We start from the raw sequence: 57,671 nt of genomic DNA on the forward strand, positions 1-57,671 counted from the left end.
TGAATAGCGCTTCTTCTTCATCGCGAACTTCCTCCTTCAGGAAATCCGCCGGAAAACTAACATCAAATCCGGACCAATTTCTCCAGATCACGTCAGTGCCAAATTCCGGGCCCGACGTCCAGAATGAGATGGACAGGATTGCTCAGCTTGCGACGCTGTGTTCCGGAGCCCAGCTTCCAGAAATGGCTCGTAGAAAGGACGGTAGGATGTGCCGGATTCGGCGTGACCTCTTCGGTTACGGCCTTGACCGGGAACGCTATGGGAAGGGCGCAACGCTGGGCCAGGTTCAGAAGCTCATGATGGGGATCGCGCTCTGAGGAGCCGGTTAAATGGCTGCTTGGCGCCCCGTACCCGCAGGCTTACAAACTGCCGATGCCCTCGTCCTGTTCGCCTGATAGTGCAGTGGCAAGTCAGCCTCAATGACCTTCTCTCTTTATGAGAGTGTTGGGGTTTTTTATTCAGTATACTGTTGAAATTATCTAGAACTACTCTTTTGCAAGAGGCAGTTTCTTGAGGTGAGCATCAATCGCCTCAGTGACAGCTTTGGGCTGGGGCAGATTGTTCTTCTCGGCGGCCCAGCTTTGCTGAAACCGCTCAACCGTTTCCTTGGCCACTTCGAGGACCGCCTTCTCAGGAAGCCTGGCCTTGGCCGCAAGATGAGACAGTTCATCGAGGGTAAACTCGTCAAACCGTTTCGTGCGGCTGAATTTCAGCGCCGCATAGTCATCCAGTATGTAGGGGACTGTCGAAACAAAATCATAAGCAGGCGCAAGCCGTGCGCTACGCTGATCCGGGTAAATCAACGACCAGTTCTTCAGATGCATGTCGGCATTGCCGATCAGCGTGTTGAAGGTCAGCCGCCGGATAAATTCGGCGATATCTGCTTCGCCGGTTTCTGCCGCCAGAACCTCTGCAATGTTCCGGTGGCTGGCTTTCTTGTATTTACTGTGTGGATAGACGCCAAAGACCTGAGCAAAGTCTTCAATATGGATCGGCGCACCCGGCGCTCTGTCAAAGCGCTCAATGACGAACGCTTTGCCGCCGATTTTCCCGATACCTTCGGGGACGTTGCCTATCGCGTCTACGTCAATGAGCTGGATTTGCGGAACGTCGATGCCGACACGCCGCGCCAGATCCATCATGGCGAATTCGTTCTCAGGTACACCTTCAAATTCGCGGGAAGGGAGCTTCACAATCCATGAGCCCCCCACTCCCGTTGCCGGGATCGTCAGGCCGCCGCGCGTCTCATTGATCGCGGAAAACTTGAGCTGGACGCCCGCAAGCGAGAACCGCAGCGCATTCGTCCTTGCGGCCTTCCTTGCCTCATCGCTGTTTCGCTCAGATGCTTCATCGGGCCAGGCATCATCTTCTGCGGGCTCGATAGTGATGGCGCCGGGCAAATCCCGCCCGAGCACCCACAGAAGGAAGAACTCGCGTTCCTCATTTACGTTTGCGCGTTCCGCTAGATAGCGGCGCATATGCCCTTCGGGCAGCAAGTTGGAAAAGAATGGCGGTGCCTTGGTCTGAGTCGGTCGCAGGGAGGTGATGAGATCGCCCTGGCTGTCTTTGAAGCTCAGGCTCAGCGTTGGCCGTTTCGGATTGTCTATGTATTCCTTGTTGAAGGCGAAGATTATGCGATCCCCAGACAGCAGGGTCAGCGTGCCGATAGGTTTGCCGTAGAGCAGAACGTTGAGAACGGTGACGTTACTCATCTTCGCCCTCCTCGTCGTCATCAAGGCTGTAGGCAGGGCGAACATTGATCTTCACGCTGCCACTCCGATCCGCGAACGACTCCACATCGCGCACCAGCGCCTCAACCGCTGGAAGCGCTTTGCGGGGGATCAGCTCCAATTCAAGATCAAGCGCGCGGGAAAGCGCGATCAGGCTGGAGAGCCGGAGGTCGCTTGCGCCATTCTCGATTTTGGAAATCTGCGCCTGTAACAAGCCCGTCTTCGCGGCCAGCGCGCGCTGGCTCAGGCCCTTGCGCGTGCGCGCAGCCTTGAGTTTGTTGCCGATGTCTTCCAGTTGGTAGGGCATGATATCTTTTTCTATATCAAAGTCATTAATTTATATATTTTAGAATATCATTCATGATCTTAAAAAGCAAGCGGTGATATAAAATTTTATATCGATCCGAGTCATTGATATATTTTAACACATCAAATTATGATCTACAGATAATAAATAGAGAATATGTTCCATGGCTCATAAAACGACCCTTTGGGATGTTTGAGTGGTGAAGATGAGGGCCGGTTTGGCCGGATACGTGGCCGGCTCACTGCACCTCCAAGCGCCTTAAAGATAAGGTCATTGCTGCCTGTCGCAGTAGATATCTGGCCGGAAGTTTGACGATCACATTGAGGGGCCAGCCGGGATGCGGCGTGATCGAGGGGGGCACCGAGGCTGCGGCAGACGGACCTGCATCCCAACAGCTAGAGCGAGCTGGTGAGCCCGCGTTCCCCCAACGAAATACCGGAAGGTCAAGAATGTCCCATGCCAGGCTTTAATGGGGGATGCGGCTCACGACGATTTCCTGTCGGCTGCGCTCCAGCGTGTAGATCACCCAGGGCTCTTCGGGATCCCGGGCGAAGCCCTGGCCTTCTGCAGGAATGGCAATAGTTTCTTCCCAGACCAGTTCCGAGCCCGCCACCGGCAGGCTCAGCGCATAGAGGCGAGGCTCATCATGGCCGGTGACATACAGTCGGCCATCCGGCCCCCAGGCACCGCCAGAGGCGCTGTAACCACGGAAAGCCTCGATAAGTGCTGGCGGAAATGCGAAACTTTCGAGTGTGCGGAATTCGTCATCGGCTTTGACGAGCTGTGACCATTCCGGCCCGCGATCAGGCGGCGAACCGCGGCCCGCATAATGCACGAAGCCCAGCCACCAATAGCCGTCATGCCGGTCTGCCCAGACGAATGAGCCGACTGACTGGCCGAAGCTGACCGATCCCAGATGTCCCAGCGTTTCCGGATCGAACCATTCCAGCGAGTGCTCTGAGACCCAAGTCTGGACCATTCCGGGCTGGAGTTTTCCGGGCTTTCTCACACTGGCGGACTGGTGACGCCGGCATGATTGATCCGCGTGTTGAAGGTCACAGTCCTTAGCTTGCCGCCAGCGAGAGTAGCGTGGCGCGCAGCGCTTATGCGCGATATGCCCCTATATGCTCGGGCTTCTCCCGATCACGCGGCGCGATCGGGTAAGTGAAGCACTTTATTTGACAAGACCGGCGGCAGAGCGCCTGAGATGAGAGGTCCTCGTTGTGCCTGAAAGGTGATTGGGAGAAGATGAACGTGTTTGGGGTCCGCAGCCCGTTAGCGGGGCGCCTGCGCCTGGGGCACGGGCGGCAGGTGTCCGGCCTCGTATGCCTTATTGGATGTCTGTTTGCGACCGGATGCATCCAGCTTCCCGAAGCAACGCGCCGTCAGCCCTCCGTCCTGATCGCGAATGTCCGGATCATCGATGGTACGGGCGAGGCGGGATTTTCGGGTGACGTGCGAATAAGCGCCGGCCGGATCGAAGCTGTCGGTCAGCTTGCTCCACGCGAGGGTGATCAAGTGGTAGAGGGAAACGGCCTTAGTTTGGCGCCGGGTTTCATAGACACTCATAGCCACCTGGATCGGGGATTTGCTCAGGACAGAAACATGCTGCCCGCGACAAGTCAGGGCGTTACCACAATTTTTGTTGGTCAGGACGGTTTCTCACTGCAGACGGCAAGCAGCCTTCGCGCCAGCCTTGAAGATGCTCCGGTGGCTGTCAATGTGGCGACCTTTTCCGGACACAATACGATTCGGAGAAGGGTTATGGGGCTGGAGCGCCGCGCGCCCAGTCAGGAAGAATTAAGCGAGATGGCCGCGGCCGTGGAGGCGGACATGTGGGCGGGCGCTTTCGGCCTGTCCACAGGTCTGATCTACGAGCCCGGGACGTTTTCAGAAACAGACGAAATTATCGCTTTGGCAAAGGTGTCAGCCAGCTTGGGCGGACGTTACGCCTCACACGTTCGCAATGAAGGCGCAGATATCATGTCTGCGATGAGCGAAGCGCTTCTTATCGGCCATGAAACCGGCCAGCCCGTCCATATCTCCCATCTTAAAATTGCGGTTTTTCCGCTGTGGGGGAAGGCCAACCAGATCACCGCGCTTTTTGACGAGGCCCGCGCCGGAGGGGCCATCGTGACCGCCGACATATACCCTTACACCTATTGGGCAAGCCGGCTGGAGGCGCTCTTCGAGGACAAACAATACCAGAGCGCTGAAAGCCTCGCCCGGACCCTCGAAACTTCCGTCCCGCCTGAAAGTCTGGTGATCGCGCAGTTCGACCCGGAGCCCGGCCTGGAAGGGATGACGCTCCAGGAGATTGCCGAGCAATGGAGCCTAGGGCCGGTCCAGGCGGGGCTTCGGATGATGCAGGCTCTGTTGGACTATAAGGCGGCCCGACCCGATACGGACAAAGCGTCAACGGTCATCGGCACGAGCATGTCGGTTCAGGACATTCGCACCTTTGCCCTTTGGCCATATACAAATGTGGGCTCCGACGGCGCAGCGGGCGGCCACCCGCGCGGTCATGGCACCTTTCCGCGTTACATCGATTTCGTCGTGCATCAAACGAACCTGTTGACGCTTGAGCAAGCGGTCCACCGTATGTCGGGACTCTCCGCAGAAAACATGGGCCTGATTGATCGTGGCCTGATCAGGGAAGGCTATGCGGCTGATCTGGTGTTGTTCGATCCCGATCGGATCCGGGACCGGGCGACAATCGACGCTCCCACCCGCCTGTCGGAGGGAATTGCACGCGTATGGGTCAATGGTGAAGTCGTGTTCGAAGCCGGTGAACCAGTCGACGCCTTTCCGGGCGTGTTTATTGCCCGGCCGGGCTGCGAATGTTGAACCACGCTGAGAAAGGATTCCGGCCGATGCGCCGCTTAAGACGATCCCTCACCCTGGCGTCCACCTCATTGTGTCTGGTGCTCAGCATTACGGCATGCGCAACGCATCAGCCGGTCACTCACGCTTCCGTCGCCAGCGGCGAGGCGCCAGCGGCCCAAGACCGGTTCGTGGATGCCTTGGGTGTTCGGATGCGATTCCAGGTGATTGACGGCAGTCCGATCGTGGTGCTCCTCGAAGCTGGTTCGGGGCTCGATTCAGAGACGTGGAACGAAACGGCGCGGATGATCGCCGACGAAACGGGGGCGACCGTGATAAGCTATGATCGTGCGGGCATGGGGCAAAGCACGATGCCGTCAGGTTCCTACGATATCTATGAGGAAGCGGTTCGTTTGCGTCGCGGACTGCTGGCACTTGGTCAGGCCGACAATCTCGTAATGGTCGGGCATTCCTATGGCGGCTTTCTGATCCATCTCTATGCCAATCTGTATCCGGAATCGATTTCAGGCATGGTGTATGTCGATGCAAACACCCCCCCCGGTATCGATGGGATCGGCGGGCCGGACGCTGTGACAGCGCCGTCTATCCGCCGCAATGACGTCGAGCATCCAACGCGCAAGCAGCGTACAGGACTGCGCCTGTCCCGGGGGTTCGCTCAAAGCATGGAGACCGTGCGCCGCTATCCGCCGCTTTGCGACGTGCCGACGGTGATCATCAGTGCAGGCCGGTATCCAGACTCTACGCCGCGTTCCAATGTTGAAGGTTGGCAGGCCGGCCACCGAGAGCTCGCGCAACGCAGCGGCGGCATGCATGTGATCGCCCAGGAAGCGGGCCACATGGTTCACCTGGATGACCCCGACATTATCGTCGAAGCAGTTCAGTATATCGTTGAGAAATGGGCCGGACAGACCCGTCCAACACTCGCTGTGACATGCCCTGTCAGTGGTTAGAGCGTCGCGATCTGCACATTCATGACTGCAAAGTGACAAGCGTGTGTTCCGGCGGCCGCTAGCGTCCAATTGAAGGGCGCGCGCTGGAACATGATTGGGCAGGCTCGGCCATAACGCGGAGGTAAGTTTAACATGCTTAAGAGACAGAAATTTCTAGCGACGGCGGGGGCGCTGTCACTTGCTGTCGCGGCCGGCGCCGGCCACGCCTGGGCGCAGGACAGCAGCTTGTCCAAAGCGCCTGAGGGGGAAAGTCGTCAGGACACGATCTATGTGACCGCCAGCAAGCGCGAAACCGCATTGCAGGATACGCCCATGGCCGTTTCGGCGCTCGCAGGCGAGGGGCTGGAAAGTCAAAATGCGATCAGCCTCGAAGACATCTTCCGGCAGGTTCCCGGCCTGATGGTTCAGGAAGGGGAAACGGGCGCGGGCAGGGGACGTGTATCAATCCGCGGCGTACGTTCCCAGGGCGAGGGGACGGTGTCGCTCTATTACGATGAAACGCCGATTATCGGCTCTCAGGGAACAGGGTCCGACCCGGGTGGACGAACCGGCGATCTTGCGCTCTACGATCTGGAGCGTGTTGAAGTTCTGAGGGGGCCGCAGGGTACGCTTTATGGGGCAAGCTCCATGGGCGGAGCCATCCGTATGATCTTCAATGATCCAGATTCCGATAAATTCTCCGGGCGCGCTAAGGGTCTTCTCTCAATGACCGAAGAGGGGGGCACGAATTATGGCGCGGCCGGCGTCGTGAATCTGCCTATTACTGAAACATTCGCGATCAGAACGGTCGGCACCTACAGCTTCGATGAGGGGTATATCGACCAGGTATCGCTTGGCATAAACGATCAGTATGCGAAGAATACCAACGACAGCGAGTCATATAGCCTGCGCACCAAGGTCAAATATGATGTGACCAGCAAGCTATCCCTGTCACTGTTGGGGCTTTTCCAGGATTCTCAGGTGTCCGACGCCGCCTTCTACAAAACCAACCTGGAAAGGTTCGAGAACGATGCGGCGACTCAATACAGCTATGATGAACAAGTCGTCCTGCTGAGTGGGACCGTGGATTGGGATCTTGATTTTGCGACCCTCGTTTCCGCGACGTCCTGGAGCAAGTCCCAGACCGAACGCACGATTGACGCGACAGCGACGATCGACACGTCCATCGCGTTTCCCACGACGCCTTGCAGAATCTATTATGGATTGACCGCGCCGGCGGCGTGCACCCCGGAGCAGACAAGCGCCTATATCGCCTATGCGCAATCGCGGGCGCCGGGCCTGTTTTACGCCGACATGGAAAATACAGTCTGGACGCAGGAAATCCGCCTGACGTCGAACCAAGAGGGGCGCCTCAACTGGACGGTCGGCGGTTATTATGAAAACCGTGACGATCACGTCGATAGCTATGTCGTGAAGGCGACCGATGACCGCGGTGAACTCATTGAGCCGCTGGATGTGACCGGTCTGCGTTATATCCAGACAGACTTCGAACAGTATGCAGCATTTGGTGAGGTCAATTACAGGATCCTGCCCTGGCTCGAAGCGCTTATCGGTCTGCGGGCCTATGATTACACCAAAACGATATCGGGCGAAGTGGTCATCCCCAGCGGGCCCACCTTCCAGGCGCCGAGTCCGTACACAACGACAAAGACAAGCGAATCCGGGATCGTTTCAAAGTTTGGCCTGAGCGCAGAGGTCAATGACGACGTGATGTTCTATGCCCTTGCCTCGGAAGGGTTTCGACCGGGTGGGACGAACAACACGCCAAATATACCGGACGAACTGATCGCCTATGATTCTGACAGCCTGTGGACGTACGAAGCCGGCGTGAAGTCTGAATGGATGAACGGAAATCTTGTCCTGAACGCCGCAGCCTATCGTACGGAATGGGACAATATCCAGGTGTCCACACGCACGGCTGATAACATCTTTGCCTTTATCACCAATGCGGGTGCGGCAGTCATTGAAGGGGCGGAGTTGGAAGCGACGCTCTATCCGGCCACAGGGCTTACGATCAATGGAACCTTCAACTATGTCTCCGCGAAGTTGAGTGAAGATCAGGTCAATTCCGCATCACTCGACTCGACCACTGTCGGCCGCGCCGGCGATGCGATCCCCTATGTGCCAGAGACGTCCGGGTCGCTCAGCATCAATTATGAGCGCCCGCTTGCGGGCGCGATCTTCTCGACCAATGTCGCTGTCGCTTACACCGGGGAGTATGCAACCGGCTTCCGGCCCACATCATCGACCTACCGCGTTATCGGCGATTATTCACTCGTCAATGCTCACGCCATGCTCGACTTCGGAGATTGGAACGTCTCGTTCTTTGCAAGAAACCTGACCAACAATCACAAAACGACCTTCAGTGGGGGAACCGATATTGCGGTCGCGCCCCGACCGCGGACGGTCGGCGTCTCATTGGAGAAGAGTTTCTGATATCCCCAAGCTCAAACGCGGACCTCCTCCCCGGCCCCCGAATGCAGCGGATGCCAGAAGAATGCGCGATCCTGACCGGGGTCGCGCATTCCATTTAAAACACCCTGTCTGTTGTTCGCAAATGATCTTCAGCCGCCGGGGCGGACCATCGCGTTCTCCCCCGGTGCTGAGTTGACAGGCGGGCCGGGGAAGAGCGCCGCGCAATCAACCCATCCGGAAGAGGTGGCTGATCTGGCTGTCCCTGTTCCCCGTCAGTATTTGCCGGTAGTGCAGGCTCAATCAGGAAAATCCATCAGGATGCGGACGGACCGCGTTTCAGGTTCCGTAGACGGAGTTCGTCATTGCGGGCGTTCCGCATTTGTGTCGGGGAGATGCCGTAGGCTGCTTTGAAGGCCCGGGTAAAACTTGCCGGATGTTCGTAGCCCGTTTCCAGGGCGATCTCTATCATGGACATCGCCGAGTCCCGGATCAGATCGAGGGCAAGTTCCATGCGCACCTTGTCGCGGATCCGGCCGACCGTATCTCCATAGACCATTCGAAATCCGAGTTGCAGCCTGTGAGCGGTGAAGCCCGTTGCCCGGGCAATGTCAGATACGTTCAGAGGCTGATCGAGCGTCGTTCGGATAAGCCGCATGGCCTGTTGAAGCCGCTTGTGTTCTTCTCGCGAGAAGAACCCCTTCTCTTCATGCTCAAGCTGCTTGGACAGGTTGAACATGATGTGGCAGACGAGTTCAAGCGCCTTGGCCGTCAGAAAAGGCTTAAGAAATGTATCATCGTAAGGCGGCGTGATCATCTGATGGGCCGCCATCGATGCGAGATAGGACAACGGAACGTTGCGGCAATGGAGGCTGGCGCCGGTTTCAAGACAGGCATTGAAATCATCCGGCAGGTCCTCAGCAGAAACGAACCCGGTCAAGCGCCGTATCGCGTCACGCCGCAAATAGATGGAGACCCATTTGAGATGTTCACCCGGCGCGTAGCTGGTTTCCAGCTCCTCATCGACCGAATTGCCATAAATCGTACAGTATCCGCTGGCGAGTTCGCCCTCAACACCGAGCGATTGAAACAGTTCAATATTGCCATCGAGAACTGCGGAGAAAGCGATGAAGTCGCCGGAACTGTGACGTCGCGAGATTTCGCGATAAGGCATCATATCGACGGTGGCGACGCAGATGTCGTCACTCAGCCGGTAGAATTCGAACCCTCCCTTGGCCTGGTCATGGGCGTAATCAACGCGAAAACCAAGGCCGTCGCCGATGAGTCTGCAAAGCCCCTCCGGTCTCTTGAGCGGGCGCCCGTCTCGCGCGTCGTGTTGCTCAAGCAGATTGAGCATCTCGTCGATGCTGCGCCGCAATCCGATACCGGAGTCTTCTGACTTCGCTTTCATGCTCATCCCATCGCGGTCTTCGGATGCCTGGTTGCGGATTTCCCGGTGTCACCGATCCCGCCGACGGACAGCGCAGGCCACCTGGTCTGCCACTCTGCCGCCGCCTCAAGCTGGTAGGCCAGCCCAAGGAGCAGGTTTTCCCGGCCCCTGGCGGCAGCAAACATGCTGCCGAGCGGCAAGCCGTCCGACGCGGTAAAGACGGGCAGGGAAATGGCCGGATGACCCGTGAGGTTATGTAGCGGCGTATAGGACACATAATCGTACATGAGGTGCATCATGTCCTCAAAAGGCCCTGAAGGCGAGAGCTCGCCGATCCGGAGCGAAGGCCGTCGCAGCACCGGGGTCAATAGGAGGTCATAGCGCTCGAACATGGCTTCGAGCGCAGAGCCGGCCAGCCCAACCTGGGCAAATGCGTTTTCAACATCTGCGGCAGTCTGCGTTTGACTCCAGCGTGCCAGGTTCAAGGTCCAAGGCTCCAACAGATCCTCCAGCGGCGCGTCGTTTTGCGCAAGCTGTGTAACGGTAACCAATTCGCGCGCCATATACGCCCAGATCGTCTGGAAGCTCCGCATGACAGCCTCTCCTGCGACGGGCAGCATTTCAGAAACGACTTCATGTCCCAGCGAAGCGCACAATTGGGCGGTCTGCTCAATGACAATCGCGACGTCCGGTTCGGGTTGGTCACCCCAGAGATTGCCGGCGCAGACCGCGATCCTCAGGGGCCGATCAGGCAAGGCAGCCTCCCCGATCAGGTCTGGCGCCGCAGCGCCGGTTCGCAGCGACCATTCGACATCCCTGACGCTTCGCGAGAGCAGAATGTCGCAAGCCAGGAGGTCTTCGATGAGGTGGTGCGGCCTTGCGCGCAGTCCTGTCCCCCGGCCGGGTTTCAGCCCGACGAGACCACAGCAGGATGCCGGAATCCGGATCGATCCGCCCCCATCCGCGCCATGCGCGACCGGCACGATACCACTCGCAACGGCAACGGCCGATCCCCCACTCGACCCGCCCGGTGTGCGGAGCGGATCCCACGGATTGCGCGCCGGACCATAGAGGAGGGGTTCTGTCGTTGGCAGCAGGCCGAATTCAGGCGCGTTCGATTTTCCGATGACAACCAGGCCTTCTGCGTCAAACGCTTCGGTATACGGAAAGGAGAGCCAGGCCGGGCTGGCATTTTTCTTCGAACGCGATCCCGCCCGATAGGGCATGCCGGGATAGTCCATGCCATCCTTCACAATCCACGGAACCCCCGCCATAGGGCCTCCCGCTTGAGAGGCCTTATCCAGCGCGCGCTCGCGGTCGGTATAGGTGAGGGTGTTGAGATCTGGATTGAGCGCGTCAATCCGTAGGAAGGCGGCCTCGACAAGCCCTTCGGGCGGAAGGTCCCCAGCGCGTACGAGCGCAGCCTGCCCATGCGCATCGAGCCGCCCGATCCTGAAAGCGTCTTCCCGGTTGAGCCCAAGTTTCGCCCGCTTGTCCGTTCGCTCTGATGCCATTTTGTGTGCCTGTCTGCTGTTCCTGATAGTGCGGAACGGACGGTACCAGACGCACGGCACCACTGCCTGTGCGCGTTGCGATACGCGCTTAGCTGATTGAGACCCTGCGATGGTTGTTAAAACTGCAATCGCTAAATAGGCCGCTGTGTTCGCACAGCCCGGCGCCAGCCTTCACCGCAATCTGGCATCTGCCAAACAATTGTGGAGATGATCCCGTGCAGACGCCCTACCTTCTTTTCCTCGGAGACGCCGCCGAGTTCAGTGCGGCCAAGACGGCGGCTGGTATCCTTCAGTGGAAGCCGGAAGCCTGTCTGGCGCAGTTCAGAATGCCCGGTTGCGGGGTGGATCTTGGTCTGCCGGACATGAGCCCAGCCGAGGCGGCGGCGCAGGGCGCACGGACGATGGTGATCGGTGTCGTCAATGTTGGCGGTTATATTCCCGACGGTTGGAAGACCACTATTCTCGCAGCGCTGGATGCCGGACTGGATGTCGCTGCCGGCATGCATGAGCGCCTCGCCGATATACCTGAAATCGCAGAGCGCGCGTCAAAACTCGATCGCACTATTTTTGATGTGCGCCAGAGCAGCCGGCGATTCAAACCCGGGACCGGACAGAGACGCGCCGGCAATAGGCTGTTGACAGTTGGGACCGATTGCGCGGTCGGAAAGAAATATACAGCCCTCGCCATCGACAGGGCGATGCGGGATCGTGGTCTGAATTCCGATTTCCGGGCGACGGGGCAAACGGGATTGCTGATCGCAGGGCGAGGCGTGGTCATCGACGCCGTGATAGCCGACTTCATTTCGGGCGCAGCCGAATGGCTGTCTCCGGCAGCCGATCCCGACCATTGGGACATCATTGAAGGGCAGGGGTCGCTGTTTCATCCCGCCTATGCGGGCGTCACCCTTGGTCTGATCCACGGCAGCCAGCCCGACGCGCTCGTCGTGTGTCATGAGCCGGTTCGCAGCCACCTGCTTGGCCTCGACTACAAGGTTCCGGATCTCAGAACATGTATCGACTATAATGTCAGTGCGGCGCGACTGACCAATCCGGAAGCGCGCGCTGTGGGTATAAGCATCAATACGTCCAGGATGGATCGCAGCGATATTGAGGCGACAGTCAAGGCCATCGAAGATGAAACCGGACTGGCCTGCTGCGATCCCCTCCTCCATGGCGCCGGGAAGATCGTTGATGTGCTGGTCCCGGTCGCCGGGCAATTCGCAGACAATGCCGCAAAGTAGGTCGAGGCCGGGCGAGAGCGCCGGGCATTGTGCGTCGGCGCCAGATAATCCGCCTACAGACGTCATAATCTCCCATCGCCCCTGCAATTGATGGGGCCGGGCTGCTCGGAGGGAGGGCAACATGAAGCGTGCGCTTCTCAACCTGCACAGAGTGATAAGTCTCGTGCTCGCGGGCTTCTGGCTGATCCAGGTGGCGACGGGGGTCCTGCTTGTGTTTCACTGGGAGCTGGACGGTTTCGCTGCGGGCACAGATTCTGTTGCCTTCAGCCCTGGAGCCATTTCGGATCGGGTGGCGGAAATCGAGGCGGGCGCGCACGGCCGCAAAGTCACGTCCATATGGACGAGCGGCGCTGTCAATGAGCAGTTTGATATCTATGTGCGTGAGCCGGGCGCATCCTCTGCCGATAAATGGCGCATAAACGGGGCCGGGGAGGTATTGCGCACCGGACTGTCGCCCGGCGGGGCGTTCTTTGATCTGCTTGTTAGGGTTCATACGGAGTTTCTGGCCGGTCCTGGGGGGCGCGTTCTGGTCGGCGTCAGCGGCGTATTTCTGGTCAGCAATGTCCTCATCGGCGCGGTTCTGGCGTGGCCGCGAGCGCGGCATTGGCGCGCCCTCCTTCGATGGCCATCTGCCTGTCCGGCGATCGCTCGGAATTATGGCTGGCACAGACTGCTCGGTCTCGGTGTCTTCTTTCCAACACTTGTGGTGGTGACTTTCGGCGTGCTTCTGGCGTTTGAGAAGCCGCTTGGAGATGCGATCGCCGAACCGGTCACCGATCCTGCGCCAGCCTTCAGTGTCAGCACAGACAGAGACGGCGAGATCAAAATTTCCCCGGAATTGGCGATCGAAGCGGCTTTATCCGTCTATCCGGATGCATCGCTCACCGCATTGCGCATGCCCAGTGACGCAAGGAAAGCCTATGAGGTCAGGCTGCGCCAGCCAGGCGAGGCAAACCGGATATACGGAGACACGGTGCTGATCGTTTCGGCGACGTCGGGCGAGGTGGCGCTGGTCACAGACCCATTCCGCCAGCCGCCCGGGCGCGCCTTCATGTCGTTCCTTTTTCCTGTTCACACCGGTCAGGCAATTGGCCTTGTGGGCCGCGTGATCGCTCTTGCGGCCGGCTGTGGAGTTCTGGTTCTGATGATCTTTGGGGTGATGCTTTTTACCTCCCGGCTTCGGTCGCGTACAAGGAGATCCCAATGACATCGCCCTTCAACCCGGTATCGGGCCGGGATCTGATCGATCTGGTCTTGGCGTGCCCGTTGGCTTGGCTCGTCACTGTGGATGCATCAGGGGCGACGCGGGTCGCTTTGCCCCTGTTCGCTGAAACGGATGACGCGCAGAATTTGAAAGGCCTGGTGGGACATATCCCGCTGGCGCATCCGGCGCGCCAGTCGCTGGCTGCAGCCTCGAAGGTCCTGATCCTTTTTTCAGGTCCGAACGGATATGCTAGTCCGTCTTGGTACCCCGACAGAACGTCGGCGCCAACCTGGCTCTATGCCAGCGCCGAGATCGAAGCCAGGCTCAACTTTGACGATATGATCACCGACTATGCGCTGAAGGGACTCGTCTCAAGAATGGAAGCTTATCACGGTGGCGACTGGACGACTGCGGAAATGGGCGAGCGCTATGAAAAGTTAAAATCGCAGGTGATCGGCTTTAAAGCGGAGATACTTTCGGTGAAATCCTGCTTCAGATTCGGCCAGAATGAATCTGACGACATCTCGCGCGCCATGGCTGAGTACGCTCGGCCCGCGACACTGAGGGCGTGGGTGCGCCGGTTTAATGCAGGGCGAACCGGAGCAGGGAAGGCCGCGTCTGACGCGGGCGCCGGAAAGGAACGCGCGCAATGATGCCGGCTCTCCGCAACCTCCTCATACCCGCCTTGGTCGTCAATTCGGTCCTCGTCGGCGGTGGATTCGCAACTGGCCGGGAGCTGGTTGAATTTTTTCTGAAACTTGGTCCGGCGACAGGTCTCGCCGGCATGACCGTTTCCATGATTGTCTTCAGTCTGTGTGCGGCCATTTCCTATGAACTGGCCAGGCGGCGCCAGACATTCGACTACAACTCATTCAACGCCGAGTATCTCTTCCGCTTCCGGTATATGTTTGAGGTCGTCTACGTACTTGGATTACTTCTCGTGCTCGCCGTCGTCTCCGCCGCAGCAAGCGAATTGCTGCATGACTGGGCCGGACTGCCGAAATATCTCGGAGCGGTTGCCTTTATTATCCTGATCAGCCTGTTGCTCGCCTTTCCGACCGCGATCATCGAACGCGTCATCTCGCTGTGGTCGCTTGCATTTGTGATCATTTTTGCCCTGTTGGCGGCAAGCGTTCTGAGCCAGTCTGCTGGCGAGGTTGCCGCCACGCTTTCAAGCGAACCGGTTGATGCCGGCGCTGCAATTTGGAACGGGCTCAGTTACTCAGCCTACAACGCACCGATCATCGCCGTTGTAATTTTCGTCGCGCGGCGGTTCCGGGCGCCCGGCGAAGCGCTGATCGCAGGCGCCCTCGTCGGCCCCCTGGCTCTGTTACCTGCATTCACACTCTATTTTGCTCTGCTCGCGTTCTACCCGGCGATCAACGACCAGCCCGTTCCCATCCTGCATGTTCTCGACGAGCTCGACCTCGGCGTTCTGGGAAGTCTCGTTGAACTGATCGTGTTCGGGGCGTTATTGACAACAGGGGCCGGGCTGCTTCACGGCCTGAATGAGCGTGTCATTCAAGTTCTTGCGCGCCGTATGCTCAGCGACGAACGCAGTGCGAATCGAAGCTGGTCGCTTTTGCGCGCCGGCATCGCCTTTTCGCTTCTGTTTATCTCCGCTTTCCTTGCGACGGCGGTCGGGCTGATCGATCTGATTGGCAGCGGCTACCGATTTGCCGCGTTGATCTACATTTTCGTGTTCATTCTTCCCCTGATCCTGGTCGGTGGAGGGCGCCTGGCGTGGTCAGCCTATCGGCGGCAGGCAGTGCCCTCAGCAGGTAGTTCTGATGGGCAAGGGTCGTTATGACCGGTTTGAACGCAATCGATGCATCGTGCTCGCTTTCAATTGAACTGACGTCGACCGGTCCGAGTCGACTGCCTTGTTCCGAAGCAAGCCATCGAACACCCATCAGTTACCAGATCGGAAATTCGTTCAGTACCCTGAAAAAAGGACTAGCTCGGCGTCTTTCAAATCTACTTGTCGAACCAGTTGAGTTTTACCACGGAGAGTCCTAATGACACATGAAGCAGTTCTTCAAGCGGCCGGTTTCAGAGCCGATGAGCTGACCGGCGGCGACGTGCCTGTGCGTACACCAATCGATGGCAGCGCCCTTGGACAGATCGCATCGACGCCGCTGGAAATCATGCCGAAAGTGATCGCCTCTGCCGATTTCGCTTTTCAGAAATGGCGGGAGGTTCCGGCCCCGCGCCGCGGCGAACTGGTGCGGATACTCGGTGAGGAGCTTCGCGCTGCAAAAGAATGCCTCGGCGCTGTCGTAACGATGGAGGCGGGTAAGATTCTCTCCGAGGGTCTAGGCGAAGTCCAGGAGATGATCGATATCTGCGATTTTGCAACCGGTCAGTCGCGTCAATTGCATGGTCTTACGATCGCCTCCGAGCGGCCGAGTCATCGCATGTTCGAAACCTGGCACCCTGTCGGTCCGTGTGCTGTGATTACTGCGTTCAATTTCCCTGTCGCCGTGTGGGCCTGGAATGCAGCGCTCGCCCTGATCTGCGGCAACCCTGTTATCTGGAAACCGTCGGAAAAGACACCCCTGACCGCCCTCGCCACGATGAAGATCGTCCGGCGTGCGCTGGACCGGTTCGGAGACGATGCGCCCGAGGGCCTGATCCAGTTGACCATAGGAGGTCCGTCCATTGGTGAGGCGCTGGTGGATTCGCCGCATATCCCGATCGTTTCGGCAACCGGATCGACGCGAATGGGACTGATCGTGGGCCCAAGAGTGCAGGCGCGCTGGGGGCGGTCCATCCTCGAGCTTGGCGGCAACAATGCTATGATCGTCGCCCCTTCGGCGGATCTGGATCTGGCCGTGCGGGCGATTGTGTTTTCGGCGGCCGGTACGGCGGGCCAACGTTGCACGAGCTTGCGGCGTCTGATCGTTCATAATTCGATCCGCAATGAACTTACCCGACGCCTGAAAACCGCATACGGAAGCTTGCGCATTGGTGATCCGAGGCAGGAAGGTACGCTCGTCGGACCGCTTATCGATGCGGAAGCGTCCAGTGGAATGCAGGCAGCCCTTGAGGCTGCATGCCGCGAAGGCGGCGTCGCGTATTTCGGCGAGGCGCTCAAGGAAGGCGTGCCGGCCGGAGGCGCTTATGTCCGGCCCGCGCTGGTCGAAATGCCAGCGCAGACAGGGACCGTGAAACGTGAGACCTTCGCGCCAATCCTGTACATCATGGGGTACGAAACCCTTGAAGAGGCGATCATGCTTCAGAATGATGTGCCGCAGGGCCTTTCGTCCTGCATCTTCACCACCGACCTGCGCGAGGCGGAACGGTTCCTGTCATCCGCGGGTTCCGATTGCGGGATCGCCAATGTGAATATCGGTCCGTCCGGCGCGGAAATCGGAGGCGCTTTCGGTGGGGAGAAGGAAACCGGCGGAGGGCGAGAATCCGGTTCGGATGCCTGGAAGAGCTACATGCGCCGCCAGACCAGCACAGTAAACTACTCAACCGGCCTGCCGCTCGCCCAGGGCGTTCGTTTCGACATTTGATTTTTTCACGGGGCAGCCTTCTGACATGACAAAATTTCTTAGCAGCAATGCCGTTCGCAGCGCGTTTTCGTCGGCGATGGCGCAGATGTACCGCAAAGAGGTGCCCGCCTATGGTGAGCTCCAAAGGCTCGTCGCGGATATCAACTCAGACGCCCTGGCCACGCTCCCCGGGGCGGCAACACTGGTCGGGGCAAGCGGTGGCATCGAACGGCTGAGCGCAGAGCGGCATGGCGCGATCCGCGTCGGCACGGCTGAGGAGTTGCGTTGGATCCGGCGCGCATTTGCCATTATGGGTATGCACCCTGTCGGGTATTATGATCTTGCAGGTGCCGGCTTGCCCGTGCATGCAACGGCGTTCCGCCCCACGGACCCGACGGCGCTTGCCGTTAACCCCTTTCGCATTTTCTGTTCCCTCTTGCGGTTGGACCGGATCGCTGACACCGCGCTGCGCAACCAGGCAAAACACATCTTGTCCCGGCGGCAGATATTCTCGGCGCAGGCGATGAAGCTGATCGAATCGATTGAACAGGAGGGAGGCGTTCGCGAAGGAGACCTTGACCATTTTCTGAACGCTGTGCTCGCCACATTTGGCTGGCATGGGCGCGCGCAAGTCAGCTACGCAACCTATCAGGCATTCATGACAGCACACCGCCTTGTCGCGGATATCGTGTGCTTTCCTGGCCCCCACATAAACCACCTTACACCGCGCACCCTGGACATCGACGCCGTTCAGGCCGTGATGCCTGCGCGAAACATGCCGGCTAAGGCCATCATTGAAGGTCCCCCGAAACGGGCGTGTCCGATCCTGCTGCGCCAGACCTCATTCAAAGCCCTCTCGGAATCCGTGCTGTTTCCGGAAGCAGATGGCCGGCTTCACTCGGGAACGCATACGGCCCGGTTCGGGGAAGTCGAGCAGCGCGGTGTTGCGCTGACGCCGAAGGGGCGAGCGCTCTACGACCGGCTGCTTTCGGACGTCTTCGAAGCGGTGACACCCGCGCCGGACGGATCGAATGCTGAAGAATACGGCCATGTGCTCAACCAGATATTCAATCAGTTTCCGGACGACTGGAGCTCGCTTCGGCGCGGCGGCCTTGCCTATTTCGATTATGGACCTCAACCGCATACGGAAGTCGGGGACAGCGCGGGCGCGGGCCTGGAAGACCTTATCCGGGCTGGCCGGATCGTCGCGCGCCCGATCCTCTATGAAGACTTTTTGCCCGTCAGTGCCGCAGGGATATTCCGGTCAAATCTTGGCGATGCTTCGCACAGCCGCCTGGTGGCCGAAGAGATGCAGGCTGAGTTCGAGGACGCGCTGGGCGTCCCCGTGGCGGACCCGTTCGGCCTGTATGAGATGCGGCAGGCAGAGTCCTTGCGCCTTTGTCGTTCGACCTGTCCGGAGCTGCGCGGATGACGAAGGTTCGCCCGGTGGTTCCGTTTTCCGATTTTCGCCGGCTCGGTGACGCGGGTCTGTGCCTGACTGACCCGGCAGATATCGCCCGCTATACAAAGCCAGCGCGCGGCGCGGCGGGCGAGGCCCTGTGTGTTCTGCGACCGAAAACGACCGGACAGGTCTCCGCCATTGTTGCGCTCTGCGGGCGTCTGGGACTGCCGCTCACGGTCCAGGCCGGGAATACGGGCCTTGTGGGAGATTCCACCCCCGCGCCTGGGGCCCCGGCGATCATACTTAGTCTGGAACGGATGAAAGAGCGCTTCGTGCTCAATCCGATCAATCGTTCATTAAAAGTTAGCGCCGGATTTCGTCTCTCCGAAATGAACGCCAGGCTGGCGCCTCATGGCCTGTTCTTTCCGATCGATCTCTCCTCCGACCCCATGGCGGGGGGCCTTGTTGCGTCGAACGCCGGCGGTGCGCGCTTCCTCCGCTATGGTGATGTGCGAGACCGTGTTCTCGGCCTGACCGTTGTTCTTGCTGACGAGCGCGGCACGGTGGTGCAAATAGGCCAGGGAGTCCGAAAAGATAATTCAGGTCCCGACTGGAAACAGATGTTCATCGGGGCGGGGCCGTTTCTGGGGATTGTCACCGAATGTGAATTCGACCTTGCCAGACTGCCCGCTGACCGGGTGGCTGCGCTCCTGATACCTGCCAGCGGGGCGTCAGTTGACGTAATACTTGACGAGCTGGAGCGAACGCTCGGCCCAGGCCTGACGGCCTTTGAGAGCATGTCAGACAATGCCGTTCGCCATGCGCTTGCCCATGTGCCGAATTTGCGAACCCCATTCAGGGGAGAGTTACCGCCTGGCGAGGTTCTTCTCGTGGAATTCTCACGCGACTGGCATAAGCTTCCCGGAGATGCTCCGGCGGCGGATGTTTTGAATGCGCAACTCGAAAGGCTTTGGGAGGATGAGCGTAACCTGCTTCTGGATGCTGTTCCGGGCCCGCCCGAAGACTTCTGGCGGCTGCGCCATTCTCTCAGCGAAGGCCTCAGGGCGGCCGGTCCGGTCATTGCCTTTGATCTCGCCTTCAGGCGCGACCGGGTGAACGCTTTCAAAGCCCAAATCCGGGAAGACTATTCACGCCGCTTCCCAGAACTTGAACTTTGTGACTTCGGCCATGTTGGCGATGGCGGCGTTCATCTGAACTTCATTGTACGGCAGACATCCGCCGAAGGAGAGCAAGCGCTTCGCCATTCCCTGGAGGCGTGGGTGCTTGATATCGCCGTCGGAACCTATGGCGGCACCTTCAGCGCGGAACACGGCGTCGGCCGGAAGAATCTGCAGGCCTATCTGCGGTTCACGGATCCCGCTCTGCGGCAGGCAACCAGGGCGCTGAAGGAGGCGGTGGCGCCTGTGCAGATTGGTGGTTTCCGCGCTGATTGATTCGCGTAATGAAATCCCGAGATCCAGCTCATCAGGAGGAGGGCGATCCCCAGACGGTATCCGGGCAATGAATATGACCGTCTTTGTACGTAACCGCCCTTTCACGGTCGGAGGCGAGGAATGTCGCCCCGTCGAGATCGCGGAACTCACAGCGCTGGCCCAGAATGAAGGCGGGCGCCTGCGACCACGAAGTTCCTGTCATGTTGCCGACCATCACTTTGAAGCCCAGCGCCCGGGCCGCCTTTTCCATTTCGAGCGCATGGGTGAGCCCGCCGCATTTGTCGAGTTTGATATTGATAATATCGAACAAGCCCTTCAGCGGCTTCAGGTCGCTGATATCCTGGACGCTTTCGTCTGCCGCTGTCGCAATCGGAGAACGAATGTCCCGCATAGCTTCCTCCTCGCCGATCGGGAAAGGTTGCTCAAGAAGTTTCACATCCACGGCCTCCAGCACGGGCAGAAGATCTGTCAGCGCTGACGGTGTAAAGCCGCGATTTCCATCGACGCCGAGCCAGACATCCGGCCGGGCTGCGCGCACCCCGCGCAACCGCTCGCCATCAAGCTCGTCGCCGGCGAGCTTTAACTTTATGGCTCTGGCATGCGTCATTGTTCGAGCGGTCTGTGCCATCATGGCGGGATCGTCGATGCCGATTGTGAATACCGTGGGAAGGGGACGAACGCTCTTAAGACCCGCAAGCCGCCAGGCAGGAAGCCCCTTACAGCCAGCCTCCAGTTCCCAAAGGGCCGCGTCGAGGGCGTTTCTGGCGCCGCCGGCCGGCAGCAGGTTCTGAAGGGACGTTCGGTCGATGCCGTTCTCGACGTCCGCGCGGAGATCTGAAAGCTGTTCCAGCATGTGACGCGTATCGTCCTGGCGATAATAAACACCGCAGGCCTCGCCACGGCCGCGCCAGCCCTTCATCGATAGCTCGACGACAACGAGTTCTGCATGGCTGAAGTTCTGTCCGGCAATCCGGAAGGGCTGCTTCATCGGCCATTCCTCCGCCCGGAATTCAAAATCGATGTTTCCCATTTCCGCCTCGCGATGCTGAATTGACGGAAACACTGCAGGGCAACAGCGGCGCCTGCTTAACGCAATGCCGTAACGGCTTGTCCATTTGCTAGGTCGCCCGAGTGCGGGCAAGCCGCTAAGGCGGCCGCGGCATTTGCGAAGCGCTGCTGCGTCCGACCCGACAAGCTCCGGTCCTCAACCGCAGGAGAGGCTGGTCAGGACATGGCTTGGACGACGACGCAGTTCTCGTGCCGGATCAGGCTGATCGCCGGACCGGGATTGGCCATACTCATTTATGCTAGCCTCGGTTTACTCGGGCTCGATACCGCCGCTCGCAACACCGCTGCCATCATGGGGCTCATGGCCGTCTGGTGGGCAACCGAAACCTTGCCTGTCGCGGTAACAGCCCTTTTGCCCATTGTATTGTTTCCGCTGTGCGCCATTATGCCAATTGCAGAAACCGCATCAGCCTATGCCAGTTCGACCATCTTTCTGTTCATGGGCGGGTTCATCGTAGCCCTTGCGATTGAGCGTAGTGGTCTGCATCGGCGAATAGCGCTTGGCATTATATCCATCACGGGACTGGATGGCCGGGCGCTGACAGCAGGGTTCATGCTTGCGGCTGCGTTCCTGAGCATGTGGATTTCGAATACCTCGACCACACTCATGTTGTTGCCCATCGCGCTGTCGGTCATCGACACCGTCGAAAGGGAGCATCGACTGCTGCCCGCACCGCAGCGGAGCGGATTCAGAAGCGCGATGCTGCTTGGTCTTGCTTATGGGGCATCGATCGGGGGGATGGCCACATTGATCGGTACACCCCCGAATGCGTTTCTTGCAGCTTTCATCGAGGCGGAAACAGGTGAACCCATCGGATTTGCGCAATGGATGCTGGTTGGGCTCCCGGTCACAATGATCCTTCTCCCCCTTTGCTGGTTGTTTCTGACGCGAGTCCTCTACAAGATCGACTTCAGGGTGCCGGCGGCCCTTAAGAAAAGCATTCTGGACGAGATTGCGCAGCCAGAACGCTGGTCAAGCGCAGAAAAGCGGGTGGCGGGTCTGTTCGTCGTTCTTGTGGTGGGCTGGCTCCTGCGCGAACAGTTGCGCCTGCTTCCCGGGCTGGCGAGTTTGTCCGATACGGCGATCGCGATTGCGGTTGCGATCCTCGCCTTCATCATTCCGGACGGAGAGCGCGAAGGCGCACTTCTAAATTGGGATGAAGCCAACAGGCTTCCATGGGGCGTATTGTTGCTGTTCGGGGGCGGACTTGCCCTGGCGGACGGGATGTCTTCCTCCGGCTTAACGATATGGATAGGAGAGCAGCTTGCGCCCCTTACGGGCCTGCATCTGACCCTGCTTGTGGGCTTCTCTGTTCTTCTGGTGATCTTTCTCACGGAAGTGACAAGCAATCTCGCGACAACAGCGGCTGTTCTCCCTGTGATGGCGGCTCTCGCAGAAGACAGCTCTGCCGGCCTTATGATTCTGCTCGTTCCGGTGACCCTTTCGGCGAGTTGCGCTTTCATGTTTCCGGTAGCAACGCCGCCAAACGCGATTGTCTATGGCGCCGGCGGCCTTCGAATCGCAGCTATGATGCGTGCCGGCATTGTCCTTAATCTGATTGCAGCAGGTGTGCTCGTGCTCGTGGCAACCGGTTGGGTCGGAATCATATTTTAGGGGGAAAGGTCCCGGCGGCTTTCTGTAGCCAGCGGTCTGATTCGGAACCGAAGTTTCTTTGCCCTGCGGCACGGGCTGTCCTGACGTCCGGAATCTGAGGGTTCGTAGCCAGAAGGGACCGGAGCCTGGAAGCGGTAACTGATCCGGACCCGGAGCGGCCAACAGAAACGAGGGAGCCTTTTCACCTGGCAGATATCTGCGATGCCTGGGGCCAGGCGCAATAATCGGCTGCGTAGTAGCCGCCGGGTCTGAGGTTTCCGGATCGGCCGGGGCCGCCGAAGGGCAACTGGCTGCTCGCGCCGACTGTGGGTCGGTTGAGATTCAGTATTCCTGCGCGAACCTCCTGGCGGACTCTTTGCCAGATATCATCATCCTCACAGACGAGGCTGGCCGACAGGCCGAAGCGGGTTGCATTGGCAAGGTCAATGGCCCCTTCGAGCTTGTCTGCCTGGTATATCTGAAGCAGCGGCGCAAAACATTCTTCGTCCGGCGCTGCCCCGGCTTGCATATCGATGAGACCCGCCGTCGCGAAGCCGAACCGGGGGTCCGGTTGCCGGAGAGAAACGATCTGGCGTCCGCCTGATCTAGTCAGAAGGTCCTGGAAGGCAACCGCTTTCCGGGCCGCGTCTGCGCTGACCAAAGGCCCCATGAACGCGTCTTCCTGATGCCAGGGCCCAATGGGCAGGTTCTGCGCGCGTCCGGCAATTGACTCGATTACACGGCGCGCGAAGGTCCCGGCGGGCAGGATGAGACGGCGGGCGCAGGAGCATCTCTGACCGGTTGTTAAATAGGCGGACTGGATCGCGAGATCGGCCGCTGTCTCGACATCCGCCGGTTCCCAAATGATGATTGGATTATTGCCGCCGAGTTCGAGCGCAAGAACGACCTCTGGGCGGCCGGCGAAATGCTTGTGAATAAACCGGCCCGCCGCTTCCGATCCGGTAAACAGCAGACCATCAATATCGCAGTTCAGCAGGGCGCCGCCGGTGTCGCGGCCGCCCTGAACGAGGTTCAGACATCCAGTCGGCAGGCCCGCAGTTTCGAAGGCCTCCACCATGATCGGCGCAACCGAAGGGGCCAGCTCGGAGGGCTTAAACACGCAGGTGTTTCCAGCGAGCAATGCCGGGACGATGTGCCCGTTTGGCAGGTGGCCTGGAAAGTTGAAAGGGCCCAGAACGGCCAGCACGCCGTGTGGGCGATGCGTCAGTTCGAGACGGCCAAAGTCGGTAGGCCGGCACTGTTCGCCCGCGCGATCGGCTTGGGCTGAAATAGCAACAGACACCTTGGCGGACATGGCATCGGCTTCGGCCAGCGACTCGCTGATGAGTTTCCCCATGTCCCGGCTGATAGCCGTCGCAATATCCGCTCGCCGGACCCGGAGCTGTTCGGCGTAGCGTACGAGAATTGCCTGCCTTTCCGATTGGGCGTGCGCGGACCAACCCCTGAACGCCGTGCGGGCGGTTTGAACGGCGTGGGCAACCTGATCGGTCGTTGCGGCGTTTCCGGACCAGACAATGTCTCCGGTTGCCGGGCAGTGTCGCGCCAGCATGGCGCCATTTCCTGCGACCCATTCGCCCCCAATAAAGTTGAGGGGAGAGGTTGGCATGGAAGCGGGTATTCGGAATAAATCCGTCATGGGATGGTTAGTGGCTTTGTGCGCGGCAATTCGGAACGCCAGAGCGAGTTCCTGCCGTTAAGAGAACTGGATGCCGGCCTGGTGCGAGAAAGTCCGCGACATAGCCTGGACAGGCTACGGACCCATGCCTTTCCGTGAACGCGCCGACACAGGCCCGGAATCCGTCAAACGAGGCGTTGGTGAGCATCGCAAGGCTGGCCGTCGGGGCGGGTTTAGAGACCGCGAGCGCGACGGGGCGGGCGGTCTGCCAGCACGGCAATGCGCCGATGGTCGCAATCAGAAGGGGGCCGCCATCGGCCAGATCCACCAGATTCGCGCAGCGGAAACCCTCCTGTTCAAGCAGCGACAGGGCGCCTGAAGCGGTCGGGTGTGTGCGGCCGATGGCGGCCGCTGCTTCTACGCTCAGTGTGCGTATGTCGATTTCAAGCCCTTCATAGGCGTCGAGAATGAACTTTGCGCCATCCCGGGCAAGGCGTGCGTCGCATTGCTGGTAGGGTATCGAAAGCCGGTTCCGCCAGACGTTCTCATAGAACGGGGCGCGTCCTTCCGCATCACTCCAGCCGCGAAGCTGCGCAACAATGGGCCGGTCGAATAGGTGCTTACGTGCGCCCATCAGCATATAACGCGCCCGCGCCAGAAAGCGCCCGGCGCCGGACGCCCGGTGATCTGCCCGCAGAAAGAGCGAGCCGACTTCCGTATATCCGGCGAGCGTCCGCTTCAGGACGAGGTTAGCCGGACCGCCCGGGCGGTCGCCATGCCATTCAAAATCCGCACACAGAAAGTCATCGGTGCTGACGCGTGTCTTCACGCTTGCACATCCGACGAGGTCGCCTGTCTCGAAAGACTCCATGATCAACAGGAACACCTGGCTCTCCGAATGCGCCGGCTGCGCAAAGGAGGCTTCGCTTTTACCGATCAGGGCCTCGATGAATCGGGCGTCTGGCTGAAGGCTGGTGAGCCCCGCCCCAGCGCGCATACTGAGCGCAAGCACGCCGTCCATATCGGATGCGCAGACGGGCCTGATGCCATATTCCGCCGCTTTCCTCATGAATGCGTCCGGGCGAGCGGGCGGCCCGTCGCGTCAAATCGGGCAAGACCGGAATCGAGTCTGGCGATCGCTTCGTCGATTTCTTCGGGACGAACGTTCAGCGGCGGCGCGAGACGGACAACATTGTCGCCAGCAACGCCAACGAGCAGTCCGCCGTCCCGCAAGGAATCGCGCATCTCCGTGTTGGTAATCCCGCTCATCTTAAAGCCCGTAAGCAGGCCTTTTCCTCGGATCTCGGCGATGAGCGCCGGATATCGGTCGCGCAGACGATCAAGCCCCTTCCTGAGTTGCTCAGACCGGGCGCGCACGCTTTCCAGGAAACCGGCCGCCAAGAGTTGATCGAGGACGGCAGCGCCGACAGCCACGGCAAGTGCGTTCCCGCCATAAGTTGTCCCGTGTGTGCCGGGCGTCATGTGTCGGGCGACAGCCTCTGTAGCGAGGCACATTCCCAGCGGAAAGCCGCCGCCAACGCCTTTCGCGACCGCCATGATATCGGGTGCCGCCTTGTCGCTCCATTGGTGAGCGAACAGTTGCCCGGTTCGCCCGGCGCCGCATTGCACCTCATCATAGATCAGGAGCACGCTGTGCTCGTTGCAGAGACGACGAATAGCCTCGAGGTAGTCCGGCGGTGCGGCCCGCAGACCGCCTTCGCCCTGGACAGGCTCAATCAAAATCGCTGCGGTGTTAGGCCCCACCAGCGTCGTAAGGGCGTCCATATCGCCGAATGGCGCCTGGACATAACCGGGCAGCGGTGGGCCGAAGCCTTCCAGGTATTTCGGATTTCCCGCTGCGTTGACAGATGCGTAGGAGCGTCCGTGAAAGGCGCCTTCAAAGCCGATTACATCGATGCGATCAGGCCGTCCGTTTGCCGCATGATATCGGCGGGCGCTCTTCAACGCGCACTCCACCGATTCACCGCCAGAATTGGTGAAGAAGACCCGGTCTGCAAACGTCAGATCACAATAGCGCTCCGCCAGTTCCGATTGTCCGGGTACATCGAACATATTGCTGAGGTGCCACAAGCTTCGGGCTTGGGTGTAAAGCGCCTCCACGAGTGCTGGATGGGCATGGCCGAGCGTGTTGACGGAAATGCCAGCGATAAAATCCAGATAGCGCCGTCCGTTTGCAGCGGTCAGCCAGCTGCCCTGACCGGAGGTGAATCGAATATCCGGTGGGGAATATGTCGGGAAAATACTGTTTCGGTTCATCGTGGTGTCCTGAGTTGCGGATCCAAGAGCGCGTCTGGATTAGCTCAGATGAAATTGGCGGGCATTTCTAAGCAATCTGCTGGTGGCTTTTCGCAATATGCATCATGCGCCCTCTTTCGAATGCCCCTTCGGCGATGTTTGGGCGTCCGAAACCCCAGGCCGCCCTCAGGTCCAGGGTGGGCGACGATATAGGCAGCGCAGCAGCAGCGCAGTGGCCGCGCGCTTCTATAGACGGAACGCTTTATACGTGCCTTCCGGCGCTGCCTCAGCCGGTGGAGCTGGCTAAACAACCCTGTAAGGCCCGGAATGTCACGGCCGGAACGGCCGCTGCATATAAATTGAGGGAGGGCGCGCCGGGGCGCGTATCCTCAGTAAACAAGGCCCCACCCGACGAGAAGGACAGCCCATGAAGACGCTCCGTCAGAGACGGGTTCTCGGACCTGGCTTACTCCTGCTGACGGTGTCGGCCTGCGCGAGTGTGCAGCCTGATGCAGGCTTCCCTGACATCAGCAAGGTGGTTGAGGCGCGGACAGGGGCGGCGCCTGTTTGGACGCGGAGCCAGGCGAGCCGGGCAGAGGCTGACGCCGCAGCGGACCGGCTGCTGGAAGAACGTGTCGGAATGGATGAAGCGGTGGCAGTGGCCTTCCTCACCAGTCCCCGCCTGCAGGCCGAACTTGAAGTGCTGGGGATAGCGCGCGCCGATCTGATATCTTCTGTGCTTCCACCTGCGCCCTTTCTTGAAGTTTCAAGGCCAGCCAGCGGAAACACCCTGAGCCTTGACGTATCTGCGTCCCTTCTCGATCTGATCTTCTGGCCGCAGCGCGCGCGGGCGGGCAAGGCCGCGATGGAGGCGGCGCAGGCGCGCGCTGCTGCTGCCCTGGCAGACGCCGCGGCAGACGTACGCATCGCGTTTATCGAGCACATTGCCGCAGTGCAGGCACTCGACCTTTACCGGCAAGCGGAGGCGGCCGGGCAGGCGGCGCAGCTGGCGGCAGAAGCCATGTTTGAGGCGGGTAATATCGCGCGGGTGGATTATGACCGTCAGAGGCAATTCGCCGCGCAGATGACGGCAGAGCGCATGGGCGCCGAGGCGCAGGTCGGGCCAACGCGGGAACGGCTGATCGCCAGACTGGGCCTGACGCAGGAACGCGCGGAAAAGCTGCAGCTGGTCTCACGCCTGCCGGCACCCGCAGAAGCGGCGCTGGATACCGGGCGGCTGATCGGGGCGACCATGAATGACAGCCTTCAGGTCGCAGCTGCCGAAGCGGATATGCGACAGGTGGCAGCAGGCCGCGGCCTGCGCAATATCGAAGCGCTGATAGGGGATGCGGAGTTCGGCGCAGAATTTGAGCGCGATGGCAGCTGGTCTGACGAGTCCTACAGCCTTGGCCTGGCTTTGCCGGTTGATCTGGGGGTGGCGGGCCGTCAGCGGGTTGCGTCTGAAATGCGCCAGGCTCTTCAGACGCTGTACCAGGCGCGGCTCGACAGCCTGGCAGAGATCCGCTCATCAGCCCAGACCGCAGAAAGCGCGCGCGCTCTGGCCCTGTTCCACCGTGAAGTTTCCCTGCCGGTTTCCGCAGACGTGTTTGATGGCGTGGTGCGCGACTTCAACGCGATGCAGATCGGCATGTTCGAACTGCTGCAGTCCCGCCGTGACCGTGTGGATGCGGGGCGCGACTATCTGGACGCCGTGACGGATTATTGGCGCGCACGGGCGGAACTGGAGCGGCACGTGCGCGTCGGCGACTTTGAGTCCGGCGCGGTTCCCGGAAACGGAGAGGAGCATCCGCAGTCGGATGACAATCCGGCGGAAGACAGTCCGGCCGATCACCATCAGCATCAGGGGCACGACCACGGATGAGCAAGATCAGACTCAGCAGGCGCGATGCCCTTACAGTCGCCGGACTCGCCGTGGTAGGCGCTGGTATGGCAGCGGGCAAAGCATCCGCGCAGACTGCGGGCAACCAGTTCCACCATGCCCGGACAGTTGAGCCGGGCAATTATCCCCCGGGCGTCCCAGGCGAGGACTACACGCCGGTGATCACACCAAATGGGGCGACGTTGCCTTATAAGGTCGCTGGCGGCGTGAAGGTGTTCCACCTGATTGCCGAAGAAGTGCAGCATGAGTTCGCGCACGGCCTTAAGGCGACCTGCTGGGGGTTCAATGGACGGGTGCACGGCCCCACCATCGAGGCCGTCGAAGGCGACCGGGTGCGCATTTATGTGACAAACCGGCTGCGGGCGCCCACCTCCATACACTGGCATGGCCTGATCCTGCCTTCGGGGATGGACGGTGTCGGGGGGCTTTCCCAGCCCCTGATCCAGCCCGGCGAAACCTTCCGCTACGAGTTTCCCCTCGTGCAGCACGGCACCCACATGTATCATTCTCATCATGATGAGATGACCCAGATGGCGCTGGGGATGATGGGTATGTTCATCATTCATCCGCGCCGTCCGAAGCGCCGCGTGGACCGGGACTTTGCCATCATGCTGTCGACCTGGAAGGTTCGCCCCGGTGCGCGCAGGCCCGATCCCAACGAAATGACTGACTTTAACATTCTGACCTTCAACGCCAGGGCGTTTCCAGGCACGGAGCCTATGGTGGTGCGTCAGAATCAACGGGTACGCATGCGCGTGGCCAACCTTTCGGCGATGGACCATCATCCGTTCCACCTGCATGGCCACACGTTTCAGGTCGTCGGCACTGATGGGGGGGAGATCCCTGAGACCGCCCGCTGGCCGGAGGCAACGATCCTCATACCTGTCGGTTCTGCACGGACGATTGAATTTGTAGCGGACAATCCCGGAGACTGGGCGGTTCACTGCCATATGACCCACCATGTGATGAACCAGATGGGGCATGACCTTGAGAATATGGTGGGCGTGGATCAGTCCGCCTTCTCCGGCCTCGTGGGCGACCTGGTCCCGGGCTATATGGCGATGGACGGCAATGACATGGCCGCCCATGGCAAGCATGTCGAAATGGGCCATATGCGTATCCCGGACAATGCTATCCCGATGGTGGGCGCACAGGGCCCCTTCGATCACATCGGTATGGGCGGCATGTTTACTTTGCTGAAGGTGCGCCCCGGAATTACCAGCTACGAAGATCCGGGCTGGTATCAGGCACCCGAAGAGACAACCGCGCGACTCGCACGCGCCGATGAGATCCAAAAGGACGGTATCGACATATGATCACAATCAGGAGACACCAGATGATTAGTACACGTATTATTGCGATCAGCCTTGCGGTAGTAGCCTTTACTTCTGTTCCCGCGATTGCCCAGGGGCATGGGCATGGCAGTTCGCATACGTCACATGGCGGCATGAAGGGCGTTTCCGCCTCTGTGCCGGCCAATGGAGAGATCGTCAAAGGCAGGGTGGAAAAACTCGTCCTCGAATTCGAGCACCCTATGGTTCCCAAATCCGTGCAACTGATGACCGAGGGGATGGAGCGCATTGAGATCGACGCGCAGTTGCCGGTAAAGCCGGTGGAGCGTGTCGAGATCCCACTCAAAGAAACGCTGGAACCGGGCGGTTACCAGGTCAGCTGGCGCGCTGGCGCGGACGACCACGAAATGACCGGCTCCTTCACATTTGCGGTCCGATGACCCGGCAGGGGCGGGCCTGCGGGATCGGCCCGGCTTTCTAACGGCGCTGGTCTGTTTTCAGAGCGTCCGCCAGAACTTTCCGCGCCCGGTACAGGCGGTTCTCGACCGCCTTGGCTGTCATACCGAGGATTGCGGCAGTTTCCGACATTGAAAGGCCCTCCATCGCCGTCAGGATGAGGGGCGCTTTGAGCCCGTCCGGCAGCTGCAATATCGCGGCTTCCACAGCGCGCAGCTCATCACGTTCTGCTGCGATGATCTCTGGACCTGGAAGAGGGGATGCAGGATCCACGGGCTCATCGAGCCGGCTGGTGCGCGGCCCGAAAACAAGGCTCCGGATTTTCGCCCGCCGGGCTGTATCGCGGCACTTGTTGAGGGCAATTGCTCTCAGCCAGATGTCGAAGGATCTGTTCGTGTCGAAGCGGGCAAGAGCCTTCCAGGCAGAAATGAAGGTCAGCTGGACGACCTCATAAGCTTCGTCGCTGTCCCCGGTGTAGCGGCGCGCGAAGCGATAGAGGCTTTCCTTGTGCCGGCGCATCAACAGGGTGTAGGCACGCTCCTCTCCGGCGCGTGCCCGGCGGACGAGGTCCGCATCCTGTCCGGCAGGTTCGTGACTCACAATTCCTGTTCGGTCAGATAGGCCGTGACGGTGGCGTCAAACCTTGTCTGCTGCTCTGGGGTAAGTGTCTCGCGGATTTCGAAGACATATCGGATGGTCTCCATCTGAAGCTCCCCCATGGCAAGGTGGAAATCCTCGATGGCGGCCTGGACTTCGGCGCTGAGCTGGCGATCTGTCTCAATGCTGGCGGCGAGGCGGGCGTTGGCGGCCCGCATCTCATTTTCCCGCCTTTGGCGTTGAGCTGAATAACGCGCTTCGATTTCCGCCACCTGAGCACGTTGCTGGCTCGTGAGCCGCAGATCCCGATGGATCATCTGATGCAGGGAGGGTTCCTGATCGCGCGAGGCGAAATAGGTGGTCGTAGACCAGGCGGCAACGGTGCCCGCCAGGGCGGCCAGCAGGAAGCTGACGAGGAGATAAGTTCGGGCAGACTGGATCATGAGTGTTTCGCAAGCAGCGTTGAGGGGGCCAGCGGCGTGTTGGCCGAGAAAACGGCCATATCATGGAAGTCCTGTTGGGAAGGTGTACTGACCACTGCGGTCGCAAAGCCCATCAGCAAGGCAAAGACGGTTGCCGTCAGCGGTAGCGTACGCACCAGTCCAATGGCGAAATTTTCGCGCTTTGCGTCGATGCGGTTCCATACATCCGCCTCCAGTTGGGAAAGGTCAGAGCTTGCCGGTCTTTCGGAAAGGCGGGTCAGAAGGCGATCAACCTCAGTCATGCGAATATCCTGTGTTCCTTCACTGAGTACGCTGCCGGAGCGCGGCCCCCTCAGAAATTGTGCAGCGAGTAAGGCCCTGCGGTCAAACCCGACAATTTTGTAACAAAAGCGTGAGGGAAGGCTCATACCCGGACGTACACCTATTGACGCGGACATTCAGTGCTGCGTGAGCCGTGGCCGCCTGGGAGGGGTCATTCCATCTTTTGACGCATGAAAACATGCAAATTCATCCTGCCATGAGTCCGTATAAGGATTGGCGGATCCTTCAAGAAGGATAGAAACATTGCATTGCATTACTGCCAGACTGCTTGCCGCAACAATGCTTGCGGGAAGTGGAGGAACAGGTTTGGCTTTCGCTCAGGAAGCTGAGGCTGACACATCCGCCCTCTCCATGGAGGCTGTCCGGGTCACGGGGAGCCGAATCCAGAGACAAGACATTACCGGACTCGGGCCGGCAACGGTCATGGACCGTTCGCAGATCGAGATGACCGGTGTGGTCGCCATCGAGCAGCTGCTCGAGCGTCTTCCTGCGACGGCGGGATTTGCGGGCAACCAGACAAATGCCTACTGGACGTCCAACGGCTACGGGACGACGCAGGTGAACCTGCGCGGACTTGGGGTTAACCGCACGCTGGTCCTCCTGAATGGCCGCCGCGTCGTCAGTGGGGGCACGGGGGCAAACAGTTCGGTCGACCTGTCAGTTATCCCGGTGTCTGTTATTGAGCGTATCGAGGTACTGAAGGACGGTGCGTCGGCGATTTACGGCGCAGATGCCGTTGCCGGTGTCGTCAACATCATCACGCGGGAATTCGAAGGCTTCAACACCAGCGGACGCTACGGCATTACGGCAGAGGGGGATGGCGCCGAATACAACGCCGACGCCATCTGGGGTATCGTCTCAGATCGCGGCAGCTTGAACGCCTCGATCAGCTACCAGAAGACTGAAGCCGTCAACATGGCCGACCGTGCAGCCTGTTCCCTGCGGGAAGCCGGTGGCAGCCTGGAATGCTATGGCAGCTCGGCAACGATCGGCGGCCGCGCGCTTCTGGCGGACGGCTCCCGGGTCAACTTCAATCAGGTTCCCGGCGGTGACGGTGACTTCTACGAGCCCTATTCAGCAGGCGCGCACAACTTCGCCTCCTTTCCGTACCTGAACGCCGTCAACCCGATCGAGCGTGTCTCTTTCACCTCGTTCGGCCGGCTGAACCTGACCGACGAGATCGGGCTGTTCACCGAATTCCTTTACACCAATCGCCAGTCTGAACAGCTCGCGAGCCCCGGCAGCCTGACCAACATTGCCATCGCAGCAGACCATCCGACGAACCCGACGGGACAGAATCTTATTCTGGAAAGCCGCCGCCTTCTGGAGCAGGGCCCGCGGTATTTCTTTCAGGATGTCGATACCTGGCGCTTCGTTGCCGGTCTTGATGGCACCCTGGCGAATGGCTGGGCCTGGGAGGTTGCTGCCAATTACGGGCGCAATACGGGCGTAGACGGATCAACGAACATTGCTAACAAGCAGCGTGTCGCCGAAACGCTTGACACTTCGCGCTGCAGCAGCACGCCCGGCGCAGCGATCCCGTGTGGCGACTATCTCGGCTACGGCGATCTCACGCCTGAAGTGCTCGACTACATCTTCTTCACGATGCGCGGCACGGGTGGCAACGAGCAGACCAGCCTGACGGCAGATATCACGGGCGACCTGTTCAAGCTTCCTGCCGGCGCGCTGGCCTTTGCGCTGGGCGGCGTTTACCGCAAGGAGAAGGGCTGGCGTGATCCCGATCCGCTGACAGTACTTGGCATCGCCAACACCAACCAGCAGGAACCGATCTCCGGCGAGATCGCCGCCAGCGAGGTCTATCTCGAAGTCTCCGCCCCGTTGCTCGCCGATCTGCCCTTGGTCGAGAAGCTCACCCTGGACGCCGCTATTCGCTATTCGGATTACGATGTCTTCGGCGGTGACACCAACTACAAGCTGGGTCTCGACTGGCAGGTCACTCCTGCTGTTCGCGCGCGGGCAACCTTCGGCACGGCATTCCGCGTGCCCAGCGTTCCCCAGCTCTTCGGAGGTGTCGGCGAGGGCAACCTGACGACCACTGATCCGTGCAGCGGTTATTCATCTCTGCCGGGAGGGTCGGTCATTGCGGAAAACTGCGCCGCGTCGGGTGTGCCGGCAGGTTATGTACAGCTCGGAAATACAATCCTTACACAGACGGGCGCCAATCCGAACCTGAAGCCGGAAAGCGCCGAGTCTCACACGATAGGCGTGGTCTGGCAGCCCGTGTTCGCAAATGGCCTTACGCTGACGGCGGATTATTTCAGCATAGAGATCGAGGATGCGATCCGCTCTATCCCCGGCTCGACCAAGCTTTCGGTCTGCTACAATTCCCAAAACCTGAGCCATCCGTTCTGCAGTGCAAGCCATTTCACGCGCAATCCGGTGACCGGCGAGGTGAACTACCTTTCCGCCCAGCCGGTGAACACCGGTAGTGAAACGGTGGCGGGGGTCGATCTCGCCGCAATTTACGGTTTTGATCTTCGCGGCCTCGATGCCAGTCTCAACGCCAACATCACCTACCTCGATACCTATGAAGTTACGCCCTTTCCGGGCGCTGACCCGCTGGTGTTCGATGGATTTATCGGTGGGGGCAATGGCGGCTTTCCTGAGTGGCGCGGTTCCGGCAGCTTCAGCCTGTCAGGGGACAAATGGTCGACGGCCTACACGATGCAGTGGATCGGCGAAGCGACCGACTTCAACGCCGCGCCCGGCGCCATTGGCTATAGCACGCCGAACGTGTTCTACCACAACGTCCAGGGCACTTACCGTCTTACCGAGAAAGCCTCGCTATCGCTCGGTGTGGATAATCTGTTCAACGAAAGCGCCCCGTTTATCGCAAGCTGGACGGACGCCAATACCGATACCATGACGTACGATCTGATGGGGCGCCGGTTCTACATGCGTCTCAACTATCGCTGGTTCTGAGGGATCGCCGGGCGGGGAAACCCGCCCGGCCGCCACTGGGGAGGTGGGAATGAAGCCGGTAACCCTGTTCCGAAAGATGCATAGATGGGCGACACTGATCATTGGTGTGCAGGCAGTTTTATGGACACTGGGCGGGGTCTACATGACTGTGATCCCGCTTCCCATCATTCATGGCAAGCATATGATGTCGGATGTTCAGCCAGCGGAAATTGACTGGGCACGGATCGACATCGATCCTGGACTGGTTCTGCTCGCAAATCCTGATGCCCATCATGTCCGCCTCACGATGTTTGATGGCGAACCTGTCTATCAGGTGATGGGCGAACGCCATTCGCTCATCAGCGCTGAAACGGGGAAGGTGGTTTCGCCCGTCTCCGAGGAGTCCGTCCGCCGGGTCGCGCGAACAGATTTTGCCGGAGACGCAGAAATCATCGCGGTCTCGCTGATTGAGGAGGACGTGCCTCTGGAAATTCAGAACGCGACCCCGCCGCTCTGGCGCGTAGATTTCGCAGGCTGGAACCAGCCGAGCTTCTTCTATTCCGCTGAGACCGGCCAGTTCGTGTCGCGGCGCCACAATCTCTGGCGCGGCTTCGACATCGCCTGGATGTTCCATATAATGGACTACAAAGACCGCACGGATATGGACAACTGGCTGCTCAGAATAATGACCGCCATCGGCCTCTTCAGTGCCCTGGCCGGCATGGGCCTGTTGATCTACCGGTTGGGAGGCCGCAAGCGGCCGGAGGCAGCCCGATGATCTTCCTCCGGTGGCTCCACAAATGGCTGGGTCTCATCGTCGGGGTTCAGATGACGCTCTGGATGCTCAGCGGTTTCGCCATGGCGGCCATGAGCATGCATCAGGTCAAAGGCAGCGACCGTCGCAGCGAAGCCGCGCGCCCTGCGCTCGATCGCAAGGTGCAGCCCCTGGCGGCCATCCGGACCTCAGTGGAAGGAGCGCAGTCGGTTGAGCTGCGCGATGGTCCTGACGGGCCCGTCTATCATATCGTGACGCCTGCAGGCATTACGCTGCTCGATGCATATACCGGCGCTCCTTATGAAATTACGGCAGAGCGGGCGCGGGCGTCCGCGGCCACAGACTATTTCGGTCCCGGCAAGCCGGTTTCGGCAGAGCCGCTTACCGCGCCCTTCACAGAACTGCGCAAGCATGCCGGGCCGGTGTGGCGTGTGAACTTTGATGATGACCGCCATACCACGCTTTACATTGACGCCAGCACCGGCCTCGTGCTGGAGCGGCGCAACGATATCTGGCGCGTGTTCGATGTGTTCTGGATGCTCCACACGATGGACTATGTGGGCCGGGACAATTTCAACAATCCTCTGGTGATTATTGCCGGACTTGCAGCGCTCTGGCTTTCCGTGAGTGGTTTCATCCTGCTCTTTTCGAGCTTCCGCAGGGGTGATTTCGACGTCTGGTCTGCCCTCCGGCGGCTGCGGGGGGATACGGTCGTCGGCGCCGTTCGGGCGCCGGGCAGGGAGGTAAGTAATCTCGCTTTCGCTCCGGGGCTTTCCTACTTCGATGCCTTCGCCAGAAATGGTTTGGACCTGCCATCGAGTTGTGGCGGCGCGGGAAGCTGCGGGCAATGCGTCATCCGGCTTGGCTCAGAGGTCAGGGCAGGAAAGGATGAGCTGAAACATATATCCGCAGCTGACCTGGAACAGGGGTGGCGGCTGGCATGCAGGCACCGTGTCCGCCCGGATGCAGACGTGGAAGTGCCTGCCGGCGTGATCGACAATGAAATAATCAGTGGGCAGATCACTGGCGTGCGGTTTTTGGCGCCCTTCATCAAGGAGATCCGCATCCGGCTTGATCAGCCGCTCCACCAGCCATTTGTCGCCGGCCAGTATGTTCAGCTGCTTGTGCCGCCCGGAGATATCCGGGTGGACCGAACTGGCTTGCCAGACGCATGGCTCTGCAGCTGGTCGAAACTGCCGGAAGAAATCACGACCTCCGGGGCACAGGAGGTACGCAGAATTTATTCCATTGCGATCGCCCCGCATGAGCATGGCCGGGATTTGGTGCTAAACGTTCGCCTTGTGTCCCCTTACAGCGTGGAGACGCCCTGGGGGCGTGGATCGAGCTATGTCTTCTCCTTGCTTGCCGGGGACGCCGTAAGATTGTGCGGGCCGTTTGGACGGTTCGCTCCATCCGCACACGCCAGCTCGCTTGTTCTGATCGGAGGCGGTTCTGGGATGGCGCCGCTGCGCTCCATCATCCGGCATGAATATTCCCCGCAGGGACAGAAACGTCCGGTGCGGTTATTTTACGGTGCGCGGCAAGTGAAGGATATTCTCTATCGGGAAGAATTCGACCAGCTCCAGGAGGCGGCGGCCGGGTTTGACTGGGTCGTCGCCGTCTCTGACGGGCCCGATGATGCGGATGTCTGGAAGGGGCCGCGCGGTTTTATTCACGAGGTTGCCAGAGGAGGGATTTCGAAGGACCTCGGAAACCTGGATGGCGCGGAATTTCTGATCTGCGGTCCTCCCGCCCTGATTGAGGCTTCCAGAGAGATGCTGTTGACGCTGGGAATTCCACGAAGCAGGATTCGATGCGAAGATTTTGGTGTTTAGCTCGGCGCTGAATTTTCCGGTTTGTCAGAAGTCGGACAATATGATTGATCTCAGGCGCGGCCTACATATTGGGGGCTGCCGCCGGCCGGGATCTGCATTTCCGGTTGACTGCAGAAGAATTTGACCAGATTGCAGCGCTGCTTGAACCGCTGAAGGCTGGCGGGCTGACCTGTTCTTCCCCTTCTGAATATATACGCCCCGGATACATTGTGTGGCGGCTGGCCGGAGAGGAAGTTCATCGGGTTGAGATGCATACGCTCTGCTATGCCGATGGCGACCGTCCGCTCGCGAAGAATGCGGACACGGCCTGTCGGTTGATGGAGGGATGGGGGAAGGCGCGGTATGTGGCCCCGGTTATTCCGCCGCTCGGTATGTTGCGGATCGAACATCGCTATTGGGGAAATATTCTGGCCGCCTGGCAGGTGGGCGCAGACGGGCGGGCCATGCGGCGGGCCGACGGGGCAGAAGAGGCCTTTGTTGTTTCTCCGGAACAGTTCAGCGAGCTGAGGACGCGGTTTGATGAGGGGTGCGTTTCAGGGCGCCTCCGACCGCATCTCCGCGTGACTGCATATCAAACATACCCCCCCTGGAGCTGACGGACATCCATGAGGGTAGGACCGGCGCCGTGCCGGAGCGCTCAATTCAATCGCCGGCGGCATCCGTACGGATTGAGGCGAGCGCCTCTTTCAGCATTTCATCTTCTGCAGCGACAAGAGGCGACCTGATGGCGATATCCGGGACGACGCCGCGAGCATTGGCGTTGCCGCCGGGCCGGATAATGTGCGCCTTCGGAAAATTTACGATGATGCCGGTTCGGGAGAGCGTGAACTGCTCCATCGCGCCATAGGTGCTGGCGCGATCAGACGTTTCTTCGCCGAGGATGCGGGCGAATCCATAGTCCTGCGCGAGGGCGGCGACCGTCACCGTATTCGAGTAGGAATGCCGGTCGATCAGCAGATACACCTTGCCTTCAAAGCGCTGACCTTCGCGCGGCTGTGTGTCTCCAAGGTCGAAGTCGACCACGTCGCCGGGTTTGGCTTCTGCAAAGGCGGCAAACTGCGCCGAGATCGAACCCGTGTCGCCGGGCGTCAGGCGGCGTGCATTTGAAGCGGTGGCTTGAGCGCTGACGCGGAGAAGGAAGTTCGAGGCAAAGCGAAAAGGTTCATCGGCAAACCAGGCGACCATATGATCGCTGAAGGAGTTGTCGCCCCCGGGATTGCTCCGAACATCGATCAGCACAGCAGGGACGCCAGCTTCGAGTGATGGGATACATTCTGGATAATCGGAAAAATCACATTATTTCGATCACATCATGCAGGGAGAGTGATCAATAAAAGGGTATTTTATCGATCATGATGTGCCAGGACGGGGTTCGTTTGAGGCGTCATGAAGGAAATGGGCTCGATGGCTGTAGCTGCAGGTAATCCAGCGCGCGCTTTGTCATCCCACCGGGGCGGGGGCAGGCCAGATCATCGCGCAGGCAATTGAGCAGTTCCTGCGAAGGGCGCGGGAGTCGCCAGACTGATACATCGCATACCGATACGGCCGGAATCCACGTCCGGGAGGGCGAGACAATGATGCCGGATACGGCTGCGTCTGCGATCAGGCAGAGCTTGTCATTCTGCCTGAGCCGGGATTGCGGCCGGTCCATTCCCGGCCCGGTCCCTGCGCCGGATGCCATGCATGATCCGGTATAGCGCCGGCAGAACAATCAGGGTAAGGAGCGTTGAAGAGACGATACCGCCGATCACCACCGTGGCCAAAGGCCTCTGGACTTCGCTGCCCGCACCGACATTGAACGCCATAGGCACAAAGCCGAGACTTGCGACGAGGGCGGTCATCAGGACTGGCCGCAATCGCTCTGCGGCTCCCTCACGGATGGCCGCCACGAGATCCATGCCCGCTCCGCGCCTGGCCTTGATGAAGCTGAGCATCACGACGCCGTTGAGTACGGCCACGCCTGACAGGGCGATGAATCCCACGCCTGCAGAGATAGAGAGCGGCATGTCCCTGAGGGCCAGAGCAGCGACGCCGCCCGTCAGGGCGAGGGGGACACCGGAGAACACAATCAGGGCATCACGCGCCGTGCCGAACAGCATCATCAACAGACCCAGGATGAGCAGGAGCGCGACCGGGACAACGATGGCGAGCCGGTTGCTGGCCGACACCAGCTGCTCGAACGTGCCGCCATACTCGATCCAGTAACCGGGCGGAGCAGCGACATTGGTTGCGACAGACGCCTGAAGCTCCTCCACAAATGAGCCAAGATCGCGGCCCCGGACGTTTGCTGTCACCACGATCCGCCGCTTGGCATTCTCACGGCTGATCTGGTTAGGGCCCATGACGACCTCGACAGCCGCAAGCTCGCTGAGGGGCAGGAAGGTGACGCCATCTTCGGACAGGCGCGACTCCGGCAGGGGAACCGGCAGGCGCTCGATGGCCCGGATATCCCCCCGAAGCGCTTCCGGGAAGCGGACAACGATATCGAACCGGCGGTCGCCTTCGAACAGCTGGCCGGCGACTGTGCCGGCAAGCGCCGTCGAGACGACATCCTGAACATCGGTCACACTGAGACCGTACCTGGCGAGCGCGTCGCGGTCAGGCATCACCGACAGGACCGGGAGACCGGTGATCTGCTCGATCCTGAGATCCTGCACGCCGGGAATTGCCGAAGCGGTCGCTTCCACCTGCTCGGCCGTTTCAAACAGCAGGTCGAGGTCATCACCGTAGATCTTCACCGCTACATCGCTGCGCACGCCGGAGATAAGTTCGTTAAATCGCATCTGAATGGGCTGGGTGAACTCATAATTGTTTCCTGGGATCTGTTCGGCTGCGGCCTGCATCGCTGCGACCAGATCTGCCTTGCGCCTTTTCGGGTCGGGCCAGTCGCTGCGGCCCTTGAGGATCACATATGTGTCGGCCACGTTAGGCGGCATCGGATCGGTCGCGATTTCGGCCGTGCCGATTTTGGTGAAAATCCGCTCCACTTCCGGGAACGCCCCGAGGCGCTTTTCCAGCTGAGCCTGCATCCCCACCGCCTGTGTGAGGCTGGTTCCGGGAATGCGCATGGCGTGGAGGGCGATGTCGCCTTCATCAAGGTTCGGAATGAACTCCGAGCCAAGCCGCGTGGCGCCATAACCCGCCCCTGCCACGAGAAGCAGGGCTGCAAGGACGGGCACTGCGGGGTAGCGGATCGCCGCCTCCAGCGCCGGCCGGTAGAGCCGGCCGGCGCTGCGCATGACAAAGCTTTCCTTTTCCTCGACCTTGCCCCGGATCAACAGCGCGACCGCCGCAGGTACGAAAGTCAGTGAAAGGATTAGGGCGGCGGTCAGTGCCATCACAACAGTCAGGGCCATCGGATGGAACATTTTGCCTTCAATGCCTGTCAGGGCAAAGATTGGCAGATAAACCACCGTGATGATGATTATACCGAAGATCGATGGCTTGATGACTTCGGCCGTTGCGGACGCGGCGACATCGAAGCGTTCTTCGCGGGTGAGTAGTCTTCCCAGCGAGTGCTGCGCCATTCCAAACCGCCGGAGGCAGTTTTCGACAATGATCACGGCGCCATCCACGATCAGGCCGAAGTCGAGCGCGCCGAGGCTCATAAGGTTGCCCGAGACGCGGTTTTCCACCATGCCCGTGATGGTCATCAGCATCGAGAGGGGAATCACCAGCGCCGTCAGGATCGCTGCCCGGATGTTTCCGAGCAGGAAGAACAGGATGACGATGACGAGGAGGGCCCCTTCGACCAGGTTTTTCTCCACAGTCGCAATGGTGCGGTCCACAAGCGCCGTGCGATCATAGACTGTTGTGAGCGAGACACCCTCCGGCAGGCCCGGCCGGATGGCTTCGAGCCTGGCATCCACTGCCTGCGAGACAGTCCGGCTGTTCTCACCGGCCAGCATGAAGGCTGTGCCCAGAACGATCTCTTCGCCGTTCTGTGTCGCGGCGCCAGTGCGGAGTTCTTTGCCAGTTTCCACAGAGGCGATATCGGCGATCCGCACCGAAGTGGCGCCAAGGTCGCGAACCACAATCTGCCGCAGGTCTTCAAGGGCCGACGCCTGTCCGGGAACGCGCACGAGATTCTGCTCGCCGTTGCGTTCGATATAGCCTGCGCCGACATTGGCATTGTTGCGTGCCAGCGCATCAAGCACATCTTCGAGCCTCAGGCTGAAGGCTGACAGGGCCGGGGGATCCGGGATGATGTGGATTTCTTTCCTGTATCCGCCGATGGTGTTGACTTCGGTGACGCCCTTGACGCCGCGCAGTTGCGGAAGAATGACCCAGTCATTCAGGGTACGGAGTTCCATCGCGTTCCACGGCGTGCCGTCGGACATGGTGGCGCCGGGCTCGGCCGACAGAACATACATGTAGATTTCCCCGAGACCCGTGGCGATCGGGCCAAGCTGTGGGGTGACGCCCGGCGGCAGCGCGTCCCGTACAGATTGGACCCGCTCCGACACAAGCTGGCGCGCGCGGTAGATGTCGGTGCCATCTTCAAACACCACGGTCACCTGGCTGAGGCCATAACGCGAGATTGAGCGGGTATAGTCGAGGCTGGGAATGCCCGCGATGGCGGATTCGATGGGGAAGGTGATGCGTTGCTCAGTTTCGAGCGGCGAATAACCGGGGGCTTCCGAGTTGATCTGGACCTGCACATTGGTGATGTCGGGAACAGCGTCGATGGGCAGGCGCTGGAAGTTGTAGATGCCCAGTGCCGCGAGCCCGGCCACAATGGCGAGTACGACCCATCTCTGGGCAATCGAAATGAAAATTATCCGTTCAAGCATGATTGTGAACCTCTAATGGTCGTGGCTTGCGCCGGATTTTTCGATGTCGGCCTTGATCAGGAACGAATTGGCTGTGACATAGGCTTCGCCAGGATCGATACCCCCGAGCACTTCGACGAATTCGCCATCGCGCCGGCCCAGATCGAGCATACGGACTTCATAGGTGTCGCCATGTCTGGCAAAGACGACCGTGAAGTCGCGGAAACGCTGAAGCGCGCTCTCGCGCACGGCCAGAGGGACTTCGGTAGAAGCGACCTCGGCGGAAGCGGTTACGCGCATGCCAGGCCGGAAACCGCTCTCACGCGGCAGCGGCACACGGGCGATCAGGGACTGGGTGCCACGTTCGGCAAGTGGCAGGAAGTTGTCGATCTTTCCGGTGGCTGTCAGATCACCACCTGCCAGGCGTACCTCGACGGACTGGCCTGCCTGTACCCGCGCCGCATCCTTCGGAAATACATGCAACTCGGCCTGTACGGCGCCCGTATCGGCAATGACAAACAGAGGCTCACTTCCGGTTACGTCCCCTTCATTGGTGCGGCGCTCAAGGATTGTGCCGGATATTGGGGCATTCACGAGGTAGGTCTGAAGGCTGCTGGAGTTTTCGACCTGCGCGAGCGCTTCGCCTTTGCGAACCATGTCGCCGACTGTGCGTGTGACCCTGAGGACGCGGCCCGGGTAGACGGCGCGAACGTCAGCGCGCGCAGAGGGGGTCAGCTGGATGGTTCCGGAAAGGTCCACGCGCTGACGGATCACTGCGGGACCAGCTGGCTCTGTCTTTACGCCCGCCTCGGCGGCAAAGTCGCCGACAATGGTCGTGCGCCCTTCATAGGATTCGTATGTCCATCTGTAAGGCTTCGCGCCGCGCGAAGCCTCGACTTCGACATCAAAGGAGTGTGGCTCGCCAACGACGCCGTCGCCCCTGAGATAGTCAGCTTCGGGGCTGAACCGGAATACATCCCGCTTGCCGCCGAGACGCGAGAGCGTGATTGCCAGATCAACTGAGGACGGATCAATGGACTTGCCGGACAGGGTGGGATAGATCCTGTATTGCGGCGCTGCCCCGCTTTCAAAGAGTGTGACCTCCAGCGCGAAGTCGCCGTCCTCCAGAAGGCGCCCGCCATGAGGGCCTTTTTTGGGTTCAGCCTCATCATGACTATGGTCATCATGCCCGCCATGTACTCCGGTTTCCGAATGCTCCTGGTCGTTTGACCTCGAGGGCGCAGAGGATGCGCCGCAGGCTGAAAGCGCGCCTGCAAGGAGAAGCGCGGCAAGGCTTGCGGCAAGAAGGGAAGCAGAGCGTTTCATCGGGAGGACTCCTGGAGAGAAGCAGGCAGGTTCGCGGCGTGGAGGCGCGCGAGGGCAGCTTCGGAAAGATGGTAGGTTCGGATCAGATCGAGCCGCTTGTCGCGCAGATCAAAGAGGAGGCGCTGCGCATCGAGTACATCGAGATAGGAGAAGGCGCCGCGAGCATAGCCGTCGTTGGCCAGCTCAACCGAGCGCTCGGCTTCCGGGATCGCGCCACCCTCCAGCCCTTTAACGGCCTCAAGCGCGTTCAGCGCTGCCCGTTCGAGGCGGGCGCTTTCCCGCAACAGATTCTGACGAAAGGCATCCGCCTGCGCTTCGGTCTGGCGGCGGACAGATGCGGCTTTCTGCTCGAGCGGGGCCGCGCGGGAGGCCGCTCCCAGAGGGATCGAGACGCCGCCGATCACGGCAAGGCTTTCATCAATTCCCATTTTCCGCGTGCCGGCGCTCCAGGTGATGTCGGCGACACGCTCGGCTTCTGCAAGACGCAGAGCGGTGTCTGCCTGTCGGCGGGCTGCGCTCAGGCGCGCGAGTTCTGGAGACTGGCTGGCATCGAGCGTGTGCGGCGCGTGGCTGCTTTTCGCGGACAAACCACACAGATCGACCTCAAATACCTGATCATCTGGCGGGGTTGCAAAATGGTCCCAAAGCGCTGCCTTGAGTTCATCGGCAAGCGCCGCAAGCCGCATGGCCTCGCTTTCAGCCGTGAGGGCATCAGCGCGGGCGCGGGCTCCCGCCAGCAGGGGATCGCGGGCGGCTGCCACCCGATGACCGATCACGCGTTCAGCTGCCTGAGCCGCCTCCAGCCGATCCTCAGCGAGCGCAAGGCGTTCCAAAGTGATCGCGAGTTCAACATAGAGGGTCTGCACTTCGTGCGCGACGTCTGCGACACTGATGGCAATCTCCGCTTCTGCGAGGATGACGCTCGTCTCAGCAAGTGCAATGCGGGCATTGCGTTTGCCGCCGCGCTCCCAGACCCGGTTAAAGGTCGCCGTGACTTCAAGATTGTCGATCTCGCTGCCCAGGCCCAGACCGGGGAAGTTTTCATAGTCGATAGTGATCGTGTCCGCTGGCGGGAGGGCGGCAATGGCGCGTTCCGAGCGCGCCGTGGCAACACCCGCGCGGGCAGCTGCTGGCCTGAGGTCGGCGGCAAGCGCGCGCTGAACTGCTTCGTCAGATGACAGATAAATTGTTGCTGACGCGCTGTTTCGCGGGCAGGTCTCTGCTGCCGCCGGGAGGACGCCGGACGCTGCAGCGAGCGCGCAGAACGCGCTCAAATATTTGAGTTTCATGGAGTTCTTTTCCCAAACCTGATGCTGTTACCCGGCATATGCACGCAGTTGCGCACATGCCCTGGAAGGGATCAGGTCCTGGGAGGGCGTTCCAATGCTACAGCGGCGCCAGAGCGAGCCTTATGGTCATTGAAGGGCCAGGAGACGCTGTCTTTATCGATCAGTGTGGAAAGTTCAAACGCTTCCGGCCGGGTCATCGGCACATGGCAGCTGCCATGCACGTGAAGACCATGCTCGTGGGAGACCGGATCGTGCAATCCGGCATATGGGGTGTCGTACAATTCCATATGCAGGGGCGCGCAGGCGTAATGTGCATGCGGGTCGCAGACCGGCGCTGTACTTGCCGGCAAGGCCATGAATGCACCTGCCAGGAGCAGGGGCATGATCCGGCTGAGCAGGCGGCGCATGACCTTTATCATCGCTACTTCATTAGCCGTTTTTCCTGCAAAGTCATTATGACTTTCCTGCCGAAATGACGCATCCTTTTGATTTTGCGTAATATTATTCCATATCGAGGGCGGGGTTTCTGCCGGGAGGGGAGTTTCTCACGACTGGAATGACGCTCTGCCCAAACCGTGCGAAACCCGCGCCTGTGAGCAACGTCGCCTCAAAGCGGAATTGTTCCCCCAGAAAGCTGGCGAGCAGGCTGCCCGACATCCGATGTCCTGAGGATCCGGAATGCGCCCTCGGGCGACACCCTCCACCTACTGACGGGGTTGGGTTCATCCGTATTTCCCGCTCAACAACACCCCTTAGGCCCAGGGCGAAGGCTTGCCCGATACCGAGGGGTTACTTTCCCGCAGGCCCCGGCGATGGACCTTGTAGATGGGTCTGCACAAAAGTCTGAATGCCGGGCCTGTCGGCTTCCCCCATCCGGCGGGGTAATGCTCTGTTCAATTGCTCCGGGGAATAAAAGTGCGCCTGCGGACCAAAATTGAGTCGCACGCCTCAAATGAGCAAATCAGCCGGGATTTTCTCGGGTCGGGTGGTCCAGGAATGGGGTCAAGTTCAATCGAAGCCGCGACTAACTCAAATACTGGACCACTTTTCCGGAGGCAGACCACTTAAGCCAGTGAAGCGTATTCGCACGGTCCAACGGCCGCTTCCCCCTTTCCAATGGGTGGCGGTGACAGCCATACTTCTGCGAGTCTTCAAACCCCGCCAGAAAAACGGATGCCCTCTGATGTTCCCTCCTGTCTCCGTCCCGCGCCCGAACCGGATCAGAACCGCAGCTGCAGCGTTCCTGCTCACTGCCGCCTCAAACTGTTCTGCGCCGGGGGCGCCGGTGCCAGGCAATGAGGCGACCGGTAAACAGCCCGTTGCAGACATCATCTTCCTCGGCAATCACATAATCCCGATGGACGGCTCGAGTATCGAGGCCGTGGCAGTTGTCGGTGATACCATTGCTGCAACGGGGGCTCGCAATGCGGTCCTGGCAATGCGGGGCGAGGGAACCCGCGTCGTGGAGCTTGGGGAACGCGCACTCCTGCCGGGGTTCATTGATACGCACAGCCATCTTCCATTTGTGGGCGCGACAACGCTGATGGCGAACCTTGCCTCTCCCCCGGTCGGAACGTCTGAAACCGTCGCGGATATTCTGGAGAAACTAAGCGAGAAGATCACTGCCGAACAGATCACCCCGGGAACCTGGGTTTTGGGTTATGGGTATGATGACTCTCTGTTGGCGGATCAGCGCCATCCGACACGGCAGGATCTCGACAAGGTATCGACCGAGCATCCGATCGTCCTGCTTCATGTGTCAGGGCACCTTATGGCGACCAACAGCAAGGCGCTGGAGATTGCCGGCATCACTGCAGAAACGCCCGAGCCAGCAGGCGGCCACATACAGCGCTATGCTTCGGGAGAGCCAAACGGCGTGCTTGAAGAGACGGCGACCTATCCTCTGCGTCAATATATGCTTGAGGCTTCACCCGAAGCGTTTGAAAAGCAGGTCAATGCGGCCGTGCAGGTTTATGCGGCCCAGGGGTTCACGACGGTTCAGGATGGTGGCAGCTCGCCAGCCGTCGTCGGCGCGCTTAAGGGGCTGTCGGCGAAGGCGGTTTTTCCGATTGATATCGTCCTTTATCCCATCATGACGGGCGCTATCGCCTGCACCCAGGAAAATTTCTACGAAGCGCAATATGAAAGGGGTGTCAGGGTTGGCGGCGTGAAGTTCATGATTGACGGATCGCCGCAAGGACGGACCGCATTCCTGACGCAGCCCTACGCTCTGCCTCCGGAGGGGAAAGGCGCCGACTATCGTGCCTACCCGGCCATTGAAGCAGGGTATTATTTCAGCAAGATTGATGAATGCCTCGACAATGGGGTTCCGACCCTGTCGCATGCCAACGGTGACGCGGCGATCGACATGATGCTGGACGGTGTTGAATCAGCTGTTGCAGGGGAAGAGAAACTCCCGGATCACCGCGCGGTCATCATCCATGCGCAACTGATCCGGGAAGATCAGTTGGATCGTGTGGCAGACCTCGGGGTCGTACCATCATTTTATTCCGCCCACCCCTTTTTCTGGGGCGACTGGCACAAGGTTATTTTTGGTCCCGAGCGGGCATCAAGGATCAGCCCGCTTCGATCTGCGATCAACCGGGGTATTCATTTCACAATCCATAATGACGCGCCGGTGATCCCGCCCATGTCAATGCGGTTGGCCGAAATTACGGTAACGCGGAAAACCCGCAGCGGCGTCGTGCTGGGCGAGGAGCAGCGCGTCACGGCATATGAAGCGCTCTATGCTCTGACGATGGGCGGGGCCTATCAGTATTTCGAGGAAGACAGCAAGGGATCGATCACAACGGGCAAACGCGCCGACCTGGTAGTTCTCGAGACCGATCCGCTCCTCATAGATCCCGACGCCTTGGGCGAAGTTGCGATTGTCGAAACCATTGCCCGCGGCAAGTCTGTCTACGTCAATCCGGACTTTGAATGACAGGATATGATCGCGGCGCCGCTCTCAAGGGGCGGCGCCGGCGTTTCAGGACATTGATATCGCGATCGTTTTGCTGCGTGTGAAATGTTCCACCATCGCTTCCAGAGATGCTTCACGCCCCAGCCCGGACCTGCCAAATCCACCATAGCTTAGATTTGGCTGGATCGTCAGGTTCTGGTTGACCTGTACATATCCGGCATTGATGCGCCGGGTTGCATCCAGCGCGATGGCCAGGGAATTGGTCCACACGGTGGCGGCCAGCCCGTAATGCGTGCTGTTGGCCGCTTCGATCACCTGCTCATAGTCCGTCCAGGGAATGATGCAGGTTACAGGACCAAAGATCTCTTCCTGAACCAGGGGGCTGTTGGGCGGTGGGTCAATGACAAGCGTCGGCTGCATGAACAGCTTGGGGGACAGGTGCCGGGCGGTTGGAAGATGTGAGCACCGGATTATTTCCACGCCCTCAGTGGCCTCCGCGATCTCGACATAGCGCGAAATGGTCGCAATCTGTTTTTCGGAGATTACTGTGCCAATATCCACCGCCTCATTCAGCGGATCGCCAATGACCAGCCGGTCGAGTGACAGTTTCAGGTCTTCGACAAAACGTGTGAAGATGGTGTTGTGCACATAGATGCGGCTTGCTGCCGTGCAACTCTGCCCCTGGCGTGTGAAGCGCATGCCGTTGACCGCTCCTTTGACGGCTTTCTCGACGTCCGCGTCGTCGCACACGATCATCGGGCTCTTGCCGCCAAGTTCAAGGCTGACAGGGATAATCCGGCGCGCGCCGGCTTGATACACCAGTTCACCTGCCGCTTCCGATCCGGTGAATGTGATCTTTGCAACATGCTCATGATCGCACAATGCCGCGCCGCAGGCAGTGCCCGTGCCGCAGACTACATTGACGACACCCGGCGGCAGCAGAGAGTTCATCAGGAGGCAGGCGGCAATTGTCGCAAATGGCGCTTCTTCGGATGCCTTAACGACGACTGTGTTGCCAGCGACCAGGGCCGGCGCGATCTTCAGCATCATGAGTACCAGAGGTACATTCCAGGGCAGGATCGCGGCTACCACCCCTAGAGGTTCACGCATCGTAACCGCGAGGACCGCTGGATCAAAGGGGATTGTCTGGCCTTTGAGTTCCGAACCGAGGCCGCCATAGAAAATGGCAAGATCTGAAGCAACAGAGAGTTCGCCCCGGCACTCCGTACGCAGAGCCTTTCCGGTTTCCATGGCAAGAAGAACCGATAGTGTTTCGGCATGTTCACGGATCAGGCGGCCGGCTTCTGCAATCAGGCGGCCGCGTTCGCGAGCGGGTGTATGCGCCCACTGGCCGCGTGCGGCGTGCGCTGCCTCCACCGCACATGCGACATCGCCGGCATCACTGGCTGCCGCCAGGCCAAGCGTTTCGAGAGTGGCCGGGTTGAGGACTGACAGGGCGCCGCTTGCCGGCAACAGCTTGCCGCCGGCAAGATTGGCCGTGCCGATCAGATTGATCCATTGCCGCGCGGATTCCTGAGGGTTTGCCCCGGCATCGGGGAAAGGCCCAATACTTAAACTCATTGCGCGCCACCTTGCTTGTCTGACGGGGTCGTCTCGGCGATCCTGCCTGGGTTGTCCTTCAGTCCGTACCACACATATGAAAGGCGTTGTCCGATCCGCCGGAATGGTGAGAGGGGGCCGAAATGGGGCAGGGCGGACTTGAAAATTGGAAGGTCCATTCCCTCCGTTTTGCCCATCGTAAGATTGGCCAGATGATAGCCTGCCTGCGCGGAATACATGACGCCGTTGCCACCATACCCTATCGCGTAGAAAATGTCCTTGCTGCGCTCCGGCTGGAAAATGCGAGGCATCATGTCATGGCTGACATCGACCCATCCCCACCAGGAATAGTCGAGTTCGATGCCGGCAAGCGCCGGGAACTTTCGAACCATGCCCTGTTTCAGCACATTGAGGTGCACAGCGTCTGGCGCGCCTTTCCCGGTGATGGCGCTCCGGCTGCCGATCTGAAAACGACCGCACGGCAGAAGGCGGTAATAGTGCCTCAATATGCGTGTGTCGGTGAGGGGCGAGCGGACCCTGATGTTACAATCGGCGAGCTCTGAGGCAGTCAATGGCCGTGTAACGATGGAATTAGACAGGATTGGAAGCAGCCGGTTGCGTGTGCGGTTGTGCAGGTGCTGTGATGTGTAGCCGCCGGTGGCGACACATACCTTCCTCGCGGTGACCGTTCCGCCCGGCGTGTGGAGCACCTGTTTGCCTGCGTGTTCTGACCAGCCGGTCACAGGGCTGCTGGTATGTACTCTGGCACCGAGACTGCGCGCGAGCCTCAGGTATCCGAAGGCCAGTTTTGCCGCGTGTATGCCGACGCCGTCGGGTTCCCACATAGCGCCGTGCGCTTCGTGATCGCCCACATGGTCCGCTTTGAGTTCGTCGGCCGAAAGCATGCGTGCGCCGTATCCGAACGTCTCGTTGAACAGGTGCGTCTCCGCCGCCATTGCAGGAAGCCGGGCGGGCGTGTGAGCGATGTAGTAGTGGCCGCCTTCCTGAGGATCGCAGTCTATCAGATCATCGCTGATAAGATCCCGGAAACGGGCAAACGCTGCGAGCATCTCGGTGTGCATCGCTTGCGCGGTCTCCAAGCCCCAACGCTGAATCCACTCCGACCGTTTGAGGCGGCCCGCCGAAAGCTGTGCCTGCCCGCCATTGCGTGTAGAGCACCCCCAGGCAACCCCATTTGCCTCGAGCACGACGGCCTTGACGCCATGCTCTCTGGCCAGATGAATGGCGCAGGAAAGCCCTGTATAGCCCGATCCAATAATAACGACGTCTGCATCAATATTGGCCGTGACTGGACCATCGTCCTCCGGTGGTGGGCCCGCAGTTGCGATCCAGTATGTGGGCGCATACGCGCTGCCATGGCCGGGTATAGCCTGGCGAAGCGGATCGTATTGGGGATCATAGCTGCTCAGTTCTGAGAAGGTAGACATTTACATTCACCCTTCAGCTTGCATTGACTTTGAAGGGAGGGCGGGATTTGCGGAAAGCCTGCTTCACCGTGATCAGTCCGTCACTGTGCGTGAACAGGTCTGCGCCTTCAGCTTCGATGCGCATGCCCTCGGCATTCGTCCCGACGAACAGCCACTCGGACACCGCGCGGTCACCGGCCAGAAAGTGTCGATGCTCCTTCCACTGCGCATCCGGCATGTCGGTCCAGACTTTGACAAAGGCGGCGGCGATGGCAGCGGTGCCTTCGATCCGCGCGCCGCAGACCAGAGGGCCTGCGACAGGGAAAAAGACGCAATTATTGGCAAAGGGTTTCATTACTCCGGAAATGTCGTGCCGGTTGAAGGCATCGAATACGGATCGGAGTGTTTCGGTCGTCAGAGGTTCAGGCATCACATGTACCATGGGCATGGAAGGATCGTTCCCGCGCCGGATGGGCGGCGGTGTGGCGGAGGTTAGGGGTGAGGGGTAGAGAAAGAGGAGGCCGGAAGTTCAGGAGCTGTCGCGCCGGGCCCAGTAGTCGTTAAGGTCGTGCCTGACTTCGGAGGCCATCATGTAGAGGCCCAGAATGTTGGGCAGGGCCATGACGTAGATAATCGCATCAGCGAAATCGAGCACAGCGCCGAGCTTGATGGTGGCCCCGACAATAATGAACAGGCAGAAGACAAGGTTGAACGCCTGCAGCTTGATTGCGCCGCGGCCGAACAGATAAATCCACCCCCGCTGCCCATAATAGGCCCAAGCTATCATCGTGGAAAACGCAAACAGGAATGCCACGGCACTGAGCGGATAGGATGAACCGTGAATGGCCGTCTCGAAGGCAAGGGAGGTAAGCTCGATACCGGCCAGGCCGCCGCCCATGATCGTTTCCTGGTCCAGAACGAGGACCAGCACCAGTCCGGTCAGTGTACAGATCAAGACTGTGTCGATAAAAGGTTCAAGCAGGGCAACAAAGCCCTCTGTCAGCGGCTCGCTGGTCCTGACTGCTGAATGCGCGATCGAAGCGGACCCAAGCCCGGCTTCATTCGAGAAAACTGCTCTCTGAAAACCCAGGATCATCACGCCAACCACGCCCCCGGCTACACCTTCGGGCGAAAATGCTTGGGTAGCTATGGTTGATATGGCCCAGGGAAGCCGCGTGATGTTCATGAGCACGATAGCCAGTGCGCCCGTGACATAGGCGACGATCATCAAAGGCACGATCTTGTCGGCAATCCGTGCGATGCGTCGCATTCCGCCAACGATCACCAGACCCACGATCAATGCCAGCACGCAGCCTGTGATCCAGTTGCGCCCCTCCAGGGCGCCTCCCGCACCGCCAGAGAGTGTGTAAATCTGGGCGGCTGCCTGATTAGACTGGAACATGTTTCCGATGCCGAGGCATCCGACGACAATGCTCGCTGCAAAGAAGATGCCGAGTACGCGGCCGATCCGGGGCATGCCGCGCCGTGCGAGGCCGCGTTGCAGGTAGTACATCGGTCCGCCAGAGACGACGCCTTTGTCATCAATTTCGCGGTATTTTACGCCAAGCGTGCATTCGACGAACTTGGTTGTCATGCTGATCAGGCCGGCAATGATCAGCCAGAATGTAGCTCCGGGTCCGCCGAGGCTTAGTGTGACGGCCACACCGGCGATGTTGCCTATACCGACGGTTCCCGAGAGTGCGACGGACAGTGCCTGGAAATGCGACACCTCACCTTCCGCCTGGCTGTGGGATCGCTTTGGCCAGACAAGTTTCACAGCATGGAGAAAACCACGCAAGTTGATGAAGCGAAGATACACGGTGAAGAATAGAGAGCCCGCCATCAGCCAGACGACGATCAGCGGTACGCTCGCCCCGCCGACATCAACCGAGAAAAAAATGAAACTGGAAAGCGCGGTTGTCAGGGGCTGCACCAGATCATTGATGCGCGCGTCAAGGCTCACCGCAGGCGACGATCTCAGGAAATCAATCATCGCTGGGTCTGGCATACTGGAAATCCTGTTCACTGGTGGGGGAATCCCCCGGATGGCTTCCGGATCGCTCCGGAGTCTGCCTCATATTTGATCTTGCGATGCAACAATGGCGAGCCGGGACAAGAACGCAAACACAACAACGATCTGGCTTGGTTCATTTCGCGCCACTGGCGCTCGCTGGCAGTCAAATCTTTGTCATAGTGTTGCGACGCAGCGAAGATGGTTGGCACAGCAGCGTCCCTTACAGAAGGACGCATCCGCCCTGGAGGAGGCAAAGCCGGTCGATCGAGCTCAGCTAACCGACGACTTTGTTCCAGGGATTTGAAACATGAACCAATCAAATGCACTCACTCGGCGGCTGACTCTGTGCTTTCTGGCATCAGGAATTGCCAGCTCCCAGGTCGCTCTTGCCCAAACAGTTGAGGACACCGATGACCGCCGGCTGGCGCCCGTCATCATCACTACGCAGAAGACGGAAGAGAATCTGCAATCTGCGCCGCTGGCAGTGACCGCGTTTTCGGGCGCGGAATTGGAAAGCCGTGGCATTGTGGACCTGAAAGGCATCACCGAGCGCAGCCCGGGCTTCACCATGGGTGAATTCAACCCCGGTCAGACACAGCTCTACATTCGGGGTATTGGCTCCAACGAAGACGCGGCGGGGGGCGACCAATCCGTCGTCGTGTTCCTTGACGAAGCCTATATCGGCCGTTCTGCAGGCCAGGATCTCGATCTTTTCGATATCGAGCGCGTGGAGGTGTTGCGCGGCCCGCAAGGCACCCTGTTTGGCCGGAACGTTGTGGGCGGGGTTGTAAACGTCATTACCAAGAAGCCCCACGACACCTTTGAAGCCGCAGTTGAAGGCACCGTCGGCACATACAACCTGCAGACATTGCGTGGGAAAGTGAACATTCCACTGAGCGATACGGTGTTCACGAAGTTCTCCTTCTCGAAACGAGATCGGGACGGGTACATCAAGAACCGGATTTACGACATCGTGCCGGAGATCACCGGCCTGGATGTGCCGCGCAACCTTCGCAATATCGACAAGTTCAACGCCCGTGCCGGGCTGAGATGGCTTGCTGCCGACAATGTCGATGTCAACATCACGGCGAGCTACAGCACGGTGGATGAGCAGGCAGCAAACGGTCATTCCGTGGACGGGACACCGGCGACGCCTTTGGCACTCTCCCAGCTCATTCCCGGCTATGAGGATTCCTACCGCTATGTGGCGGTGACCGACGCGGGCGTGTTCGAAAATGAAGTTTACGGCCTGGTTGCGAATGTCGAATGGAGCATCTCTGACACGCTCACCTTCAATTCCATCACAAGCTACCGGGATGTATCTGCAGACCATGTTCCGGGGAACATCATCGCAAGCCAGGCCGACATCGACTATGCCATGCGCACTATTGCCTTGGGGCAACTGGCGATCACGGGTGCCAACTACTACACCGACGCTTCCGAGACGCTGACCCAGGAACTGCGCCTCGGATATGCGGGCGACAGGATTAACGCAGTTGGCGGACTATACTATCTGGAAGAAGACGCGCGGCGGAATGAGTGCATGTCACTTTCGGTATTTCCTCTGCCGACATTGCCATCCTATCAGACCAATCCGAACAACCTTTCCGGATGCGACAACGCGAAAAACCTGACGACAAGCGCCGCTGTATTCGGGCAGGTGACCTATAATTTCACTGACCGGGTCTCCGTCGTTGCGGGGGGGCGTTACACCGCCGATGAGAAACACAACCGGCAGATAGGCAATGCCTCTCCGGCGGCCAGCGGGCCGACGGAGAACTTCAACACGGATGTGACAGCCGACTGGGATGCCTTCACCGGAAAGATCGGCGTAAACTTTCAGGCGACGGATGACATTTTCCTGTATGGCGTGATCTCCGAAGGCTATAAATCCGGGGGCTTCGGGCCCGGCCTCTCGACGACCGCAAGCCAGGCGGCGACACCGTTTGACCCTGAGTTCGCGACCATGATGGAACTGGGGGCGAAATCGGAATGGTTTAACAACAATCTCCGGCTGAACCTTGCCTATTCAGATACCGATTACGATGATCTCCAAATCCTTCAGCTCATGGTGCCGGCCGACGCGCCTGCGGGCACACCTGGTATCCTTCTTACGCAGAATGCGGCGTCAGCAAAGATCAAAGCCATTGAAGCAGAGTTCATCTGGGCAGTGACAAAAAACCTGACCCTTTCGGGCAACTACGCCCACCTGGATTCTGAATATACCGACTTCTTTGTCCCTGCTGGATACCGTCCGCCGTCAGACCTTCCAGTTGATACTTCCAGGAGCGGAAACCCACTCCGCAATGCTCCGGAGAATGCCTATAACCTCAACATCCGGTATACGATCGATCTGCCGGGTGGATCGGAACTTGCGCTGTTGGTCGACCATCGTCACAAGGACACCGCCTATCAGGATCCGGACGCCCTGGAGTTTGCAGCGGTTCCGGAACATGATCTGACCGATTTCAGCGCGACCTGGACCAATGCTATGCGGAATCTCGACGTCACGGTGTTTGGTACCAACGTGTTCGATGAGGATTATGCGATCCACAACTATCCCGTGTCGGGCAATGGCGTTGCTCTGGCGGGGGCACCGCAGATGTTTGGCCTCCGCGTGGGCTATCGCTTCGGAAGCTGAATTTCATACCTCAAGCGAATGCAAGATATTTCCCGGGCCTGATCTGTCAGGCCCGGGCTTCTTTTTTTGTTTCCGCCAGCGAGACGATCAGATTTTCAAGGGCAATTATCCCCGGCTCAATCAGGTTGTCCTGGATCACGGAGTATCCTAGGCGGAACCAACGGCACGGCGCTTCAGGATTGTCGAAATAGACCGATCCTGGCTCAATCAGTATACCGTGTTTCAGGGCCTCTCTGGAAAGCAAGTCGCAATCGACACCAGGCGGCCCCTCCACCCATACCGAGGAGCCACCGAATACCGTCTGATAACGGCAAGATTTCAGGTGTGTGTCCATGGCTGCATTCAGTATCTTCCAGCGCCGCTCGTGTGCCTTGCGCAGGCGAAGGGCCAATGCATCGTAATTCCCTTGTGCGAGGAAGAATGCGAGGGTGAGCTGAATATTGGTGGGCGGATGACGAAGCATAAGCCGCCGTAGTGCACGCATTTCGTCGATGAGGGGCTTGGGGGCGACCACGTATCCAATGCGCAGTCCCGGCGCGAGCGACTTTGAGAGACTCGCGAAATAGACGACGCGGCCTCCGGTATCCATAGATTTCAATGCGGGCAGAGAGCGTGCATCGAAATTTACATCACTGTCGTAGTCGTCTTCGAGGATGATGAAGTCTTCCATCTCCGCCATTTCGAGAAAGGCCTGCCGCCGTCTGAGCGACATGGTGACTGTTGTCGGGGCCTGATGGCTGGGGGTCACATAGATATAATCGCATTCAGCCACCCGACTGCTGAGGCACAGACCTTCCTGGTCTATTTCGAGGTGTTTGAGATGGTTCGAGCGCAGCGCAAAGATGTTGCGAGCGTCCGGGTAACCGGGGGACTCAAGGCCAACCACGGTTTGGCTATTGATGAGTGCCATGCCGAGCAGGAACAACGCATTTTGCGAGCCCAGCGTTACGAGAATCTCGTCCGCACCCGCAGAAATTCCGCGACGGGGGAGCAGCCTTTGACGGATCTGTTCGATGAGTTCGTCACAATCTTCAACGATGCTGTCACCAATCCAGTTGTTGATCGAAACGACCCCCAGAGAATCGCGTGAACAGTTCCTCCAGTCGGCGAGGGGAAACATGGCTGGATCAACCTGCCCGGAAATGAAGCAGTATTTGGCGTCCAGCCAGTTTTTCGGCTTTATGATGTTTCGTCTCGACTGGGCTGACGTGCCCAGCCGGTTAAGCCAGTCTATTTCAGAGCGCAGTTCCCTCGGCGCGGCACCATCAACAGGCGTCAACGCGCTCAATTGCTTACTATCGCGGCACACCGAAGTGTTAATGAAGTATCCGCTACGCTGGCGGGAAACAATGAGTCCGAGTTGCACGAGTTCCAGATAAGCCGCCGACACGGTAGCCCTGGCAATCCCAAGCTGGTCCGCCAACCTGCGGCTTGAGGGCAAAGGCAAATCCGCAGGATGCGTTCCATCCAGGATCACCGATACCAACATCCGCTGGAGCTGTTTGCCCAGCTTGTCCTGGGAGGCGCCAGAAAAATAAAACAACCTTTCAAACGAATGTTGCGGCATTGGCTTCCGTTCATTTCTAACCAACTTCATATTGGCCCAATAACGGGAAGCATTTTGAGAGAGACGCCCCGCCTGTGATGCGCATATCGGACGAAAGCCCGCAGAAGCAGCGGCTTGGTGACGGGATGCTGTAACTTTCAGCAAAGACGGCGGCACCCCGGCGGAACCTTCCAACCTTTCAAGAGGACGCCCGATCAAGGCGCTCACCTATCTGCTGGAACTGCAACGCGAGTGGGCCGCAGCGAGACTTAAGGTCTGACCACCGGCATCGCAAAGAACATGGGGGCGGTTACGGCCTCGGCATCATCTATGCGAGTGCGATGTTTGGTGGGCATGAGGGGTTACGTGATGAGCCGGCGTCAGACCCGCCGGTTGTCTTTTTTCCGTATCGGGATGAGGATATCTCACAAAGCAATTACACCGGAAGTGACGCCTGAGCGAGGGGCTTTCCGGTTTTCTCAGGAACATGGAGACAATCATGCTGGCAGGTAATCTCTGGCTCGCGGCGGGGGTACGGACACCTTTTGCGCGCGTGGACGGCCCGCTGTCCCACCTCAATGCCATTGAAATGTCCGTTCCCGTTGCAAAGGCCATGGCTGAGCGGTCATCGGGCCGGCCCGATCTTGCGATCTGGGGAACGGTGATCCCGAACCTGACCTGGAGCAACCTTGCCCGCGAGGTGTTATTGGATGCCGGATTGGACCCGACTATCCCGGCCTGGTCGACGGTCATGGCCTGTTCGACCAGCATGGCGGGCGTCTTCCAGGCGGCGGGCGTTCTGGATGGGCGGGGCCGGGATCTGGCGCTTGTCGGGGGCGCTGAGGCAATGAGCAAGGTGCAGATCGGCCTCAGCCAGGGCCTTTCCGATGGCATCCGCCAGCTGACGCAAGCGAAGACTTTTTCAGACCGGCTGAAGCGTCTGGGCGGGTTGAAGCCGATATCGTTGTTCATTCCCAGGGTCGTCAACCGGACGACAGGCATGAGCATGGGCGAACATACGGAGATAACCGCCAAGCAATGGCAGATTTCCCGTGAGGCCCAGGATCGCCATGCCCTGATGAGTCATCAGAGGGCCGTGCAGGCCTGGGACAAGGGATTCTTCGATGATC

The 57,671-nt window shown here is 59.7% G+C and carries 44 protein-coding genes (1 of these 44 running past the window's edge); 21 read left to right on the forward strand and 23 right to left on the reverse strand.

What is annotated here, in order from left to right:
* Positions 1 to 485 precede the first annotated feature (485 nt).
* The 4 genes from ACQKI2_RS09000 to ACQKI2_RS09015 form a co-directional block, all read right to left on the reverse strand.
* Positions 486 to 1,712 (reverse strand): type II toxin-antitoxin system HipA family toxin, encoded by a 1,227-nt coding sequence (locus tag ACQKI2_RS09000; RefSeq protein ID WP_427379366.1) that lies wholly within the window; start codon positions 1,710 to 1,712, stop codon positions 486 to 488.
* Positions 1,705 to 2,037 (reverse strand): helix-turn-helix domain-containing protein, encoded by a 333-nt coding sequence (locus ACQKI2_RS09005; protein WP_427379367.1) that lies wholly within the window; start codon positions 2,035 to 2,037, stop codon positions 1,705 to 1,707. The genes ACQKI2_RS09000 and ACQKI2_RS09005 overlap by 8 nt, the downstream gene beginning before the upstream one ends.
* A 466-nt stretch (positions 2,038 to 2,503) precedes the next feature.
* Positions 2,504 to 3,016 (reverse strand): hypothetical protein, encoded by a 513-nt coding sequence (locus ACQKI2_RS09010; protein ID WP_427379368.1) that lies wholly within the window; start codon positions 3,014 to 3,016, stop codon positions 2,504 to 2,506.
* A 296-nt stretch (positions 3,017 to 3,312) separates the two neighbouring features.
* On the reverse strand, positions 3,313 to 3,606 hold the full coding sequence (locus tag ACQKI2_RS09015) for a hypothetical protein (RefSeq protein WP_427379536.1): 294 nt from the start codon (positions 3,604 to 3,606) through the stop codon (positions 3,313 to 3,315).
* Here ACQKI2_RS09015 and ACQKI2_RS09020 point away from each other — a divergent pair.
* The 3 genes from ACQKI2_RS09020 to ACQKI2_RS09030 all read left to right on the forward strand — a co-directional run bounded on the left by ACQKI2_RS09020 (position 3,556) and on the right by ACQKI2_RS09030 (position 8,267).
* Positions 3,556 to 4,884: an N-acyl-D-amino-acid deacylase family protein gene (locus tag ACQKI2_RS09020; RefSeq protein ID WP_427379523.1), complete on the forward strand. Its 1,329-nt coding sequence runs from the start codon at positions 3,556 to 3,558 to the stop codon at positions 4,882 to 4,884. The genes ACQKI2_RS09015 and ACQKI2_RS09020 overlap by 51 nt on opposite strands.
* Before the next feature lie 26 nt (positions 4,885 to 4,910).
* On the forward strand, positions 4,911 to 5,831 hold the full coding sequence (locus tag ACQKI2_RS09025; RefSeq protein ID WP_427379369.1) for an alpha/beta fold hydrolase: 921 nt from the start codon (positions 4,911 to 4,913) through the stop codon (positions 5,829 to 5,831).
* 132 nt (positions 5,832 to 5,963) lie between these two features.
* Complete coding sequence (locus tag ACQKI2_RS09030) at positions 5,964 to 8,267, forward strand: TonB-dependent receptor (RefSeq protein ID WP_427379370.1); 2,304 nt, start codon at positions 5,964 to 5,966, stop codon at positions 8,265 to 8,267.
* Positions 8,268 to 8,559: 292 nt separating this feature from the next.
* Here the strand turns inward: ACQKI2_RS09030 and ACQKI2_RS09035 are convergent, their stop codons facing one another.
* Together ACQKI2_RS09035 and ACQKI2_RS09040 are read right to left on the reverse strand one after the other, a co-directional pair.
* Positions 8,560 to 9,654, reverse strand: a complete 1,095-nt coding sequence (locus ACQKI2_RS09035) for a helix-turn-helix domain-containing protein (RefSeq protein ID WP_427379371.1) — start codon at positions 9,652 to 9,654, stop codon at positions 8,560 to 8,562.
* Between the two features lie 2 nt (positions 9,655 to 9,656).
* Positions 9,657 to 11,147 (reverse strand): amidase, encoded by a 1,491-nt coding sequence (locus ACQKI2_RS09040; RefSeq protein ID WP_427379372.1) that lies wholly within the window; start codon positions 11,145 to 11,147, stop codon positions 9,657 to 9,659.
* A gap of 215 nt (positions 11,148 to 11,362) precedes the next feature.
* On the opposite strand from ACQKI2_RS09040, the gene dgcN reads away from it, so the two are divergent.
* The 7 genes from dgcN to ACQKI2_RS09075 all read left to right on the forward strand — a co-directional run bounded on the left by dgcN (position 11,363) and on the right by ACQKI2_RS09075 (position 19,948).
* Complete coding sequence (dgcN, locus tag ACQKI2_RS09045) at positions 11,363 to 12,388, forward strand: N-acetyltransferase DgcN (RefSeq protein WP_427379373.1); 1,026 nt, start codon at positions 11,363 to 11,365, stop codon at positions 12,386 to 12,388.
* Between the two features lie 121 nt (positions 12,389 to 12,509).
* Positions 12,510 to 13,595, forward strand: a complete 1,086-nt coding sequence (locus tag ACQKI2_RS09050) for a PepSY-associated TM helix domain-containing protein (protein ID WP_427379374.1) — start codon at positions 12,510 to 12,512, stop codon at positions 13,593 to 13,595.
* Positions 13,592 to 14,245: an FMN-binding negative transcriptional regulator gene (locus ACQKI2_RS09055; protein ID WP_427379375.1), complete on the forward strand. Its 654-nt coding sequence runs from the start codon at positions 13,592 to 13,594 to the stop codon at positions 14,243 to 14,245. Before ACQKI2_RS09050 ends, ACQKI2_RS09055 begins: the two co-directional genes overlap by 4 nt.
* A complete protein-coding gene (locus ACQKI2_RS09060; protein ID WP_427379376.1) occupies positions 14,242 to 15,402 on the forward strand; it encodes a hypothetical protein in 1,161 nt (386 codons plus the stop codon). Before ACQKI2_RS09055 ends, ACQKI2_RS09060 begins: the two co-directional genes overlap by 4 nt.
* 208 nt (positions 15,403 to 15,610) lie before the next feature.
* Positions 15,611 to 17,113 carry an L-piperidine-6-carboxylate dehydrogenase gene (amaB, locus tag ACQKI2_RS09065; RefSeq protein ID WP_427379377.1) on the forward strand — a complete coding sequence of 501 codons (1,503 nt, stop codon included), beginning with the start codon at positions 15,611 to 15,613 and terminating at the stop codon, positions 17,111 to 17,113.
* Positions 17,114 to 17,138: 25 nt separating this feature from the next.
* Complete coding sequence (gene hglS / locus ACQKI2_RS09070; protein ID WP_427379378.1) at positions 17,139 to 18,524, forward strand: 2-oxoadipate dioxygenase/decarboxylase HglS; 1,386 nt, start codon at positions 17,139 to 17,141, stop codon at positions 18,522 to 18,524.
* Positions 18,521 to 19,948 carry an FAD-binding oxidoreductase gene (locus ACQKI2_RS09075; protein WP_427379379.1) on the forward strand — a complete coding sequence of 476 codons (1,428 nt, stop codon included), beginning with the start codon at positions 18,521 to 18,523 and terminating at the stop codon, positions 19,946 to 19,948. Before hglS ends, ACQKI2_RS09075 begins: the two co-directional genes overlap by 4 nt.
* A gap of 31 nt (positions 19,949 to 19,979) precedes the next feature.
* Here ACQKI2_RS09075 and ACQKI2_RS09080 read toward each other — a convergent pair whose 3' ends face one another.
* Entirely contained in the window at positions 19,980 to 20,978 is a 999-nt protein-coding gene (locus tag ACQKI2_RS09080; RefSeq protein WP_427379524.1) for a dipeptide epimerase, read from the reverse strand.
* Between the two features lie 201 nt (positions 20,979 to 21,179).
* On the opposite strand from ACQKI2_RS09080, the gene ACQKI2_RS09085 reads away from it, so the two are divergent.
* Positions 21,180 to 22,631, forward strand: coding sequence for an SLC13 family permease (locus tag ACQKI2_RS09085; RefSeq protein ID WP_427379380.1), 1,452 nt, complete (start codon positions 21,180 to 21,182; stop codon positions 22,629 to 22,631).
* Between the two features lie 181 nt (positions 22,632 to 22,812).
* On the opposite strand, the gene astD is transcribed toward ACQKI2_RS09085, so the two are convergent.
* The 3 genes from astD to ACQKI2_RS09100 are packed head-to-tail and all read right to left on the reverse strand — an operon-like array spanning position 22,813 to position 26,523.
* The gene (astD, locus tag ACQKI2_RS09090) at positions 22,813 to 24,267 is read right to left on the reverse strand and encodes a succinylglutamate-semialdehyde dehydrogenase (protein WP_427379381.1); all 1,455 of its coding nucleotides are present in this window, start codon (positions 24,265 to 24,267) and stop codon (positions 22,813 to 22,815) included.
* Positions 24,268 to 24,274: 7 nt separating this feature from the next.
* Positions 24,275 to 25,315: an arginine N-succinyltransferase gene (locus ACQKI2_RS09095; protein WP_427379382.1), complete on the reverse strand. Its 1,041-nt coding sequence runs from the start codon at positions 25,313 to 25,315 to the stop codon at positions 24,275 to 24,277.
* Positions 25,312 to 26,523 carry an aspartate aminotransferase family protein gene (locus ACQKI2_RS09100; protein WP_427379383.1) on the reverse strand — a complete coding sequence of 404 codons (1,212 nt, stop codon included), beginning with the start codon at positions 26,521 to 26,523 and terminating at the stop codon, positions 25,312 to 25,314. Before ACQKI2_RS09100 ends, ACQKI2_RS09095 begins: the two co-directional genes overlap by 4 nt.
* 406 nt (positions 26,524 to 26,929) lie before the next feature.
* Between ACQKI2_RS09100 and ACQKI2_RS09105 the strand changes: the two genes are divergently transcribed.
* The 3 genes from ACQKI2_RS09105 to ACQKI2_RS09115 are packed head-to-tail and all read left to right on the forward strand — an operon-like array spanning position 26,930 to position 30,134.
* Complete coding sequence (locus tag ACQKI2_RS09105; protein WP_427379384.1) at positions 26,930 to 28,384, forward strand: TolC family protein; 1,455 nt, start codon at positions 26,930 to 26,932, stop codon at positions 28,382 to 28,384.
* The gene (locus ACQKI2_RS09110) at positions 28,381 to 29,718 is read left to right on the forward strand and encodes a multicopper oxidase family protein (protein WP_427379385.1); all 1,338 of its coding nucleotides are present in this window, start codon (positions 28,381 to 28,383) and stop codon (positions 29,716 to 29,718) included. The genes ACQKI2_RS09105 and ACQKI2_RS09110 overlap by 4 nt, the downstream gene beginning before the upstream one ends.
* Before the next feature lie 20 nt (positions 29,719 to 29,738).
* Positions 29,739 to 30,134, forward strand: a complete 396-nt coding sequence (locus ACQKI2_RS09115; protein WP_427379386.1) for a copper resistance CopC family protein — start codon at positions 29,739 to 29,741, stop codon at positions 30,132 to 30,134.
* A gap of 37 nt (positions 30,135 to 30,171) precedes the next feature.
* Here ACQKI2_RS09115 and ACQKI2_RS09120 read toward each other — a convergent pair whose 3' ends face one another.
* The 3 genes from ACQKI2_RS09120 to ACQKI2_RS09130 are packed head-to-tail and all read right to left on the reverse strand — an operon-like array spanning position 30,172 to position 31,471.
* Positions 30,172 to 30,750: an RNA polymerase sigma factor gene (locus tag ACQKI2_RS09120; RefSeq protein ID WP_427379387.1), complete on the reverse strand. Its 579-nt coding sequence runs from the start codon at positions 30,748 to 30,750 to the stop codon at positions 30,172 to 30,174.
* On the reverse strand, positions 30,747 to 31,190 hold the full coding sequence (locus ACQKI2_RS09125; RefSeq protein ID WP_427379388.1) for a Spy/CpxP family protein refolding chaperone: 444 nt from the start codon (positions 31,188 to 31,190) through the stop codon (positions 30,747 to 30,749). Before ACQKI2_RS09125 ends, ACQKI2_RS09120 begins: the two co-directional genes overlap by 4 nt.
* A complete protein-coding gene (locus ACQKI2_RS09130) occupies positions 31,187 to 31,471 on the reverse strand; it encodes a hypothetical protein (protein ID WP_427379389.1) in 285 nt (94 codons plus the stop codon). Before ACQKI2_RS09130 ends, ACQKI2_RS09125 begins: the two co-directional genes overlap by 4 nt.
* Before the next feature lie 319 nt (positions 31,472 to 31,790).
* Here ACQKI2_RS09130 and ACQKI2_RS09135 point away from each other — a divergent pair, with 319 nt between their 5' ends.
* From ACQKI2_RS09135 to ACQKI2_RS09150, 4 genes are all read left to right on the forward strand, one after another.
* Entirely contained in the window at positions 31,791 to 34,454 is a 2,664-nt protein-coding gene (locus ACQKI2_RS09135; protein ID WP_427379390.1) for a TonB-dependent receptor, read from the forward strand.
* 49 nt (positions 34,455 to 34,503) lie between these two features.
* Positions 34,504 to 35,211 carry a hypothetical protein gene (locus ACQKI2_RS09140; protein WP_427379391.1) on the forward strand — a complete coding sequence of 236 codons (708 nt, stop codon included), beginning with the start codon at positions 34,504 to 34,506 and terminating at the stop codon, positions 35,209 to 35,211.
* A complete protein-coding gene (locus tag ACQKI2_RS09145; protein WP_427379392.1) occupies positions 35,208 to 37,043 on the forward strand; it encodes a PepSY domain-containing protein in 1,836 nt (611 codons plus the stop codon). Before ACQKI2_RS09140 ends, ACQKI2_RS09145 begins: the two co-directional genes overlap by 4 nt.
* 104 nt (positions 37,044 to 37,147) lie before the next feature.
* Positions 37,148 to 37,639 carry a hypothetical protein gene (locus ACQKI2_RS09150; protein ID WP_427379393.1) on the forward strand — a complete coding sequence of 164 codons (492 nt, stop codon included), beginning with the start codon at positions 37,148 to 37,150 and terminating at the stop codon, positions 37,637 to 37,639.
* 46 nt (positions 37,640 to 37,685) lie between these two features.
* Here the strand turns inward: ACQKI2_RS09150 and ACQKI2_RS09155 are convergent, their stop codons facing one another.
* The 5 genes from ACQKI2_RS09155 to ACQKI2_RS09175 form a co-directional block, all read right to left on the reverse strand.
* Positions 37,686 to 38,312, reverse strand: coding sequence for a S41 family peptidase (locus tag ACQKI2_RS09155; RefSeq protein WP_427379525.1), 627 nt, complete (start codon positions 38,310 to 38,312; stop codon positions 37,686 to 37,688).
* 347 nt (positions 38,313 to 38,659) lie between these two features.
* Positions 38,660 to 41,836 (reverse strand): efflux RND transporter permease subunit, encoded by a 3,177-nt coding sequence (locus ACQKI2_RS09160; RefSeq protein WP_427379394.1) that lies wholly within the window; start codon positions 41,834 to 41,836, stop codon positions 38,660 to 38,662.
* A 12-nt stretch (positions 41,837 to 41,848) separates the two neighbouring features.
* Entirely contained in the window at positions 41,849 to 43,141 is a 1,293-nt protein-coding gene (locus ACQKI2_RS09165) for an efflux RND transporter periplasmic adaptor subunit (protein WP_427379395.1), read from the reverse strand.
* Entirely contained in the window at positions 43,138 to 44,430 is a 1,293-nt protein-coding gene (locus tag ACQKI2_RS09170) for a TolC family protein (protein WP_427379396.1), read from the reverse strand. The genes ACQKI2_RS09165 and ACQKI2_RS09170 overlap by 4 nt, the downstream gene beginning before the upstream one ends.
* A 71-nt stretch (positions 44,431 to 44,501) precedes the next feature.
* Positions 44,502 to 44,837 (reverse strand): hypothetical protein, encoded by a 336-nt coding sequence (locus ACQKI2_RS09175; protein WP_427379397.1) that lies wholly within the window; start codon positions 44,835 to 44,837, stop codon positions 44,502 to 44,504.
* 776 nt (positions 44,838 to 45,613) lie between these two features.
* On the opposite strand from ACQKI2_RS09175, the gene ACQKI2_RS09180 reads away from it, so the two are divergent.
* Entirely contained in the window at positions 45,614 to 47,374 is a 1,761-nt protein-coding gene (locus tag ACQKI2_RS09180) for an amidohydrolase (protein WP_427379398.1), read from the forward strand.
* Positions 47,375 to 47,419: 45 nt separating this feature from the next.
* Here the strand turns inward: ACQKI2_RS09180 and ACQKI2_RS09185 are convergent, their stop codons facing one another.
* The 4 genes from ACQKI2_RS09185 to ACQKI2_RS09200 form a co-directional block, all read right to left on the reverse strand.
* On the reverse strand, positions 47,420 to 48,934 hold the full coding sequence (locus tag ACQKI2_RS09185; protein ID WP_427379399.1) for an aldehyde dehydrogenase family protein: 1,515 nt from the start codon (positions 48,932 to 48,934) through the stop codon (positions 47,420 to 47,422).
* A complete protein-coding gene (locus tag ACQKI2_RS09190; protein ID WP_427379400.1) occupies positions 48,931 to 50,361 on the reverse strand; it encodes an NAD(P)/FAD-dependent oxidoreductase in 1,431 nt (476 codons plus the stop codon). Before ACQKI2_RS09190 ends, ACQKI2_RS09185 begins: the two co-directional genes overlap by 4 nt.
* Positions 50,362 to 50,374: 13 nt before the next feature.
* Positions 50,375 to 50,770, reverse strand: coding sequence for a nuclear transport factor 2 family protein (locus ACQKI2_RS09195; protein ID WP_427379526.1), 396 nt, complete (start codon positions 50,768 to 50,770; stop codon positions 50,375 to 50,377).
* Between the two features lie 99 nt (positions 50,771 to 50,869).
* Positions 50,870 to 52,333 (reverse strand): alanine/glycine:cation symporter family protein, encoded by a 1,464-nt coding sequence (locus tag ACQKI2_RS09200; RefSeq protein ID WP_427379401.1) that lies wholly within the window; start codon positions 52,331 to 52,333, stop codon positions 50,870 to 50,872.
* Between the two features lie 328 nt (positions 52,334 to 52,661).
* Here ACQKI2_RS09200 and ACQKI2_RS09205 point away from each other — a divergent pair, with 328 nt between their 5' ends.
* A complete protein-coding gene (locus tag ACQKI2_RS09205; RefSeq protein ID WP_427379402.1) occupies positions 52,662 to 54,995 on the forward strand; it encodes a TonB-dependent receptor in 2,334 nt (777 codons plus the stop codon).
* A 46-nt stretch (positions 54,996 to 55,041) separates the two neighbouring features.
* On the opposite strand, the gene ACQKI2_RS09210 is transcribed toward ACQKI2_RS09205, so the two are convergent.
* Entirely contained in the window at positions 55,042 to 56,760 is a 1,719-nt protein-coding gene (locus ACQKI2_RS09210) for a PLP-dependent aminotransferase family protein (RefSeq protein WP_427379403.1), read from the reverse strand.
* 280 nt (positions 56,761 to 57,040) lie between these two features.
* On the opposite strand from ACQKI2_RS09210, the gene ACQKI2_RS09215 reads away from it, so the two are divergent.
* Positions 57,041 to 57,671, forward strand: partial view of an acetyl-CoA C-acyltransferase gene (locus tag ACQKI2_RS09215; protein WP_427379404.1) — the start only. The gene runs 635 nt beyond the window's last position; 631 of the gene's 1,266 nt are visible here — the first part of the coding sequence; it begins with the start codon at positions 57,041 to 57,043; the stop codon falls past the right edge of the window.

Source organism: Hyphomonas sp. NPDC076881 (genome assembly GCF_050269995.1).
GTDB lineage: Bacteria > Pseudomonadota > Alphaproteobacteria > Caulobacterales > Hyphomonadaceae > Hyphomonas.

Coding starts and splice junctions, on each gene's coding strand:
- ACQKI2_RS09000 (WP_427379366.1), bottom strand. CDS start 1,712: ATGAGTAACGTCACCGTTCTCAACGTTCTGCTCTACGGCAAACCTATC.
- ACQKI2_RS09005 (WP_427379367.1), bottom strand. CDS start 2,037: ATGCCCTACCAACTGGAAGACATCGGCAACAAACTCAAGGCTGCGCGC.
- ACQKI2_RS09010 (WP_427379368.1), bottom strand. CDS start 3,016: ATGGTCCAGACTTGGGTCTCAGAGCACTCGCTGGAATGGTTCGATCCG.
- ACQKI2_RS09015 (WP_427379536.1), bottom strand. CDS start 3,606: ATGAGTGTCTATGAAACCCGGCGCCAAACTAAGGCCGTTTCCCTCTAC.
- ACQKI2_RS09025 (WP_427379369.1), top strand. CDS start 4,911: ATGCGCCGCTTAAGACGATCCCTCACCCTGGCGTCCACCTCATTGTGT.
- ACQKI2_RS09030 (WP_427379370.1), top strand. CDS start 5,964: ATGCTTAAGAGACAGAAATTTCTAGCGACGGCGGGGGCGCTGTCACTT.
- ACQKI2_RS09035 (WP_427379371.1), bottom strand. CDS start 9,654: ATGAAAGCGAAGTCAGAAGACTCCGGTATCGGATTGCGGCGCAGCATC.
- ACQKI2_RS09040 (WP_427379372.1), bottom strand. CDS start 11,147: ATGGCATCAGAGCGAACGGACAAGCGGGCGAAACTTGGGCTCAACCGG.
- ACQKI2_RS09050 (WP_427379374.1), top strand. CDS start 12,510: ATGAAGCGTGCGCTTCTCAACCTGCACAGAGTGATAAGTCTCGTGCTC.
- ACQKI2_RS09055 (WP_427379375.1), top strand. CDS start 13,592: ATGACATCGCCCTTCAACCCGGTATCGGGCCGGGATCTGATCGATCTG.
- ACQKI2_RS09060 (WP_427379376.1), top strand. CDS start 14,242: ATGATGCCGGCTCTCCGCAACCTCCTCATACCCGCCTTGGTCGTCAAT.
- amaB (WP_427379377.1), top strand. CDS start 15,611: ATGACACATGAAGCAGTTCTTCAAGCGGCCGGTTTCAGAGCCGATGAG.
- hglS (WP_427379378.1), top strand. CDS start 17,139: ATGACAAAATTTCTTAGCAGCAATGCCGTTCGCAGCGCGTTTTCGTCG.
- ACQKI2_RS09075 (WP_427379379.1), top strand. CDS start 18,521: ATGACGAAGGTTCGCCCGGTGGTTCCGTTTTCCGATTTTCGCCGGCTC.
- ACQKI2_RS09080 (WP_427379524.1), bottom strand. CDS start 20,978: ATGGGAAACATCGATTTTGAATTCCGGGCGGAGGAATGGCCGATGAAG.
- ACQKI2_RS09085 (WP_427379380.1), top strand. CDS start 21,180: ATGGCTTGGACGACGACGCAGTTCTCGTGCCGGATCAGGCTGATCGCC.
- astD (WP_427379381.1), bottom strand. CDS start 24,267: ATGACGGATTTATTCCGAATACCCGCTTCCATGCCAACCTCTCCCCTC.
- ACQKI2_RS09095 (WP_427379382.1), bottom strand. CDS start 25,315: ATGAGGAAAGCGGCGGAATATGGCATCAGGCCCGTCTGCGCATCCGAT.
- ACQKI2_RS09100 (WP_427379383.1), bottom strand. CDS start 26,523: ATGAACCGAAACAGTATTTTCCCGACATATTCCCCACCGGATATTCGA.
- ACQKI2_RS09105 (WP_427379384.1), top strand. CDS start 26,930: ATGAAGACGCTCCGTCAGAGACGGGTTCTCGGACCTGGCTTACTCCTG.
- ACQKI2_RS09110 (WP_427379385.1), top strand. CDS start 28,381: ATGAGCAAGATCAGACTCAGCAGGCGCGATGCCCTTACAGTCGCCGGA.
- ACQKI2_RS09115 (WP_427379386.1), top strand. CDS start 29,739: ATGATTAGTACACGTATTATTGCGATCAGCCTTGCGGTAGTAGCCTTT.
- ACQKI2_RS09125 (WP_427379388.1), bottom strand. CDS start 31,190: ATGATCCAGTCTGCCCGAACTTATCTCCTCGTCAGCTTCCTGCTGGCC.
- ACQKI2_RS09130 (WP_427379389.1), bottom strand. CDS start 31,471: ATGACTGAGGTTGATCGCCTTCTGACCCGCCTTTCCGAAAGACCGGCA.
- ACQKI2_RS09135 (WP_427379390.1), top strand. CDS start 31,791: ATGCTTGCGGGAAGTGGAGGAACAGGTTTGGCTTTCGCTCAGGAAGCT.
- ACQKI2_RS09140 (WP_427379391.1), top strand. CDS start 34,504: ATGAAGCCGGTAACCCTGTTCCGAAAGATGCATAGATGGGCGACACTG.
- ACQKI2_RS09145 (WP_427379392.1), top strand. CDS start 35,208: ATGATCTTCCTCCGGTGGCTCCACAAATGGCTGGGTCTCATCGTCGGG.
- ACQKI2_RS09160 (WP_427379394.1), bottom strand. CDS start 41,836: ATGCTTGAACGGATAATTTTCATTTCGATTGCCCAGAGATGGGTCGTA.
- ACQKI2_RS09165 (WP_427379395.1), bottom strand. CDS start 43,141: ATGAAACGCTCTGCTTCCCTTCTTGCCGCAAGCCTTGCCGCGCTTCTC.
- ACQKI2_RS09170 (WP_427379396.1), bottom strand. CDS start 44,430: ATGAAACTCAAATATTTGAGCGCGTTCTGCGCGCTCGCTGCAGCGTCC.
- ACQKI2_RS09175 (WP_427379397.1), bottom strand. CDS start 44,837: ATGCGCCGCCTGCTCAGCCGGATCATGCCCCTGCTCCTGGCAGGTGCA.
- ACQKI2_RS09180 (WP_427379398.1), top strand. CDS start 45,614: ATGTTCCCTCCTGTCTCCGTCCCGCGCCCGAACCGGATCAGAACCGCA.
- ACQKI2_RS09185 (WP_427379399.1), bottom strand. CDS start 48,934: ATGAGTTTAAGTATTGGGCCTTTCCCCGATGCCGGGGCAAACCCTCAG.
- ACQKI2_RS09190 (WP_427379400.1), bottom strand. CDS start 50,361: ATGTCTACCTTCTCAGAACTGAGCAGCTATGATCCCCAATACGATCCG.
- ACQKI2_RS09195 (WP_427379526.1), bottom strand. CDS start 50,770: ATGCCTGAACCTCTGACGACCGAAACACTCCGATCCGTATTCGATGCC.
- ACQKI2_RS09200 (WP_427379401.1), bottom strand. CDS start 52,333: ATGATTGATTTCCTGAGATCGTCGCCTGCGGTGAGCCTTGACGCGCGC.
- ACQKI2_RS09205 (WP_427379402.1), top strand. CDS start 52,662: ATGAACCAATCAAATGCACTCACTCGGCGGCTGACTCTGTGCTTTCTG.